The sequence below is a fragment of the Massilia orientalis genome (assembly GCF_030411975.2).
GTDB lineage: Bacteria > Pseudomonadota > Gammaproteobacteria > Burkholderiales > Burkholderiaceae_D > Telluria > Telluria orientalis.
In genome coordinates, this window is the sequence record NZ_JASNRB020000007.1 from 171,354 (window position 1) to 229,024 (window position 57,671).

Here is a 57,671-nt window from a genome sequence, read left to right on the forward strand (position 1 = left end):
GATGTTTTCGTGCCCGACGGGGGAGATTCTTAGCTATGCGTATTTTCGTGTCAATCTAATTTGCATAAAGTGTGTAGTTTTAATACTTTCGACTTGCGCTTTCGCAAATGAAATCCTCAAGCGACGTCGCACCGCGGACGGGGTCGTCCGGCCAGCGGTCCTGCTCGTCCAGCACGGTTCCCGTCATGCACGTATAGCTGCGCGCCGCTTCCGCCGAAAAGCCGAGCTGGCGGAACGTCTGCTCCCAGGCATGGCGCGGGACGACCTCGACGTCGACGGGGCGGCCGAGTGCCCGCGCGAACGCGTCGGCGACGTCGCGCGGCGTGTAGCGGCGCGGGCCTTCGATGTAGAGGGTCTCCGTCCGGTCCGCGGGCTCCATCAGCCGCTGCGCGGCGGCTTCGCCCAGGTCGCAGGGCGCGACCATCGGGATGGCGGCATCTTCCGGAAAGAAGCTGGGCAGCTTGCCGCGGTGGCGCACCGTGTCGAGCATCTCGGTCCAGTTGCTCATGTAGTAGGCGCCGCGATTGACGGCGACAGGCACGGCCTGCGCCCGCAGCTTTTCCTCGAATTCGAACAGCACGGTCAGGTCGCCGCATGGCTCGCCGGCGCGCGCGCCGAACGTCGAGACGGCGACGGTCTTGCGCAGGCCGGATCCCGTTACCGCGTCGACGATGGCGGCGGCATTCGCGCGCTCGACGGCGTCCGTGTCGGTGAACGGCGCGGCCGGCGGATTCAGCAGCAGCGCGGTAGTGCCCGTACGCAGGATGGCGCGCAGCGCGGGCACGTCGCGCACGTCCGCGACGGCGACTTTCGCGCCGGCATCCCGCAGCCCGGCCGCATGGCCGGCATTGCGCGTGACGACCGTGACGGGTTCGCCCCGGCGCAGCAGCGCGCGGGCCGTGGCCGAGCCGACGTGGCCGGTGCCTCCGATGATGATATGCATGAGCTTCTCCTTTCGTAGCCGACGAAAGGGAGAATTTTAAGAGGCGGCCCTGACAGTTTTTGTCAGGAGCGACGCGACGGGATCAGTCGAATCCGCGCACTGGCAAACGCGCATCCCGCTGGATCCAGTTGCGCGGCGAATACTCGGTCCGCGCATCCGTCACGTGCAAGGTGAACGCGTGCCGCGAGACAGGCGACCGGTTCGGCGCGCTGTAGTGCGGCAGCAGCCCATGGAAGCAGACGAGGTCCCCGGCCTTCGCCTCCAGCGGCACGGCCGTGCTGTCGTCCGGCCACGGCGTGCTGTCCAGTTTTTCCATCGTGACGGCATCGCCGTCGCGGAGAAAACGCTCGCGCAGCGGGCCGCGGTGGCCGCCCGGTTCGACCCACAGGCAGCCGTTCTCGATGGTCGCGTCTTCCAGCGCGAACCAGAACGTCGTCACGCTGATCGGCGTGGAGTCGAAGAACGTCGCGTCCTGGTGCCAGCGCACTTCGCCGCCGATGCCCGGCTGCTTGAAGATGTACATCGACTGCCAGATCTGCGGCTGTTCCAGGCCCAGGTCGCGCGCGGCGGCGGCCAGCTTCGCATCGTGCGTGAACGCTTTGAACACGGGGTCGAGGTCGTGCATGGCGTGGCCGATCTTGTTGATCGACAGGGCCTTGGCCTGCTTCAGCTGGCCGTCCGGGCCGAAGGCTTCCTCTTCGAAGAAGCAGCGGATCGTGTTGTCCGAGCCGAGGAACCAGGCGTCGCTGGCTCTCGCCTGGTCGCGCGTCGTGAAGATGGCGCGCGATTCGGCAGGGTCGAACGCGTCGACGATCTCGCCGGCGCGTGCACGCAGGCGCGCGATCTCGTCGGCTGATTTGAAATTCGGGATGACGATGTAGCCGTCGCGCTGGAATCGGTCGCGTTGTTCGGGAGTGAGCATGGCATGGTCCATCAACAAAACCATGCCATTGTAGATCAGGCGGCCACCGTCCACGCACCGTCCGCATACACGCGTTCGTCGTCCAGGTACACCGCATCCGTCACGACGAACACGTCGATGTGGTAACGCGCATCCTTGCGCTTGAACCCCGGTTTCGCGTACACACCGTGCTTGGCGCCCAGCGACAGATGGATGCCGCACATGCGCTCGTACGTGCCGATGTCGTCCACGCGGCGCTCGCGCGTGAAGGCGCGATTCATGCCGAAGCCGAGTTCGCGCACCCAGACTTCGCCCTCGTCGCGGCGGATGATGTCGAGGACTTCCCGGAACGCCGGCGTGACGTTCTCCGTGCCGACCACGCGGCCCTTCTCGATGACGAGCGTGATCGGTGACTCGGGCCGGTTAACGAGGTAAGACGTGTCGCCGAACACGTGGACTTGCGCGCGCCCGCTGACGGCTTCCAGGTCGCGCGCTTCCGTGAACACTTCGCCGATCGGGAACTGGCCGCCCACATTGCTCATCGCGCCGTAGTCGCCCACGTTCAGCTTCGCGCTTTCCAGCGGCGAGTCGAACGTGAGGACCTCGCCGCCGCCATGCACCTCGGCGCGGCGGGCGCGGTCGATGCGCGTCTTCAGCGCATGGCCCACGCCGCGGAAGTAGGCGGGATCGTAGGCCAGCGCCTCGATGTAGTGCTCGCCCTGCGCGCCCGGCATGCGCGACAGGTGCACGTGCTCGATGACCTTCAGGCCCAGCTTGAACAATTCCACGCGCAGGCGGAAGCCGTCCAGGCGGAAGTTCGTCGACTGCACGAGCACGACGAGATCCTGCGGCGCCAGCGTGCGGAACGTCGCGAGCACCTCGTCGGGGGGCACCGTGTCGAAGTCGATGAACGTGGCCTCCGGCAGGTTCGCGCGGTAGGCGGCGACGAGGCCGCGGGCCAGGGCGGTGCGGGTGTCGAAGACGACCAGCGCGCACCGCTCGGGCGTGTGTTCGAGCGCGATCGCGAGCACGTCGCGCAGGTGCGCGGTGGCGGAGTCGATGGCGGCGGCGGGCAGGGTGTCGGTGGGCGTCATGGCGTGGCTGGAGGGGGAAGACAACCCGGCATTATACGGCCTCCGCACCCTTGCGGCAGGTCACGACCTGCCCAGCTGGATTGTTGCACAGTCTGGCTGTCAGGAGCCCATCATGTTGATTCGTAAAGGAAATTTCCTAAAGCTCATCCTGGTCGGCGTGCTGCTGGTTTGTCTCTCGGCGCGTGCGGCGGCGTTGCGCGCACCGGAGACCGTGGCCGCGGAATTCTATGGCTGGTACCTGCAGACGCTCGACGCCGACCAGGATCCCCTGAGCGACCGCTACGACCGTCTGAATGCCTACGTCGCGAAGCCGCTCGTCGACCAGCTGGTGAAACGCCTGCAGGAGCAAAAGGCGGCAGCGGGCGACTACTTCCTGCAATCGCAGCGCATCCACGGCGCATGGCTGCGGGGGCGCGTGCAGGCCGTCACCCTGCGCCGCCAGGCGCGCAGCGCCGACGTTCTCGTCACCCTCGACGGCGACGGCGACGCGAAACATGAAGTGGTGCTGACGATGGTGCTGGACAACGGCACCTGGAAGATCCGCCACGTGAACCGGGCGGCACTCGATGCTGCCGAAAGTTCCATTTCCCGCGCCGCTATTTGATCCCTGAAGCACAGCCACGCGCTACTCCGTGAACAGGGCGCCGTCGGCTTGATCCCGGCGCTATGATTCCAAAACGATAACGGCCCCGAGTTTGAGCGGGCCGCGATCGATTTTGACGAATCGACGGTGGAGCGCATGGCATACCGATGGGAAACGCCGGCCAGTATCTGGCTGGAGGATGAACGCAGCGGGCAGTTCGAGCTCGTGTCCAGCGACGGGCTGGGCCGGATCGACTGGCAGGCCGCCGCGCGCGGCCGCCTGGCCGATTGCGCGCACCTGCTCGGCGCCTCGCTGCCGCAATCCTGCGACCACGCCGCCATCTATCCCGAGGGGTTCGCGTTCTGTCCCACGTGCGGCCGCCCGCTCGAACGCCTCGGCATCGCGCCCGGGCGCCATCCCGACTGGTGGGGGCCGTATGCAGATGCGCTGCTGCCCCGGCACGTGCCGCATGGCCTGCCCGTGACGTCGCTGGCGCTGGGCGACAGCCTCGAAGAGCGGCCTCCCGCGCCGGAAGTCGGCCGCTTCGACGCCGCCATGCCGCCGCCGCCGAACGCCCATTGCGTGTTCGCAGCCGCCACCTTCGGCTTTCCCGAACAGCGCCTGCTCGCGCTGGCGCCCGGGCGGGGCGTGCTGCAGTACTGGGATCCGCTGGCGGAAGTCTGGCACGTGCTGCTGCCGGAAGAGGGCGCGGCCGATCTCGCGTTTGGCGCATCCGACTACGGCTGGCTGCCCACGTCGCACCTGCAGGTGCCCGCGCGCCGCGGCGACGTGGCGCTCGTGCCCACGGCGCGCGGCCTGTACCGCCTCGCCATCAATCCCGTCAGCGAGACCTGCCGCACGGAGGCCGTGCTGGCCGCGCCGGTCGTCGCGGCGCCCGGCCTGATGCGGCGCCAGCTGGGCGTCCTCGTGCGCAATCCGGGCGGCACGCTGGGCCTGTGCGCGCTCGGCACCGACCTGTCGCCGGGTCCGCAATTCGATTGCGGCGCGCTGCCGCTGTCCGGCTGGACGCGGCCCATCGGCTACGACGGCCAGCTGTTCTGGCTGCACGGCGAGGGCCAGCTCGCGTGGCGTCCCGGCGAGGCGCCGCGCTGGCTCGCGTGGCCGGACACGTGGCTGCCCAGCCTCGACCTCGGCGGCCCCACCCTGAGCCGCGACGGCCGCATGTGGCTGATCGGACATGACGGCCAGTCGTATTCGTTCCTCGAACTGGGGGCAGAACGAGTACAAGCGCGTCCGCAGCGCGAACCGATCGACGGCGCGCGCCTCGGCTTCGCCAATTTGCTGTTCCGGCGCGGCCATCCCGTCGTCGACGAACCGTGGTCCGGCGAGCACGTCGAGGACCAGCACGAGGACGATTCCCTCGTCCTGCCGCTGCTGCGCAGCTTCAACAACAACCGCAGCCAGCCCAGCGGGCTCGTGCTGCGCTTCCACAAATACACCGGCCGCGCCGAAGAAGCGCTGGCCAACCGCGTGATCGCCCGCACCACGGTGGAGTGGATCGGCCGGCGCAACGTGATCCTGGACGAAGTGGCGCGCCTCGCGCGGCCGCTCGAGTGCGTGCCCTTCGTCTACGCCAACCGCCTGTGGCTGCACCACCCAGACTGGAACCGGATCCGCGGCTGGAATCTGGAAGCGCCGACGTGACGGCCGCCCGCCTGTTCGTCCTGCTCCTCGCGTTGTGCGGCATCGCCCCCGCCGGGGCCGTGCCGCAAGTGGCTCAGGTTATTCTGGTGCAGAACTCCGGTTGGATGGAGCCGTTTTATTCGGACCCGACATCGCAATTCAAGCCGCTGGTGGCGGCACTCGCCGGCAATGTCGCGCAGCCGGGGGACGCACTCGTGCTGGCCGCATTCAACCAGTCGCTGCCCGGCGCGCCGTCGCCGCGCGCGCTGCTGTCCGAGCAGGTGACGAAAGACACGCCCGCGCACGTGCAGGCCGCGCTGGCGGGGCTGGAAACCGCCCGCAAACCCGGCGGCACGGCGCTCGCCGACACCGACCTGGGCGAGGCCGTGGAAACGACCATCACCAAAGTCCTGGGCGGGAAGGCGGGCCTCGTCTGGCTCGTGACGAACAACCGCAACAGCCCGAACAACGACCAGGCAACAAGCGAGCGCAACCGCGAATTCTATGCGCTGATCCACAAGGGCGCCGCGATCACGAAGGCGCTCGCGTTCCCGCTGCGGATGCCCGTGCAGGGCCAGCACTACCACGCGAACGGCCTGATGGTGTACGTGTTCGCGGTCGGGCCGGAAGGCGCGCGCGCCCTCGACGCACTGCTGGCGGCGGGCCGCGTCCAGCGCGTGATCACGGAACCGCCCGCGCGCCTGAAACCGCTCGACCGCGATACGGTGCGCCTCGTGCCGCGCAAGGTCGAGGACGCGCCCGGCGTCGAGTTCTCGATGGATGCGGCCGGCCGCCTGCGCGCGGACGTGGCGCCCGACGCGCGCACGCCCAGCGCGACGATCCAGTGGCAGCTGCAGAACACGATGTATCCGTACACGATCGCGGGCGCGACGATCTCCGCGCGCTCGATGCTCGGCGGCGAGAACCGCCCGATCGCGTTGAAGACGAATACCGTCACGCGGCTGGCGCCGGGCCGCGCGGAACCGCTCGCATCGACGGTGCAGCTGCCCGTCGCGCAGCTGCCCGGCAAATGGTCGATGGCGGCCTTGAAATCGGCCGGCTCCGCATACGTGCTGCCGGGCCGCATCGAACTGCATCTGCAGGGCCAGCGGCTGGAACTGTCGCAGGCGTTCCGCGAGCGCATGGCGGCGCTGTTCCCTGGCGACCCGCTGCCGGACATCTTCACGCCGCCGGCCGACATCCAGGCCTCGACGGCCGTGCTGCCCGTCGAGGTGCATGTCCATTACGGCTCGGGGCCGCTCGTCGCCTTGCTGGCCGGCGGCCTCGCGCTGCTGGCGGCCGGCGCGGGCGCCGCGTATGCGTACGGCCGGCCGCGCAAGGTGCAGCTCGTCGTGGAAGACGAACTGCGCACCGTGCACACGCGCGCCGGCGCCACGCAACCGATCTACGACAAGGCGGGCAATGAAGTGGCCCGCCTGAAGACGACCTTGTTCGGCCACCAGTTGCTGGACCTGCGCGAAGGCGCGCAGGTGCGGCTCGGCCGATGAACCCACGGGAACCCACCATGCAGAACGACCAGACCAAGCCCGCCCCCGACACCGCCGGCACCGATCCAGGCTTCAAGCTGCCGGGCCAGACCGCCACCACGCCGCAGGACAGCCTGCCGAAGACGACGCCCGACACGGCCACGCAGCCCGTCGAGATCGCGCCGGGCGGCGCCACCAACACGAGCGCGGCGCCGCTGCGCGACACGGCCGGGCGCGACATGGCGATCGGCGCCGTCGCGTTCGTCGTGCTGCTGGTGATTTACTTCTTCGTGCGCAACGCCTACGTGCACCACCTCGTCGTCAAGCGCGTGGCGCCGTCGTCGGCCGGGAGCGCGGGCTGGCTGCTGTTCGTCGGCATGGGCTTCCTGTCGGCCGCCGTCGTGCTGGCGATCGTCAACGCGAGCAAATACCTGACGCCCGCCATCACCGGACCGCTGGTCGTCGTCGGCGTCGTCACGCTGGTCGCGGCCTTCTTCGTCGGCCGCCGCTGACCTTTCAAAGAGAACACCATGGCAGATTTTCCCGATCCCGCATCGCTCTCCGGCAAAGCCGAGCTCAAAGTCGACCTGCGCCCGACGCTGTTCATCGGCGCCGGCGGCACCGGCATGGAAGTCATGATGCGCATCCGCCGCCGCATCCTCGCGGCCGTGTGGAACCGCCGGCATCCGACCCGCGTCGAATCCATCGCCGACTTTCCCGTCGCGCGCTTCCTCCATTTCGACCTCGATGCGAATGCCGTCATCGACGAGGGCAAGTCGCAGCGCACCGACCCGTGGTTCGAGCTGGTGAAGCTGTCCGACGAGGAACGCCTCGTCGAACCGCTCGACCTGCCGCAGTACCACGAGTCGGACGACAGCCTCGCGCGCTTCCCGCTGATCGAAAACTGGATGCCGCTGCGTCCTAAAAAACTGCGCTCGCTGGGCATCGACCCGTCCAAGGGCGCGGGCCAGATCCGCGCGCTGGCGCGCTTGTACCTGTTCGACAAATATCCGAAGCTGCGCGGCCGCATCAAGGGCGCGCTGAATTTCCTGAGCAGTAACGCGGGCATCGAGCGCAAGGAGAATTACCAGCGTCTCGGCCTGCAGGTCGACACGTCCAAATTCCGCATCGTCGTCATCGCGTCGAACGCGGGCGGCACGGGCGCGGGCAGCGCCATCGACCTTGGCTGGATCGCCAAGGCCGTCGCGCGCCAGGAAGTGTCGGACAGCCAGGTCGACCTCGTGATGTTCCTGCCGTCCGGCTACGCGAAGGCGAACAAGGAGCGCACGGAGGCGAACGCGTACGCCACGCTGATGGAGCTGGAGACGGGCATGCGCGACATGAACGCGCGCGTGCAGTGGATGGAGCCGGACAGCATCGTCGGCCGCGGCACGCCGTTCGACGATGTGTACTTCGTCGACACCGCGAACCTCGCGAACAAGGCGACGCAGGACGTGAAGGACGTGTACCAGATGGTTGCCGACACGCTGTTCGAGGACTTCGCGTCGGCCGATTTCGCCAACCGCAAGCGTTCCGTCGCCGTCAACCAGCAGCAGCACAAGCTCGGGCCGTACAACCCGCGCGTGCCGGAGCAGCGCTTCGGCGACATGCGCCTGTCGTACTCCAAGGTCTATTCCGCGTTCGGCCAGTCCGTGCTGGACACGCAGCAAAGCCTGCGCGAAGACATCCGCGCGTATGAACTGGCGGCGCTGATGGTGAAGGCGTTCTTCGGCCTCGTCGCGGCCGATGGGAGTGTCGCCCGGCGGGCCGCCGACCAGGAACGCGACGCCTTCATGCGCGAGCAGATGGGCATGGCCGAGCACCCGTTCGCGGAATTCCCCGATTTTAAAAAGGGGACCGTCGACGTCACGCCGTTCCCGGAATACGCGCTGACCGACATGCTCCTGCTGGACAAGGACCAGCGCTCGCTGCTGGAGCGCGTCGAGAGCAAGGTGCAGCTGGAGATGGACCGCATCATGGCCTCGTACGACCTCAAGCTGTGGCGGGAAAAGGTCGTCGAGCTGCTGCCGAACCTGGAGCGCGACGCCATCCGCGAGGCCGGCGCCACGGCCGAGACGAGCGAGGACCGCATCAAGCGGCATACGGGCGAGCTGCTCGCGCAACTGCGCCTGAACGTGCGCGGCCGGCTGTACATGCTGCTGGACGACCGCAAGCAGGGCGGCCTCGAATTCGTGCTGTCGCTGCTGGAGCAGGTGAAGGCGCGGCTCGCGCAGCGCGACCTGGCGAACGTGCAGCGCAACGGCAAGCGTTACCGCGACGTGCGCGACGCCCTGCGCACGCGCCAGGTCGAGGAATCGCTGAACCACCTGACGCAGGCCGCGGGCCGGCTGTTCGGCAAGGATGCGCAGGCGAGAGAGATCATGAACCACCTGAAGCGCGACATCGCCGACTACCTGCGCTTCCACCTGCTCGCGGTCGCGGCGGGACAATCCATCGAGGTGATGCAAAGCCTGTCGGCGTGGCTGGGCGAACCGCAGGCGCCGGACGAACACGGCCAGGTGCGCTGGAGCGGCGTCGCCGGCGAATTCCAGGAAGGACGGCGCAACGTGGGCGCGATGCTGGCTGCCGTCGACCAGCGCATCGGCCAGCTCCGTGCCGACGCGCGCCAGGAGCACGCCACGTACATCAAGCTGGCGAGCGACGTGCTGCCGGAACCCGTCCGGCTGACGGGCGACGTGAGCGCGTGGAGCGAAGAGGTGCTGCTGGAATTCGGCGGCTCCGCGCGCCTGTTCCCGCAACTGGGCGACGAGAGACTGCGTTCCGATCTCTTGCTGAAGCTGTTCCGGCGCGCGCAGCTGCAGCTGTCGGGCGAGCAGGCCGTCGCCGAGCTGCCGGACCCGCTCGTGGAACGCCTGGGCGCGATGTCGCCCTCGGCGCGCCATCGCATCTTCTCCGAGTGGATCAAGAGCGCCATGCCGTGGATTAACGCGCGCTTCTCGGCCGAGTTCACGCCCAGCGCCGACCAGTTCAAGTGCTTCATCGGCGTGGGCGACCCGGCCGCGTGGCGCAGGCTGGAAGGGGAAATCCGCGCCGCCGTGCCGACCGGCTTCTTCCACGGCGACCTCGTGTCCGTCGTGAACACGGGCGTGCCGGGGCGGGCCGTGTGCTACATCGAGCTGTCCGGCTACCCGATGACGGTGCTGCGCGGCCTGCCGACGTGGCGCGCCAGCTACCAGATCGAAAACCCGAAGATCCCGACGCACCTGCACTTCGATTCGACGCGTTTCCGCCACCCGATCTCGCCGTCGATGGACGAGCTGAACCGCCTGGCCGACGACTACGAATTCTTCCTGGCCGCCGTCGCGCTGGGCGTCCTGCGCCGCAAGCAGGACGCGGGCGACCGCGAGGCCGCGTTCCAGCCGCGCGGGCAATACCTGTTCGAAGTCGAGCAGGGCTCGGGCGAATGGCTCCAGATCGGCAACGAGTACGCGATCCGCTCCAACGGCCTGCCGCCGTACTACCGCGAACAGGTGATCGCGGCGACGCGCCAGCGCCTGGCCGCGATGGGCCCACACCAACTGGCGCTGCTGGCCGCGCTGATGCGTCATTATCAATTGCGCGTGTACGAACCGAAGCTGGAAGTGGACGAGACGGGCGCGCAGCTGCCGTCGCCGTCGCTGCCGTACATCACGGCGCGGCGCCTGTACGACCAGTGGATGCGGCGCGCCGTCGGCATCGACCCGGCGCTGTCGCCGGCACAGGTGGAAGCGGCGCTCGCGCAGCTCGACACATGGACGGAGACCGTGCCCGATTCGGCGTCCGACGCGTACGCGTGGGAAGTCGAGCGGCCCGTCGACAAACGCGTGATCCGGCCGGAGTTCCTGTCGGCCGACGCGCGCGCCGCGCAGGCGCTGGAACGGCGCGCAGCTGCGCCTGTCATGCCGTCCGCGCAGTACGCGCCGGCCGTGCCGACCGTCGTCGCACCGACGCCGGGCGCGCCCGATGCGGTGCCGGCACCGAGCCTCGGGCCGGCCGCGTACGTCGTGGGTGCGACGCCGATCCCCGCGCGCTACAAGCTGTTCGTCGGCGGCACGCAGCGCGGACCGTTCGCACTGGACGAAGTCGTGCAGCAGCTGACGCGCGGAGAGATCGACACGGGCACGCGCATCTGGAACATGCAGTGGAATCCGCGCGCGGACAAGTGGAAGACCGTGGCCGACATCCCGGAACTGATGGCGGTCGCCGGCGCCGCGATCCCCGATCCGGACGACGACGGCATCCCGGACCCGGAATAAGGACGCACCGTGCAGGACGAAGCCATCTACCGCTGCATCAACACCGCCTGCGCACGCGGCATGCCGCGCCGCGTGCAGTACTGCCCGTATTGCGGGACGGCCCAGCAGGCAGGCGCACCGCCGCCGCCGCAGGACGATGGACATGTACGCCGCGGTGCCGCCGATAACGTTACAACTGCCGCTGCCGCGACAGCCGGGGCGGAGGCCGTCGCCGGATTGTCGGGCTGGTCGGATGCGCCGGATACCGTGCAGGAGGTGCCGCCGCCGAAGCCGAAGCCGACGCCGTCCGCGACGGCCTTCGGCCACGGCGGCCGCCCGGTCGAGGCCAATACCGCGCCGCCGCCGGAGCGGGGCCGCGGCATCCCGTGGTCGCCGCACCCGACGCCGCCGCCTGCGCCGGCACCGGCGGGCCGCCAGCCGATCCGCCTGCGCTGGTGGATCGTCGCGCTGGCCGTGCTGTGGGGCGTGTGGCTGTGGGCGAAGCCGTCGGCGAAGAAGATCGACAAGCGCATCGACGGCGCCATCGCGCTGGCGCAGGCCTGCCAGGGCAAGCAGGCGCAGGCCGAGCTGATCGCGCTGCGCAGCAGCCGCGCCACGCCGCAGCAGCTGGAACGCCTGCAGCGCGAACTGAATGAAGCCTCCAGCGCGTGCACGCGCAAGCGCCAGCGCGCGAGTGCGTGGGCGGAGGCGCGCGGCCCGATCGAATCTTCGCTGGAATCGGGCAGCGTCGAGCGGGCGCGCACGCGCCTGCAGGCGTTCACGAAGCGCTGGGGCGAGGACGACAACACGCGCGCGCTCAAGGCGCGCATCGATGCCGCGCGCGCCGAGCATCCGCTGGCTATTCCGCCAGACGCGCAGTAACGGGAGTCACGCGTTGCGTGTGAATCCGTCCTCGCTCCAGGCTTCGCTGCCCACGCCGTGGCGCACGAAGAACAGGCCGTCCGGATCGTACCTGCGCTTGACCTGCGCGAGCCGCGGATAGTTGGCGCCCCAGAAGGCGTCCTGCCAGCCGGCCTGGAAGTAATCGCTTTCGGAGACGTACGCACCGGCCCGCGGCGCCACCGCGAGCAGCGCGTCCATCGCCCGGCCGATCGCCTGCGCGCGGGCGCGTCCGCGGACCGTATCGACGGCGCCGCCGGGCATGCCGGGGAAGCGCGGCCCGTCGCCGCCCGCGATGATCGCCAGCGCGAACGCGTCCAGCACGGCGGGGTTGGTCGCGGTGGCGCGCGCCGCGTCGATGTCCGCCTGCGGCGCGCCGGCCAGGCCCTTGTTGAAGTGCAGGCCCACGCTCCAGTGCCGGCTCGCCTGGAACAGCGCCTCGGCAAGGCCGGCCTGGCGTGTCGGATCGAGCAGCCCGGCCGGCAGCCACGCCGACTTGTAGCCGTGGATGAACCAGCCCTCCTGGTCCGTGTCGCCTTTCCAGATCACGTGATGCGCGGGCGCGCCCGGACGCGGGTCGGCGACCATGAAGCCGGGCGCGTGTTCGCGGAAGAACGCCGCGTCCCACATATGCCGTGCGGGCAGGGCCAGCACCTGGAACGGCTTCTCGAACGAGTAGCCCGGATGCGCGCGCAGCCAGTCGAGCAGCGGCGCCCACGTGCGTGCGGCGCCGGCTTCGTCGAGATCCTGGAACACCATCGAGACGTCGACGGTGTTGTCGCCGTGGATGCCGATCTGCTCGCCCCAGTGCGGATTGAACAGGTCCCTCGCATAGAACTCCACCAGCTTGCCGACCAGCGCGCGGAACGCGGCATCGTCGGCCGCGCGCACCTTGCAGAAGACGGCGCCGAACGTGGCCGGCAGCTCGCGCGTGCGCAAGGTGAGGCGCGTGACGATGCCCACGCTGCCGCCACCGCCGCCTTTCAATGCCCAGAACAGGTCCGCGTTCGTGCAGGCGTTGGCGATGCGGACCTGGCCGTCGGCCGTCACGACTTCCGCCTCCAGCAGGCCGGCCGCCGCCGTGCCGTAGCGCTTGGAAAAGCTGCCGAAGCCGCCGCTCTGCACGAGCCCCGCCACGCCGACGGTCGTGCAGCCGCCGCCCTGGACATAGCGGCCGGCGCGCGTCGTCACCGCATCGTAGGCGTCGATCCACATCGCGCCCGCGCCCACCGTGACGGCCGGCTGCGGCGCCGTCCCGCAGTTGCGCGCGACGAACGCGGGTTCCAACCGCACGTCGTTCATGTGCCGGGTCCAGACGAGCAGCGAATCGGGCGCGTCGGACGTGCCCTGGTAACTGTGGCCGCCGCCCTTGACGACGAGGCGCAGATCGTGGGTGCGCGCGAAGTTCACGGCCGCGACGACGTCGGCCGGCGTGCGCGCCGCGACGGCATACGCGCTGGGCTGCGAGGACCAGGCGTCCAGCCAGCCGCTCGTGTGCGTGAAGTTCGGCTGGTCGCCCATCTCGAAACCGTTTTTCAGCCGCGCCAGCGCGGCCGCGCAGGAGGGCGCATCCGCACCGGCGGCGCAGCCGGCGAACGGCGCGTCGAGCTTGACGAGCCGGCCGCCCACGCTGCGTTTCAGGTCGTCCCACGCGGCGGCGGATGGCCACAGGGGATCGCCCGGGCGCACGCGCCGGCGCAGCGGTGCGGCGGTCGTGACGCCCGCGAATGCGAACGGCAGCGTCGCCGCGGCCTTGAGAAGGAATCGTCGTTTCACGGTGTCTCCTGACTGGATCGAATGCCGGTCAGGCTACGCCGGCGTGCACGCGCGGGCGAGCGGAATGTGGCGAACCGGGAGACGGCCGGGGTGAACCGGACGTCAGGCCGCCGCCTTCGGCAATCCGAACACGAGGTCGAACGCCCAGTTGAACGCGAAGCTGTAGAGGACGAAGAACACGACGAGGCCGATGTCGAGCAGGAAGGCGTCGACGAGCGACGTGTCCAGCGCCCACGCGAACATCGGGACGATGGCGAGCACGAGACCGCCCTCGAAGCCGATGGCGTGGACGACGCGGCGCAGCAGGCTGCGGCCGCGCTTGGCCTGGCGCGCTTCCCACGCTTCGAACAGCGTGTTGTAGACGAGGTTCCAGGCGACGGCCGTCGCCGACGCGAGGACGGCGGCGATGCCGGCGGCGCCCGCGTCGTGGTCGGCGAGCCCGGCCAGGCCGGCCGTCGTGCTCGCGATGGCGATGGCTTCGTACAGTGTGACGTAGACGATCTTGCGTTTGATGCCTTGCATGGTTTTTGCTCTTTCCAATCTCGATGGCGTAAGGATATGTCGGTCAAGTTGATGTATAAAGTCAGAATCTTTCAACTTTATTGACAGGTCATGGCATTCACCAGCGACAGCGTGCGCATCTTCCTGGCCGTGCTCGACCACGGCTCCTTCTCGGCGGCGGCCCGCGCGCTGGGACGCGTGCCGTCGGCCGTCAGCATGGCCATCGCCCAGCTCGAAGCGGAGCTTGATCTGGTCCTGTTCGACCGGTCGGGACGCGACCCGCGCCCGACGGACGCCGCGCGGGCGCTGGAGCCGCGCGCGCGCCACGTCGCCAGCGAAATGCGGCGGCTGCAGGCGGACGCGCTCGCGCTGCACGGCGGGCTGGAACGGCGGTTGACATTAGCCGTCGTGCCGGAACTGATCGCGGGCCGCTGGAGCGCGCCGCTGGCCGTGCTGGCGCGCGAATTCCCGTCGCTCGAAGTGGAAGTGCTGTCGGCGCCGCAGGCGGACGCGCTGCGCCTGCTGCACGACGGGAGCGTGCAGCTTGCCCTCGTGTTCGAGCGCGAGCGGCTGGACGACCGCGAGGCGTTCCAGGAAGTGGGCAGCGAACTGCTCGTCGCGGTGGTGGCGCCCGGCCATCCGTTGCTGACGGGCGGCGCGCCGCGGCTGGAAGACCTGATCGACCAGCGCCAGGTCGTCGTCGCGGGCCGCGATGGCGCGGGCAGGGATCCGCGCTTCGTGCACGCGCGCGACGTGTGGCGCGTCGACAACTACCTCGCCACCCTGAACCTCGTGCAGGCGGGCCTCGGCTGGGCGTATCTGCCGCGCGCGCTCGCGCAACCGCTGGTGGCGGCCGGGAGCCTCGTGGAGATCGGCTTCGACAACATCAGCAACGCGCTGCGCCTGTGGGTCGACGTCGTGTGGTCGCGCGAGCGACCGCTGGGCCTCGGTGCGCGGCGCTACGTGGACCTGATGCGCGAGGACTGGCGGATGTCATAGCGGGGTCATATTGCGTCCTTATCGTGTTGCGATTTCAATCACGCACGAAGGGACACACAGATGATCGGATCGAACGGCCGGACCCTCGGCGCCGTCGCAGTGGCCAGCCTGCTCGCCGGCTGCAGCGCCACGCATATCGACGAAGCGACGAAGGACGACTACGTGAAATATGCGTGGGTCGTGATGGGCGACGGCGGCAAGCCGGTCGCGCGCGCGGCCACGACGTACGGCACGTGCCCCGTGATCACGGTCGACGGCGGCGACACGCGCATGACCCTGCGCGCCGCCGCCGGCACGCCGGCGCAGCGCACGACCGCCAGCGCCGCCGCCGACTCGAAACCGTCCGCGTTCCCGCTCAACGTGTGCGAAGCGGCCGTGGCGGCGGATGCGAAAGAGGCGCACGTCGGCAGCAGGGCGCTGCCGCTGCCGAAGGCGGCGCCGCAACGCATCGTCATCCTGGCCGACACGGGCTGCCGTTTGAAAAAGGCCGACAACGCCTGGCAGTCGTGCAACGACGCCGACGCATGGCCGCTCGCGCAGATCGCCGCCACGGCCGCGAAGCTGCGGCCGGACCTCGTCATGCACATCGGCGATTACCATTACCGCGAAAACGCCTGCCCGTCCGACATTGCCGGCTGCAAGGACAGCCCGTGGGGCTATGGCTGGGACACGTGGGAAGCGGACCTGTTCAAGCCGGCCGCGCCGCTGCTGGCCGCGGCGCCGTGGATCGTCGTGCGCGGCAACCACGAGGAATGCGCGCGCGCCGGCCAGGGCTGGTTCCGCCTGCTCGACACGCAGGCCTACAGCGCGAAGCGCACCTGCGACGATCCGGCCAACGACGCTGCCGCCAACTACACCGCGCCGTATGCCGTGCCGCTCGGGAGCGACACGCAGGTGATCGTGTTCGATTCCGCCAAGGCCGGCAAGGCGGCGCTCGCGACGAACGATCCGCAATTCCTCACGTACCAGGACGAATTCAGGACGGTCGCCCAGCTGGCCGGCAAGGCGAAGACGACGAGCCTGTTCGTCAACCACCACCCGATCCTCGGCTACGCGCCGATCGCGGGCGGCGCGCCGGCGGGCGGCAATGCGGCGCTGCTGTCGGTGATGCAGCAGCTGAACGCGACCGCGTACTATCCGGCCGGCGTATCGCTCGCAATCCACGGCCACGTGCACGACTTCCAGGCGATCAGCTTCGCATCCAATCATCCTGCCACGTTCGTGAGCGGGAACGGCGGCGACAACCTCGACGTCGCGCTGCCCGACCCATTTCCCGCCAACCTGCCGCCGGCGCCAGGCGTGACGGTCGACCGCATCACGCACGGCAATACGTTCGGCTTCATGCTGATGGAACGCGCGGGCAGCGGCTGGACGTACAAGGCCTACACGAAGACGGGCACCTTGATGGCCACGTGCGCGCTGGCCAACAACCGCCTCAATTGCGACAAGGCGGGCTTCCTTGCTGGGTAAGTCATTCATCGTCGCAAGCGTGCTGGCGGCATCCACCGCATTCGCCGGCACGCCACAACTGCCCGCGATGCCCGGCGTGGCCGGCCCGTTCTCGCCCGCGCCCGCGCGCGTGGCGCTGGGCCAGCAGGTGTTCTTCGACACGCGCCTGTCCGAGCCGGCCGGCACGAGCTGCGCCAGCTGCCACGATCCCGCGCAGGGTTTCGCGGGCAACCACGGCTCGCGCATCGGCGTGGCGCTGGGCAGCAGGCCGGACCTCGTCGGCAGGCGCAACGTGCCGTCGGCGCTGTACGCCGCGTACGTGCCGCCGCTGTTCTTCTACCAGGACGACGACGCACTCGCGCCCACGCCGTTCGGCGGCCTGTTCACGGACGGCCGCGTGGACACCGTCGCGGAACTGGTGCGCCATCCGCTGCTCGATCCGCTCGAGATGCACAACCGGAGCGAGGCCGACATCGCCCGCAAGCTGCGCGCCGCGCCGTACGCGGACGGTTTCAGACAGGCCTTCGGCCCGGCCGTATTCAGGACGACGGCCAGCACCCTGGCGGCCCTGGGCGCCGCGATGGACGCCTTCCTGCAAAGCCGCGACATGTCGCCGTTCTCGTCGCGCTACGACGCCTGGGTGCAGGGAAAGGCGACACTCACGCCGCAGGAACTGCGCGGGCTAAAACTGTTCAAGGACCCGGACCGCGGCAACTGCGCGAGCTGCCACGAGTTCAACGAGACGTCGACCAACCCGGCCCGCTCGCTGTTCACGGACTTCGGCTACGACGCCCTCGCCGTGCCGCGCAACCGGGCCATTCCCGCCAACCGCGACCCGCGCCATTTCGACGAGGGCTTGTGCGCGACGGGGCGTGCAAAAGGCTGGAAAGAGCCCGGGCAGTGGTGCGGCTACTTCCGCACGCCGAGCCTGCGCAACGTGGCCGCGCGCGAGCGCTATATGCACAACGGCGTCTTCTCCGACCTGCGCGACGCCGTCGCGTTCTACGCCACCCGCTCGATCGAGCCTGAACGCTGGTACCGGAACGGCCGTCCGTTCGACGATGTGGCGCCGCGCCACCTCGGCAACGTCAACGTGGCCACCATGCCGTACAACCGCCGCAAGGGGATGAAGCCGGCGCTCGACGATGCGGACATCGACGCCATCGTCGCGTTCCTGCGCACGCTGACGGATGCGCCGTTCGAAGCGTCCGCCGCGGCGCGTGGCGCAGGTGTATATTCGGCAACAAAGGAGGGTGCAAGATGAATCGGATATCCATCATCGGCGCGCTGCTGGCGGGCTGTCTCCTGGCGGCGTGCAACCGTGGCACGGACGGCGTGGGCCCTGCCCAGCAGGCCGGCAAGGCCATCGATGACGCGGGCGCGCGGGCGCAGGCGAAGGTCGACGCGGCCGGCGCGCGCGTGCAGGAGAAGCTCGACCACGTGAACGAGAAGATCGACCGGATCAACGAGAAGGTGGAGGACAAGGTCCAGGCCCAGGTCCAGAAAGCCGACCAGGCCGTGCGCGAGGCGCGCGAGGGCGCGAAGGAAGCGACGGAGCGGGTCGGGCAGAAGGTCGAGGAGGCCGGGGAGAAGATGCAGCAGGCGGCTAAGTGACCTGACCGTCGTTCCCGCGGAAGCGGGAACCCATACCGAGCAACCGGATTCGGTGCGTCGGAAACACCGCGGTATTCTTGACGCCGGGCTTCGGAGACTCGGCATGGGTCCCCGCTTTCGCGAGGACGACGAGGCTCAAGACGCCATTCGTAATTCCGGCACGTGCCCCGTCACGATCGCCAGGTCCACGAGCCCCGCGCGCCACGCCTTTTCGATGTCGTTCTCGACCTCGTCCAGCGCCGCCGGAGCGAGGCCGGACACGCCGCGCACGCCGTACGCGCGGTTGCGGCCGTGGCCCTTGGCCAGGTACAGCGCCATGTCGACGATGTTGATCGCGCGTTCCCACGACAGCGCCATGCCCGGCACGAGCGGGAACGGCGCGAAGCCGATCGATACGTTCACGGAGAGGCGCGTGCCCTGGTAGTCGATCGTGCGTGCCGGGATGCCGGCCAGCAGGCGGCGCGCCACCTCGTCGAGGCTGTCCCTCGGCACGGCCGGCAGGAAGGCGAGGAATTCCTCGCCGCCCCAGCGCACGATCATGTCGGTCTCGCGCAGGATCTCGCGCAGCGCGTCCGCGATCTCGCGCAGCACGGCGTCGCCGGCGCCGTGGCCGTACGTGTCGTTGATGTGCTTGAAGTGGTCGACGTCGAGCAGGAACATCGCGCTGACCATGTCCTCGCCGCTCGTGCCCGCACCCCGACGCTCGATGTCCTGGTACGAGCGCATGAATTCCTGGAAGTGGCGGCGGTTGTACAGCGCCGTCAGCGGGTCGCGCGCGCTCTGCTGCTTGAGTTCATGGTTCTTGACCTCGAGCTGGGCGTTGGCGTGCCGCACCTTGCGGTACAGGATGCCGACAATGACCGACGCGAGCGCGAACACGAGCGCCAGCAGCCACCAGATGCGCTGCTGCAGGCGGCGGTTGTCGATCTCGGTCGACTTGACCTGGTTTTCCTGGCGCAGCATCTCGATCTGGCGCTGGCGCTTGTCGGCCTCGTATTTTTCCTGCAGCTCCATCATCGCCTTCTGGCGGCGCGTCTCGAACAATTCGTTCGACAGCGCGCGCTCGCGGTGATACGCGGCCAGCGCGCCGGGCAGGTCGCCGGCGCGTTCCAGCGCGTCGCCGTATTCGACGAGGACACCCTGCTGGTCGGGCTTGTTGCCGGAGCGCTGGTACCAGTCCATGCCCTGCTCGATGTGCTTCTTGCCCTCGGCCAGGCGGCCCATGCCGAGATAGGCCTGGCCGACGTTGACGCGGGCCGTGGCGGCGAGGGCGTCGTCGTGCAGCTTCTGCGCCTGCTCCAGCGCCTGCTGGGCGTACGCGAGCGCGCGGCGCCAGTCCTGCTGCTTCAGGTACGAGTCGGCCAGGTTGACGAGCGTGTTGGCGATCATCGCGTCGGCGCCGATGCGGCGTTCCAGCGCGAGCGCCGACAGCAGGGCCGTCGTGCCCCGTCCCATGTCGCCGCTGTTGGCGGCAAGGATGTATTCCGTCGTCTTGAAGATCGCCAGGCGGCCCGGCGAATCGATCGCCTCCGCCAGCTGTTCCGCTTCGCCGATCGCCTCGAACCCCTTGTCGAATTCGCGCATCTGGTTGTACAGGTAGGCCAGCGACTTGAGCGCGACGGCGATCTGCAGCTTGTTGCCGCTCTGGCGCGCGAGCGTCACGGCGCCCTGCATCTTGGTCAGCGCGACGGGGAAGTTGCCTTCCTCGGCGAACGATTCGCCCGAGGAGATCTGCACGAGGATGCGCAGGTCGACGTCGGTGCTGGCGGCGGCGAGGCGTTCGGCTTCCCACACCAGCTGGTGCGACTGGCTCATTTCGTTCAGGCCGAACAGGGCATACGCCTTGGAGAGCAGGGCGCGCGCGACGAGGCTGTCGTCGTGCACCTGGCGGCCCAGTTGCAGTGCCTGTTCGCACAGCTGGACGGCTTCCACGTGCTTGCCGAGGCGGTGGCTCAGATCGCAGGACAGCGTGAGCAGGCGGGCGTATTCGGCGGGCGTGCGGCGCGCCTGGGCGTCCAGGCCTGCCAGCAGCGGCACCGCGCGCTGGGGCGTGACGCGGATGATTTCCCCGAGTTCGGCAAAGCGCGCACGCACAGGCTCTTCCGGCACATCGGCGGCCAGCGTGCTTCCGGAAACGACCAATAGCAGAGCCAGCAGCGCACGGCTGCGGCGGTGCTGCGCTGCACGGTATAGACCTGCCAACATGCCTCCCCGAGGAAGTGTAGTCCCTTAATTTAGGACATCTGCGTACGCGATTATAGGCTCTTGCAATTGAGAAAGATCAATTAATGGAACGATTGTGCGTAAAAAATACAGGTTTCGTATCCAAAAAGCCGCGCCGTCACAAAAATAGTGTTTAACTAATAAAGTTTCTACGGCGTCAACGATATCGGGAAAGCAAAGGGCGCGGTCAAACGCTCAGTTGTTGCAGCAAATACAGTCGCTGGTACAGGCCGCCTTCAATGCGCATCAGGTCGTCGTGGCTGCCCGATTCGCTGATACGGCCGTGGTTCAGCACGACGATGCGGTCGGCGTCGCGGATCGTCGACAGCCGGTGCGCGATGGCGATGATCGTGACCTGGCCGCGCAACTCGTCCAGCGCCTGCTGCACGATCTGCTCCGTCTGGCTGTCGATGCGCGACGTGGCCTCGTCCAGCAGCAGGATGCGCGGCCGGCCGGCGAGGGCGCGCGCGATCGCGATCAGCTGCTTCTGGCCGGACGACAGGCGCGAGCCGCCTTCGCCCAGCGACGTGTCGTAGCCCTGTTCCAGCCGCGCGATGAACTCGTGCGCATGCGCGGCGCGCGCGGCCGCCTCGATGGCTGCCTGCGACAGGCCGCGGCCCATGTCGATGTTCTCGCGTGCCGACGCCGCCAGCAGGAACGGATCCTGCGGCACGAGGCCGACCTCCGCGCGGAAGCGCTCGTTGCCGATCGTCGCCAGCGGTTCGCCGAACAGGGTGATGGTGCCTTGCTCGACATTGTAGTAGCGCAGCAGCAGCGACAGCAGCGTCGACTTGCCGCTGCCCGTGTGGCCGACGATGCCGAAGAACGCGCCCTGCGGGATGTCCAGCGACAGGTCGTGCAGCACGGTCTGGCCTGCCGCGTAGCCGAAGGAGAGGTCGCGCACGCGCACGGCGGGGACGTCGGCCGCCACGGGCTTGCGTGCGGAGGTGACGCGGCCGGCCTGGTGCTCCGCGGCGCCCGCTTCGTCGAGCAGCGCGGCCACGCGCGCCGTGGCGACGACGGCCTGCTGCAGGCCCGAGAACTGCATCGTGATCTGGATGAGCGGTTCCACAACGCGCGCGATGTAGCTGATGAACGCGTACAGCACGCCCACTTCGACGGCATTCATGCTGCGCTGGCCGAAGCTGTAGATGACGACGGCCAGCAGGACCACGTTGAGGAAATCGAGCGCGGGCCGCAGCAGGAAGGCGTTGGCGCGCAGCTCGGCCACGCGGGCCGTGTAGTGTTGGTCGTTGGTGTGGGCGAAGCGCTGGCCGAAGCGGTGCTGCGCATTGTTCGCCTGCAGCACGCTCATGCCGCCGATGGATTCCGCCATCTGGCCGTTGATGTCGCTGCGCAGCGCGCGCGCGCGCGTGACCGCCGGCGCGGACAGCCGCTGGTACAGCCACACGATGCCCAGGACGGCCGGCACGAGCGCCAGCACGATCACCATCAGGCGCCAGTCCAGCCACGCCATCGCGATGGACGTGCCGACGAGGACAATGCTGGAATCGAGGATCACGAACAGCACCTGGATGTACAGGGTTTTCACCGCCTCGGTGTCGTTGGTGACGCGGCTCACGAGCTGGCCCGTGATGGCGCGGTCGAAGAACGCCATCGGCAGGCGCAGCACGTGGCCGTAGACCCATTCGCGCAGGCGCTGCACGGCGCGCATCGCCATGCCGGACAGGCGCACGAGCTGCAGGAAGCGCAGCCACGACGCGGCCCATCCCGTGACGACGACGCCGGCCAGCAGCCACCCCATGCGCGTCCAGTCCAGGTGGTGCGGCAGCAGGTGGTCGTCGATCAGCTTCTTGCCCAGCAGGGGACCGACCACTTCCAGGCCGGCCGCGAGGATCAGCCACAGCGTGGCCCAGCCGAGGTGGGCGCGGTCCGGATGGGCGGCGCGGCGCAGCAGGCTCGCCGCCTGGCGCGCCTGCGCCGCAGTCACACTCTTGATCGCGCTCTTTTTGACGTCTTCAGATGGCATCGAGGCTGGCCTCCAGTTGCTGGTAGCGCCACTGGCTGGCGTACCAGCCGTCCAGGGCGAGCAGTTCGTCGTGCGTGCCGCGCTCCACGATACGGCCTTCGCGCAACACGACGATCAGGTCCGCGTTCACGACGGCCGACAGGCGGTGACTCGCGATGATGGCCGACAGTTCCGGGCGTTCGCGCCGCACGTCGTTCAAATGGTCGAGGATGTTCGTTTCCGTGCCCGTGTCGACGGCGGACAGCGCGTCGTCGAGCAGCAGCAGGGCGCTGTCGGCCAGCAGCGCGCGCGCGATCGCCACGCGCTGGCGCTGCCCGCCCGACAGCGTGATGCCCTTTTCGCCGACGGGCGTGTCGTAGCCGTCCGGGAAGCGGAGGATGTCGTCGTGGATCGCGGCCATCTTCGCCGCCTGCTCGATCTCCGCGCGCGCTGCGCCCGGGCGGCCGAGGGCGATGTTTTCCGCGATCGACGCGGAGAACAGGAACGATTCCTGCGGCACCCAGCTGATGTGCGCGCGGAGGGTCGCGAGCGTGTATTCGTCGAGTGCATGGCCGCCCCACGTGACACGGCCGTGCTGCGGCGTGGCCTGGCGCAGCAGCACGCGCAGCAAGGTGGATTTGCCCGCGCCGGTGGCGCCCACGAGGCCCAGCGTCTTGCCAGGTTCCAGGCGCAGCGAGACGTCGTCCAGCGCGGGGCGCGCGTCGTCGCTGTAATGGAAGCGGACGTGGTCCAGCACGAGCGGCCCGCGCGCGAGCGTCTCCAGCGTCCCGCGGTCGTCGACGGTCAGCGGCGCATCGAGCAGCGGCTGCAGGCGCGCGAGGGCGGCGCGTCCGCGTTCGATCAGCGACAGCACCCAGCCCGCGGCGAACATCGGCCAGATCAGCTGGCCGAGGTACATGGTAAAACTGGTGAGACTGCCGATCGTGATCTGGCCCTGCCACACGAGATAGCCGCCGAGGCCCAGCGTGAGGCCGGTGGCGGCGGTGAGCGTGAGGCCGACGGCCGGTTCGTACGCCGCTTCCCATTTTTGCGCCGCGAGGCTCGCGTCGGCGGCGCGCACGGCCAGTTGCGCGAACTGGTCGGCGCTGCGCTGTTCCAGGCCGAGGGCGCGCAGGGTGCGCACGCCGGACAGCGTCTCCTGCACGTGGTCGTTCAGCGCGGAGAAGCGCTTCAGCGAATCCGTGGACGCCGTGTGGATGTGGCTCGAGATGCGCCAGAACGCCAGCGCCATCAACGGGAACGGCAGCAGGGCGATCGTCGTCAGGCGCCAGTCCACGCCGAGGAACATGATGCCCAGCACCATGACGAGCGTGAGCGTGCCGTCGAAGCCGGCCAGCATCGCTTCGCCGGCCGCCTGCTCGATGGCGTCGATGTCGTTGGTGCCGAGCGCCATCAGGTCGCCCGTGCGCTGGCGCTGGAAGAAGGCGGGGCCTTGCGCGGACAGGCGGTCGTACAACTTCGTGCGCAGTTCCACGCCGAGCCGGTACGACGCGGAATACAGGCGCAGGCGCCATGCCACGCGCAGGCCGTAGATCGCGAGGCCGAGGCCGAGCAGTTGCGCGATCTGGATGAGCAGGTCATGGCCGCCGAGGCGGTGCGCGGCGAGGCCGTCGATCATCGCGCCGACCTTGCGCGGCACGAGCACGGTGCACAGCGCCACGCCGAACAGCATCACCGCCGACGATGCGTACGAACGCCAGTGCCGGCGCACGAAGCCGCCGATCAGCTTTGCCAAACCCATTGAAGATCCTGTTCTTGTTGTTGGTGAGTGAAAAAGAAAAAGCGGGCCAAGGCCCGCTAATTTACTAGGTTTGCCACCTGTTTGCAGGCAGCCGTGCGATGGGGTTGGTGGGCACGGCGTGCCCACCGGCTTACCTACTTCTTGCGCTGCGAGCGCGAGGTCTTGCCGCCGTGGGTCACGACGCGCAGCGGCGGCGTGCTCTCGGTCGGGGTGACGATCGGCAGTTCCACGTGCGGACCGGCTTCCAGCGGCACGGTCGATGCGACCGGATGCTCGGCGGCGGCCGGTTTCGGTGCGACCTTGTTCAGCGCTTTCGCGAGCGGCTTGGCCCTGGCGGGCGGCACCTCGTCGGCGATGGCCGTTTCGACCGGATCGGCGGCCGGCGCTTCCGGTTGCGCGGACACCGCCTCGGTCACGGTGGTCGTGAGCGGTTCGGCTGCCTGCGGCTCGGTCTGCGGCTCGGCCTGCGGCGCCGCCGCTTCTTCGGCGCGGCTGATGGCTTGGGCGCCCGCGTCCAGCGCCGCTTCGGCCATGGCGCAGCCGGTATCGACGGCGGCGCTGACGATCTCGCTGTTCACCGTGGCCGCGTCGGCCGTCGCGATGGCTGCCTGTTCCATGAACTGCGACATGGACGTCGGGATATTCGCAGTGGGGGCGGGCACCAGCTGCAGCGGTTGCTGCGTGCTCCAGCCGCGCTCGTGCGTGCCGGCGGCAATGCCCAGCAGCTCGCGGCCGTAGGAAAAGAATTGCTGCCACTGGCCCTGGGCCGTGGTGCCGATGGCCAGGAAATCACGCGGGTTGGTAATTTCGAGCAATTGCTTGAAGGTTCCCGTAGCTTGTTCGACCGACGCGCGGGAGGTCTTCATGTTGAGCGCAATCAGCTGTTCGGCGCTGTCGAGTGCGCGCTGGCTCAATGCCCGGAACACGTCGAGCTGTGCTTCCCATTGGGACTTGCGGACGGCGGACAACTGTTCGGAGAATGAAGTCATCTGGGTTCCTTGTCTTTCAGGTTGTAACCATTCGGTTTATGACGCACTGCAATAAGTCTAGTGTAAAGGGGTTCATGCGGGATGAAAAGGGAATTCTATGTTGTTTTTACAAGGAAATCTTGCGGTGCAGCATTGAGGTTTGATATATATCATTGACAAGATGATCAGCGTGGTAATCTGATGAGGTCCCAACCATCAGGAGCCCCGCGCATGGATCTCGTTCTCCGCAACGCCACCCTGGCCAATGGCCGCACGGTCGACATCGCCATCGCGGGCGGCACCATCGCTGCCGTCGAGCCCGCCTTGCCGCAACGTGGCGCGCGCGAGATCGACGTCGGCGGCGACCTCGTGACGCCGCCGTTTGTCGACGCCCATTTCCACATGGACGCGACGCTCAGCTATGGCCTGCCGCGCGTGAACGAATCGGGCACTTTGCTGGAAGGCATTGCGCTGTGGGGCGAACTGAAGCCGCAACTGGCGCAGGAGGCGCTCGTCGAACGGGCATTGCAGTATTGCGACTGGGCCGTGGCGCGCGGCCTGCTGGCGATCCGCAGCCACGTCGACGTGTGCGACGACCGCCTGCTGGCCGTGGAAGCGCTGCTCGACGTCAAACGCCGCGTGGCACCTTACATCGATTTGCAACTCGTTGCGTTCCCGCAGGACGGCCTGCTGCGCAGCAAGACCGCATTCGACAATCTCAAGCGCGCCATCCGGATGGGCGTGGACGTCGTCGGCGGCATCCCGCATTTCGAACGGACCATGGCCGACGGCGCCGAGTCCGTGCGCCTGCTGTGCGAATTCGCGGCGGAGCAGGGGCTGATGGTCGACATGCATTGTGACGAAAGCGATGATCCCCTGTCGCGCCATATCGAGACCCTTGCCGCAGAGACGCTGCGCCTGGGCTTGCAGGGCAGGGTCGCCGGTTCGCACCTCACGTCGATGCATTCGATGGACAACTATTATGTGAGCAAGCTGCTGCCGCTGATGGCGGAATCCGGCGTCGCCGCCATCGCGAATCCCCTCATCAACATCACCCTGCAGGGCCGCCACGACACATACCCGAAACGGCGGGGCATGACGCGCGTGCCGGAATTGCTGGCGGCCGGCGTGCCGGTGGCGTTCGGCCACGATTGCGTGATGGACCCGTGGTACGGCCTCGGGTCCGGCGACATGCTGGAAGTCGCGCACATGGGGCTGCACGTCGCGCAGATGACGGGCCAGGCCGCGATGCGACTGTGCTTCCAGGCCGTCACGGAGACCCCCGCGCGCATCCTTGGCCTGCAGGGCTATGGCATCGCGCCGGGCTGCCGCGCGGACCTCGTCTGGCTCGATGCGGGCGACCCCGTCGAGGCCATCCGCCTGCGCGCCGCGCGCCGGCTCGTGCTGCGTGCCGGCGAGGTGATCAGCGAGGCGCCGGCGGCGCGCGCGAGCCTGCGCCTGCCGGGCCGTCCGGCGTCGATTGATTTCCGATTGGAACGATTGAGGCGGGCGGGGCAGTAACGGGCGGCACCAATTCTTTCCTACCTTTATTTAGCGGAAATTTTCTACGTCCCCTTACCGGATCGGCATCCGTGCAGCCGAATCCCAAGGTAGAATCTTGCGCTTTCGATACGTCCCAGCAGGTCACGCAGTGAAAGATATCCAGATTCGTCCAGCTACTGAAACTGATTTCAATGCTATGTGGACCATTTTCCAGGCGCACGCGGCCGAGGGCGAAACCTATGCCCAGGACGCGGGCACGAGTCGCGAAGACACCTACGATTACTGGTTCGCACCCGAGGCGTCGACCTATGTCGCGGTGCGCGGCGAGGAGCGGATCCTCGGGATGTACAAGCTGGAGCCGAACCACGTGGGACGCGGGGCGCACGTCGCCAATGCGTCGTACATGGTCAGTCCGAACGCGCAGGGCGTCGGCGTGGGTCATTTGCTCGGCGAGCACAGCATCGGCGAGGCGCGGCGCAAGGGCTACCTGGCGATGCAGTTCAACTTCGTCGTCAGCACGAACAATCCCGCGATCCACTTGTGGAAGCGGCTCGGCTTTTCCATCGTCGGCACCTTGCCGAAAGCGTACCGCCATCGCCGGCTCGGCTATGTCGATGCGTACGTGATGTACAAGCTGCTCGAAGACCCCGCGCGCTGGCCGCTGCCGGAAGAAGACTGATGCCGCTGGATATCCTCGCGACCCCGCGCCTGCGCCTGCGCACCGCCGACCGCGACGACGCCGACTTCTATCTCGCGCTCGTCAACGATCGCGGCTTCCTGGAGCATATCGGCGACCGCGGCATCCGCACGCGCGAGGACGCGGTCCAGGCCCTGCTCGACGGCCCGATCGCGATGCAGGACGTGCGCGGCCATTCGCTGTACGTCGTCGAACTGAAGGACAGCGGCACGCCCATCGGCATGTGCGGCCTGATCAAGCGCGAGACGCTGGACGGCGTCGACATCGGCTATGCCTACCTGGCGCGTTACTGCGGCCGCGGCTATGCGTACGAGGCCGGCATGGCCGTGCTGGCGCTCGCGCCCGCGCTGGGCCTCAAGCGCGTGCTGGCCATCACGTCGCCCAACAACCTCGCGTCCAACGGCCTGCTGCGCAAGATGGGCATGCGGTACGAACGGTTCGTCCACCTCGTGCCGGGCGACGCCGGCAGCAATTTATACAGCATGGAATTCTGACGCCGGTCACTGCCGGGTCGAACCCCACGGGAAGAACCAGGTCAGCGGCTTGTCCACGCGCGCGGCCCACGACGCCTCGTTGTGGCGCCCGCCCTCGGCCTTGTAGAACATCAGGTCGTCCGTTTCGCGATAACCCTTGGCCAGCATGGCGTCGCGCATCTTCGTCGTGTCGTCCAGGCCGTCGTCGCGCGTGCCGGCGTCGAGGTAGAACTTCACGGGCACGCGGTCCGGCACCTTCGCCAGCAGCGCCCCGTTGTTCCACCAGAACGAGCTGGAGACGCCGCCCGCCTTCGAGAAGATGCCCGGATGGCGCTGCGCGATCAGCACCGAGGCGATGCCGCCCAGCGACGAGCCCATGATCGCCGTCGTGTCCTTGCCGGGCAAGGTGCGGTACGTGCGGTCGACGTACGGCTTCACCGTCTCGACGATGAACGCGTCGTAGGCATTCAGCTTGCCCCCGCCGTATTTCGGATCGCAGCAGGGCGTGTATTCGGGGATGCGTTCCGGCGTGTTGTCGATGCCGACGACGATCACCTCGTCCATCACGCCCGTCGCCACGAGACGGTTGATCGTCTCGTCGATGCCCCATTCGACGCCATACGATGCCGTCTTCGCATCGAACAGGTTCTGGCCGTCGTGCATGTACAGCACGGGGTAGCGCTTCGCCGCGTTCTCGCCGTAGCTGGGCGGGAGATAGATGCGCAGCGCGCGCTTGTTGTCCAGTTGCGGCGACGCGAAATCCTTCACGATCGTCACCTTGCCGAACGGCGGACCGAAGAACGGGTAGATGTCGACCGTGCCGCCCGCCGCCAGCTTGTACACGCCGCCGATCGACACCTTGTCCGCGCCCAGCGTGGGCTTCATCTGGATGTCGCCCAGCGCGTCCGGCCACGTGAACGTCCATACGTTCAGCGGGCCGCCTTCCGGCTTCGCGGGCACGCCCTGCGACCAGCCGGCGGCGCCCTTGTCGGCGCGGACCTGGATGGTGTCCTTGCCGGCCGCGTAGTGGATGCGCACGGTGGTGGCGTGGGCCTGCGCCAGCAGCATGGTCGCGGCGGCCGCGATTGCGATTCGTTTCATCATTTCGTTCCGTTGGTGCGCAGCAGCCGCACGCCGTAGACGTCGAAGCGGTTCGACGGGCCGTCGACGCCGCCGGCCGCGCTGAAGCTGCGGTTGCTGTCCAGATAACTCATGTTGTAGAAGTCGCTCATCTCGATCCGGTACGCGACGTTCGCCTTCAGGCGCGCAGCCAGCGGGGTCGAATACACGGTCGGCGTGTTCGCCTTCTCGATGCGCGCGTGCGGCAGTTGCACGACGCCTTGCGCGACGATGCGTCCCGACTCATCCTTGAGCGCCAGCCATTTTACGCCACCGCTGATGCCCAGGTTGATCTGGTTGGCGCCGTTGTGATAGCGGACCTGCACGGCGTAGTCGCCCGCCTGCGGAACGCGCACGGCGCGCACGTCGAGGCGGTCGGCCGGCCGGCCCCAGTTGGCGAGATGCGCTTCGGCGAAGCGCGCATTGCCCGGTGCGATGGCCACGCTGGCATGCACACGCGGGTCGGTGGCGGCGATCGCCACGCTGGGGCCTGCGCAGCGCGGTACGCTGTGGTGGCTGCGGTTGCCGGACGACGTGTATTGCGCTTCGGCGGCGTAGCATGCTGCGGCGCTGTTCTCGCGGTCAGTCCATGTGCCGGCGTTGAGATTCGATGCGACCAGCTTGCCGTCGCGGTAGACGTTGTAGGTGATGCCCGTCTGCCGGTCGGCCGGCACGATCGTCACCGTCGTGGCCGCGCCTGCGCGCGCGACGCCATCGATACGCGGCTCGCGCGGACCGAACACGGTCGGCGTTTCCGCGTACGGATCGGCGCTCACGCGGCGGATGGCCGTGGCGCCGTCGACCAGCTTGCCCAGCTGGACCTCGATGTCGCTGTGTGCATCCAGCGCGCTCCACGGGATGCTGCTGCCGGCCGGTTTGCCGTCGACGAGGATGCGCTCGACGGCGTAATAACCGCTGGTGCCGGGCGCCGGTACGGGCGGCAGCCGCAGCTTGACGTTGACGGCGCGGCCCTGCAAACGCAGGTTGTACAGCGCGATGCTGTCGCCGGCCGCGAACACGCCGCCGCGCAGCTTCGCCGTCACGAACGGCTTCACCTCGATGCCCTCACGTGTCGTGGAGACGCCGAACACGTCGCGGATCACCATGCCGAGATAGGCGCCGACGGACCACAGCTGGCGCTTCGAATTGATGACGGGGCCGATCAGGTTCGGATGCGCCTCGTCCAGCAGCAGCGGCTGGCCGGACAGCCACTCCAGGTTTTCCATGTTCGACATATTGAGTGCCGCACCCCGCATCAGCGTGTCGTATGCGGCATCGGCTACCGCGACGTTGCCGCCCGCGATCGCGGCGCGCAGGCCGTACGCGGTGACGAACGGCCACATCGCGCGGTTGTGGTAGACCGGCAGGTCCTGCTGCTGTGGCCAGATGACGGGCGCGCCCATCGGGCCGTGCGGATAATTGGCCAGGATTTTCCGTGCGCGGGTGCCGTCCGCGATGCCGGTGACGATCGCGAGCGACTGTCCCAGCCAGTCGAACTTGTGCAGCGGCGCGCCGTCGAAGTGCGCGGCCGTGAGGCTGCTGTACATGCCGGCGTCGTCCAGCCACAGGTGCGTGTTGATCGCGCGCTTCAGGTCGCGCGCCCACCCCTCGTAGCGCGAGGCACGCGTTTTATCCCCTTGTTCCCGGGCCAGTTGCGCGGCGAGCGTCAGCGCCTTGTAGTGGCCGACGTTGGTCGACAGCGCTTTGCTGCTGGCCATCGATGCCAGGTCGTCGGTGATCCATGTCGCGTACGTCTGGTCGCGCCAGTCGAGGAACGATTCCTCGCCCGTGTACAGGCCCGTCGTCTTGTCGAACGCGGCGATACGGTCGTTCTCGATCGTGTTCGCCAGCGCCTGCAGCGCTGTCGTCGCGAACGCCGCGCGCTCGCCAGCCGGCAGCGTCTTGAGGACTTCTTCGGCCGCGAAGGCCCACGTGATGCGGTCCGTGCTGACGGGCCAGCTGCCGCCGCTGCCCGTGTCCTGCACGATCTGCAGGCCGTCGGGCGAGCCCGCGACCTGCGGCGCCTTCGTCACACCGGCGCGCCAGCCGGACAGTTTGAATAGAAGCGAATTGCGCACGCGCTGCGGGTCGAGCATGGCGAGACCGAGATCGGCCGCATACGACAGGTCGCGCGTCCACACGTAATGCCACTTTTCGCCCGTCTCGAAGCAGTCGCACGGGATCGCGGCGCCGCCGTTGTAGTTCCCGTCGCGGATCTCCTTCACGGAATCCAGCTTCATCTCGTGGCCGGCCAGCGCGAACAGCGCGTCGAACGCGAGGTTGCCGCTGCGGACGACGGGCAGCGCCGCGTCTTCCTCGTACGTCGTCGCTTGCGGGCCTGGGTCGCGCAACTGCATCGTCGTCGAATGCGCATAGCTGCGCAGCGGCGCCTGCGGATCGCGCACGGAAAAGCGCGCCGATTCTTCCTTGCCGTCCCACGTGGGGAAGGTCAGCGTGGCCGTCGCGCCGGCGCCCACGTGCGGGTCCGTTGCCGCCGCGGGCGCGGGCGTCTCGACCTGCGTCACCGTCAGCACGGGGCGCTTCGGATCCGACACGTCGACGCGGAAGCGGAACGTAGTCGTCTTCTTCGTGAACAGATAGTCTTCCGGGCCCGCTTCGGTCGCGAGCGGATAGGCGTCGCGCAGCTTGATGCCGACGCTGGCGGCCGGATTCGCGACCCATTCCGCGGCCCAGTCCTTGCTGCCGATCTTGAAGGCGTGGTTGCCGGGGCTGACGAGGATGTCGGCCTGATAAATCCCTTTGCCCTGATGGACCAGGACGTTGTCCGTGCCCCAGCCGTTGAAGGCGCCGCGCACGTAGATGTCGTAGCGCAGCGGCGGGGCTTCGGCCGCGATGGCGGCGACGGATTGGGCGAAGAGGGCGGCGGCGAGGAAGGTGGTTTTCATCGTTTGTGAGGATCGCTGAAGCGTTTCTCGTCATTCCCTCGAAGGCGGGAATCCATGCTGACTGACTTCGGACGTTCAGTATGGGTCCCCGCCTCCGCGGGGACGACGGAGCGGTGGTTCAAAGTTCGAGGATGACGACTGACTTCGCCGGCAGCCGGATTTCCTTGTCCAGGTCGAAACGCCTGCCGGTCAGGACGTCGGTCCCGGCCGCGACCCCGGACAGCATCTCATGGAAGCGCCCGGCGGGCAGCACGGCTTCCTTCCCGTTCGCATTGAACGCGACCATGATCTTTTTCTTGTCGCTCAGTTCCCCGTCATAGCGGAAGTAGACCCACGTGTTGTTCTCCGGCCCGTACTGCATCAGCTTCCCGTCGTGCACGACGGCCGCGCCCTTGCGCCAGTTGACGAGCTTCTTCACGAACGCCTGCGCGTCGCGCTGGCGCGGCGTGAGGCCCGCGCCGGTGAAGGCGTCGACCTTGTCGCCGGCCCAGCCGCCGGGAAAGTCGCGGCGGTAGCTGCTGTCGTCGCGGCGGCCGACGGTGCTCGTCATCAGGATCTCGTCGCCCACGTAGAAATGCGGGATGCGCGGCATCGTCATGATGAACGCGAGGTCCATCTTCCAGCGCTCGACGTCTTCGCCGACGACGCTGTACAAACGCGCCATGTCGTGGTTCCCCTCGAACAGCACGAGATTCGATGCGTCCGGATAGAGATAGTCCAGCGACAGCATCTCGTACACGTCGTTGAAGGCGTTCTCGTTGCTCCTGTCCGCGAGGGCCGTGCGCATCGCCTCCGTCAGCGGGAAGTCCATCATGCCGGGCATCGAGGTCGGCGCGCGCTGCCAGTGCGCGACGACGGCCGGCAGCTTGCTCCATTCCTCGCCCACCATGTTCAGGCGCGGATACTCGGCCAGCACGCGCTGCGTGTATTGCGCGAGGAAGGCGCCGTCCGAATAGCCGAACGTGTCGATGCGCAGGCCGGACAGGCCCGCATACTCGATCCACCAGATGCTGTTCTGGATGAGATAGTTGGCGACGAACGGGTTGGTCTGGTTCATGTCGGGCATGCCGGGGCTGAACCAGCCCGTCGTGAAGTTGCTCGCGTCTTCCTTTGCCGCGTACGGATCCTGCACGGCCGTCCGGTGGTGCATCGTCGCGACGAAACGGCCGTCGTTGTGGTTGATCCAGTCCGGCGTCGGCAAGTCCTTCATCCACCAGTGATTCAGGCCGATGTGCGACAGCACGACGTCCTGGATCACGCCGATGCCATGCTTCTTCGCTTCGTTCGACAGGCGCACGTAATCCTCGTTGCTGCCGTAGCGCGGGTCGATCCGGTAGTGGTCCGTGGCCGCGTAGCCGTGGTAGGACGCGGCCGGCATGTCGTTCTCGACGAGGGGCGTGGGCCACAGCTGCGTGAAGCCCATGCCCGCGATGTAGTCGAGGTGGTCGATGATGCCCTGGATGTCGCCGCCGTGGCGGCCGTGGCCGAGCTTGCGGTCGAGTTTATCCGCGAGCGCGGGCACGCTGTCGTTGCGCGTGTCGCCGTTGGCGAAGCGGTCCGGCATCAGCTGGTAGATCGCGTCGCCCTTGCCGAAGCCCTTGCGCCCGGCCGAGCCGGATGCCCGCGCCAGCAGGGGGTAGATGTGGCGCGTCGGATGCGCGCCGCGGAAATCGATGGCGACGTCGCCCGGCTGCGCGTCCGGGGCGATGTCCAGGTCGATGAACAGGTAGTTGCGGTTGGCCACCCGCGTCACGGCCGCGATGCGCACGCCGGAGTAGGCGATGGCCGGTTCCAGGTCCGCGATGGCGGGGCCGTGCACCATCAATTGCAGGCGGCGGTCGTGCATGCCCGTCCACCAGAACGGCGGGTCCATGTGGTCGATGGGGGCCGGCGCGGATGCCGCGTGGACTCCGGCGCTCGTGAGGAAGAGGCTGCCGAGCAGCAGGGCGGCGAGGCGGGGCGAAATGCGCATGGTGGTCTCCGGAGCGTAGTCGAACTACAGCGATTTACCCGGATTGTTGTCTAAGGGTAATGCGCTTATTACATTATTGCTCGGAGAATACTACAGACACTTGAGCGCAGCAACGCAACCTATCCGCCGAATCTCTAGTTTTGCTACACGGTTTTCCGCGCGACGGGCAAGTCTGAACGTGGGCAAATCCCAACATTCCGTAAAACTACTACGCAAGTTTGCGCCAAAATGGTGCAAAACACTCCTAAGTTGGTGTGCGGAAATCGATTTGTAGCGTGACTACAATGTCTGCATGGTAATTTTGTAGCTCGAATACAACGAGAAAAGTCGTTTTTTAGGCAATTTGGCGTAAAACTCCTACATTCCCGTAATCGAAGGCAAGTCACGTTGACAGTGAATCTAGTTTTAATACAGAATCCTTGACAGAACGTACGTACTTATAAACGTTTGCTTTCTGGCTCCCGGAGCGGGCTCAAGCTGCCGTCGTCGGGAAAAACAATGAGATCTGATGATTTGAGGGGACAAATGAAGATTTTTAATGGCAAGCACGCGCGTAACATCAATGGCGCACTTGTGTTCAAGCTGAGCCCGGTTGCCGCCGGTTGCGCCGTGTTCCTGTCGGCGCTCGGCACCAACGTCTACGCCCAGGACGCCGCCGTCTCGCAAGCCGCCCAGGCGACGGACGCCAACGGCAACCCGGTCAGCACGGTGACCGTGACCGGTATCCGGCGCGGCATCGAGGCGGCCATCTCCATCAAGAAGAATTCCAACTCCATCGTCGAAGCGATCTCGGCGGAAGACATCGGCAAGCTGCCGGATGCCACCGTGGCCGAATCGATCTCGCGCCTGCCGGGCGTGACCGCGCAGCGCGACAAGTCGTCGGGCCGTGCTTCCGCGATCTCCGTCCGTGGCCTGTCGCCGGACTTCAACGGCACGCTGCTGAACGGCCGCGAGCAGGCGTCGGCGGGCGACAGCCGCGGCGTCAAGTTCGACCTGTACCCGGCCGAAATGCTGGGCACCATCACGATCTACAAATCGCCGGACGCCAGCCTGATGGGCCAGGGCATCGCCTCGACCATCGACCAGCGCACCGTGATGCCGCTGGACTTCGGCAAGCGCACCGTTGCCGTCGGCTACAAGGCCATGCGCTTCGGTGAGCACAACAACGGCCTGGGCACCGGTACCGGCTACCGCTCCACCCTGACCTACATCGACCAGTTCGCCAACCGCACGATTGGCGTGGCCCTGGGCGCCGTGAAGTTCAACGACACGGGCGCCGAGCAGTTCCAGGCCGACGGCTGGGGCGGCGGCGCGGGTTCGGCCACCTACAACGGCCAGGCCGTCAAGGTCCCGAACGGCTTCAAGACGGACGTCCAGCGCGACCCGCAGACCAACAAGGGCGTGATGGGCATCCTGCAGTTCCGCCCGAACAAGGACTTCGTCACCACCGTCGACCTGTTCCACTCGAAGAACACCGACAACACCAAGAAGACCGGCCTGGAAGGTTCCGTCTGCGGCAGCACCGGTTCGTACGACCCGAACGGCGTGCTGACCAACGCCACCATCGTCGACGGCGTGGCCACCTCGGGCACCTGCACGAACTTCAAGGGCGACGTCCGCAACCACATCGAAGCCGTCACCGACACGCTGAATTCGTGGGGCATCAACAGCCGCCTGCGCCGCGAAGGCTGGACCGTCACCGGCGACATCGCCGGTTCCAAGGTCACGCACGACTCGAACCGTTATGAAACGACGGCCGGCCAGCCGGGCAATGCGACGAACCTGTCCACCATCTCCTGGACCGGCTACAACGGCAAGGACAACCTGGCGCCGACCTACACGACGTCGCTGAACTACGCCGACCGCGGCCAGGTCGTCCTGACCGACCACGCCGGCTGGGGCGGCGGCCTGACCGGCAACCCGCAGGCCGGCTACGTCGCCGTGGGCACGACCACCGACGAGATCAAGTCGTACCGCCTGTCCGCCAAGCATGACATGGAGCTGGGTCCGCTGACGGCCGTCGAATTCGGCGTCAACCGCACCAACCGCAGCAAGGGCCGCGACCAGAACGAAGGCAACCTGGTCGTCGGTACCGGTCCGTACGGCTCGGCACCGGTGCCGGGTACGGACGTCATGGTGACGCCGCAGTCCGGCATCCCGGTCGTCGCGTGGAACCCGCTCGGTTCGCTCGGCACGGTCTACCAGCTGCTGCCGAAGGTCGACCAGCCGATCCAGACGGACAAGAACTGGGACGTGTCGGAGAAGGTCTCGACCGGGTACCTGATGGGTAACCTGGAAGGCGAGCTGTTCGGCCTGTCCTACCGCGGCAACATCGGCGCGCAGTACATCCACACGAACCAGAGCTCGACCGGTACCGTCGTCGACACGAGCAAGTGCGCCGGCGTCGCCGGCCAGGCTTGCCCGGCCTACGTCGTGCGGGGGCACCACTCGTACAACGACTTCCTGCCGAGCATGAACCTGGGCTTCGAGCTGCCGTACGACCAGATGTTACGTGTCGGCCTGGGCAAGACGCTGTCGCGCACCAAGATGAGCGACCTGCGTCCGGGCGGCGGCGTGAGCCTGAACACGTCGTTCCACGACGGCCCGATCCTGTCGGGCAGCGCCGGTAACCCGAACCTGGAACCGTTCCGTGCGAAGGCGCTGGACCTGTCGTGGGAAAAGTACTTCACCGTCAACGGTGCCAAGGGCTATGTCGCCGTCGCCGGCTTCTACAAGAAGCTCGACACCTACGTGCTGACCGTGCCGAAGACCGTCGATTTCGCGACGAGCGGCCTGCTGAGCGCCAAGACCCCGCTGCCGGCGTCGGGTCCGAATGCCGGTTCGACCGTCGGTATCCTGAACACCCCGGTCAATGGCACGGGCGGCAACATCAAGGGTATCGAGCTGACCGCGTCGCTGCCGTTCGCCATGTTGTCGAAGTACCTGAGCGGCTTCGGCGTCGAGGTCAACCACTCGAGCACACTGAGCTCGGTGAACCTGCTGACGACGGGCCTGACCGTGATCGACACCGGCGGCGTCGCGACGATCCCGCTGCCGGGCCTGTCGCGCCAGGTGACCAACCTGCGCCTGTACTACGAAGCGCATGGCTTCCGCGCGTCGATCGCCGCCAAGCACCGCAGCGACTTCCTGGGCGAGATCAGCGACTTCCAGGACAACAACCAGCTGACCTTCATCCGTGGCAACACGACGGTCGACGGCCAGCTGACGTACGAGTTCGGCGACAACACGATGCTGAAAGGCCTGTCGCTGACGGCCGCGGTGAACAACTGGACGAACTCGCCGTTCATCCGTTACGCCGCGAACCCGAGCGAGATCGCCGAGAAGATCACGTTCGGCCGTACGTACAGCCTGGGCGCGAGCTACAAGTTCTAATCCGTTATCCTGTCGACGTCGACAGTTAATTGGAACACCCCTGCCGGCCCTGGTCAGCAGGGGTGTTTTTTCATGATCGCGAGACCGAGCATGCAAGTACCTCATCTGAACACCATCGTCATCGTCGGCGGCGGCACCGCCGGCTGGATGACCGCTACCGCCCTGGCCACCGCGCTGCGCGGCCGCTACCGCATCCGCCTCGTCGAGTCCGACGAGATCGGCATCGTGGGCGTCGGCGAGGCCACCATCCCGATGATCCAGCGTTTCAATACCGTCGCCGGCATCGACGAAGCCGAGTTCCTGAAAGCCACCAACGGCACCTTCAAGCTCGGCGTCGAGTTCGTCAACTGGGGGCGCCTGGGCGACCGCTACACGCACGGCTTCGGGCGCCTGGGCCAGGACCTGTGGATGGTCGGCTTCGAGCAGTACTGGCACAAGATGCGCGCGCTGGGCCAGGCGCGCGACCTGGCCGATTACTCGATCACGCGCGCCGCCGCGCGCGCGAACAAGTTCATGCTGCCGCGCACGGACCTGGGCAATTCGCCGCTGGGCGAGATCACCTACGCCTACCACTTCGACGCCGGCCTGTATGCGCGCCACCTGCGCAAGCTGTCGGAAGCGCGCGGCGTGGAGCGCACCGAGGGAAAAATCGTGCGCGTGACGCAGCGCGAGCACGACGGCCACGTGGACGCCGTCGTGATGGAAAACGGCGAGCGCATCGAGGGCGACCTGTTCATCGACTGCTCGGGCTTCCGCGGCCTCCTGATCGAGCAGACCCTGGAGGCGGGCTACGAGGACTGGAGCCATTGGCTGCCGTGCGACCGCGCCCTGGCCGTGCCGTGCGAATCCGTGCCCGCGCTCACGCCGTACACGCGCGCGACCGCCCACAAGTCGGGCTGGCAGTGGCGCATCCCGCTGCAGAACCGCATCGGCAACGGCCACGTCTACTGCAGCCGCTACATCAGCGACGACGAGGCGGCGCACGTGCTGCTGTCCAACCTGGACGGCAAGCCGCTCGCGGACCCGCGCCCGATCCGCTTCACGACGGGCATGCGCAAGAAGGCGTGGGACAAGAACGTGGTGGCGATCGGCCTGTCGAGCGGTTTCCTGGAGCCGATCGAATCGACGAGCATCCACATGATCCAGGACTCGATCCAGCGCCTGCTGGACTACTTCCCGGACCAGGGCTTCAGCGCGACGGACGTCGAGGCGTTCAACCGCCTGTCGCGCTTCCACTACGAGCGCATCCGCGACTTCATCATCCTGCACTACCACGCGAACCAGCGCGACGACGCCGCGTTCTGGCAGGCGTGCGCGCACATGGAGATTCCAGCCACCCTGCGCGACAAGATCGACCTGTTCCGCACGCACGGCCGCCTGCGCCGCGTCGACAGCGAACTGTTCACGGAAGTCGGCTGGCTGCAGGTGCTCGTCGGGCAGAACATCCATCCGCAAGCGTATCACCCGCTGGTCGACGTGCAGTCGGAAGAGGGCATCCGGGACTACATGGAAGGCGTGGCGGACGTGATCCGGCAATGCGTCGATTTCATGCCCGATCATGCGGCGTTCATCGACGGATATTGCAAGGCACCGAAGATGTAAGCGTTTTCACCTCGAAATTTGTACCCGAACTACATTTATAAGAAGTATGTATTTACTAGGATTGCTTCTAAAATTCCCTTTCTGGGTGCGTTTTGTGGGTGAAAACCACAGTCTCTTCACTTAAATCTATGTCTCGTTGACACGCAATCTAGTTTTAATACAGAATCGGATCCGAACGTTCGAGCCCGTGGCCGGCGCACGCTTCGGCAAAAGGCTGACGTTCCTCTTATAAGCACATTTGATTCTGTCGAGGGGACATATGAAGATTTCGAAGGGCGGTCAGCCCGCATTCCAACTGAGCCCGGTCGCCGTGGGTTGCGCCGTGTTCCTGGCGCTCGCGGGCGCCCAGGCATCCGCGCAGACGCAGGCGGCCGACGGTGTCCAGGCGGCGCCGGTCAGCACCGTCACCGTCACCGGCATCCGCCGCAGTATCGAGGACGCGATCGCCGTCAAGCGCGATGCGACCAGCATCGTCGAGACCATCTCCGCCGAGGACATCGGCAAGCTGCCGGACATCAGCATCGCCGAATCGCTGGCGCGCCTGCCGGGCCTGTCGGCGCAGCGCGTCAACGGCCAGGCGCAGCAGATCAGCATCCGCGGCACGTCGGGCGACCTGTCGACCGCGCTGCTGAACGGCCGCGAGCAGGTCAGCACGAGCGCGAACCGCACGGTCGAGTACGACCAGTATCCGTCCGAGCTGATCAACGCCGTCACCGTGTATAAAACGTCGGACGCAGCGCTCGTCGGCCAAGGCCTGTCCGGTACGGTCAACCTGCAGACGATCAAGCCGCTGTCGCTGCGCGAGCGCGTCGTCACGCTGAACGTGCGCGGCGAGAAGAACAGCCAGGGCAAGCTCAGCACCGGCTCGAAGGACAAGGGCAGCCGCATCAGCGCGTCGTACGTGGACCAGTTCCTGGGCCGCACGCTGGGCGTGGCGGTCGGCTACGCACGCGCCGACAAGCCGAACGAGTCGAAGCAATTCGAGACCTGGGACTGGGTCGACAATACGTCGTCCGTGCCGGGCAAGACCGTCAAGGTTCCGAAAGGCATCAAGTCGCTGGCGCAGACCGGCAACCAGGTGCGCGACGGCCTGATGGGCGTCGTGGAATGGCACCCGATCCGCGAATTCACGTCGACGATCGACGCGTACCACTCGCGCTTCAAGCTCGATGAAGACCGCCGCGGCATGGAAGTGCAGCTGACCGACGACGGCAACGTCTCGTTCACGCCGGGCACCATCAACGGCAACGGCGTGATGACGGCCGGTACCGCCAACAACGTCAACCCGGTGGTGCGCAACAACCACTACCGCCAGAACGACACGCTGACGGCCTACGGCTGGAACAACAAGTACATCGCGGGCGACTGGACCTTCGTCGCGGACCTGAGCCACTCGCAGGCCGACCACAAGGAAGAACTCGACGAGATCAACACCGGCCTCGCGGCGCGCCAGACGATGACGTTCGACTACGCGAACGGCACCATCCCGAACATCGGCCTGACCGGCGTGTACGACAACCCGGCGCTGCTCGCCATCGGCGGCCAGTACGGCGACGGCTACGTCAACGCGCCGCACCTGAAGGACAAGCTGAACTCGTTCCGCCTCAGCGCCGAATACCGCTTCGACAGCAAGCTGTTCAACAGCGTCGAATTCGGCGTCAACGCGTCCAAGCGCGACAAGCAGAAGCAGCACCTCGAGACCGGCTTCACGAAGCTGGGCACGGGCGCCATCGCCGCCGGCGCCGTCAACGGCTCGCAGTCGCTGTACGCGCTGCCCGATACGCTGAGCTGGGATATCCCGGCCGTGCTGGCGCAGAACTTCGGTCCGTACACGCCGGCCGTGCTGGTGCCGTGGGGCGCGACCAAGAACTGGACCATCACCGAGAAGGTCCAGACCGCCTACGCCAAGCTGAACATCGACACCGAACTGATGTCGATGCCGCTGCGCGGCAACGTCGGCATCCAGGCCGTGCACACCGACCAGAGCTCGACCGCCAAGACGCTGCGCGCCTGGCCGTTCGCCGACCTGGTGCCGCTCACCGACGGCAAGAAGTACAACGACTATCTGCCGAGCATCAACCTGATCTGGAGCTTGCCGGAACAGCAGATCATCCGCTTCGGCGCCAACAAGACCCTGGCGCGTCCGCGCCTCGACGAGTTGAACGCATCGCGTGAAGTCGGCCTGACGCACCAGAGCACCGGTACGCCTTACGGCAACGGCGGCAACGCGCAGCTGGATCCGTGGCGTGCGAACGCGGTCGACCTGTCGTGGGAAAAATACTTCGGCAACAAGGGCTATGTGCAGGTGGCCGGCTTCTACAAAGACCTGAAGTCCTACATCTACACCGTCACCGAGCCGCGCGACTTCTCCGAGTACCAGCTGCAGGGCGCGACCAGCAACATCGGCACGATGACCCAGCCGAAGAACGGCAACGGCGGCAAGCTGCAAGGCCTGGAACTGGCCGCGTCGGTGCCGCTGGACATGTTCACCCCTGTGCTGTCGGGCTTCGGCATCACGGCCAACGCGGCGTTCACGACGAGCGAGATCTCGATCAAGAACCAGAGCTTCGGCGATATGAGCATCCCGCTGCCGGGCCTGTCGAAGCGCGTGTTCAACGTGACCGCCTACTATGAGAACGACGGCTTCTCGGCCCGCGTCGCGCAGCGCTACCGCAGCGACTACGTGGCCGAGATCGGCGGCGTCGGTGGCGCGACCGAACTGACGTTCACGAAGCCGGACCGCGTCGTCGACCTGCAGCTCGGCTACGACTTCAAGCAGGTCAAGGGCTTGTCTGTGCTGTTCCAGGTGAACAACCTGACCGACACGGCGTTCCAGACCTACTCGGGTTCGACGGACCGTCCGCGCGGCTACACGAAGTACGGCCGCCAGATGCTGTTCGGCTTTAACTACAAGCTGTAAGCGGCCGGGGCGCCCAGCCGCCGACGCAGTTTCCATGCCCCTAGCCGTTGTTGCGGCAAGGGGCATTTTTATTGTGAGCGGTGTCAAATAATCCTGAAGCCCGGCGTGCAAAGGAGTAAACTGTAGGATTGCCTACGATTTTTGAATATTATTTCCATGCAAGACACACAGCTCCAGACGTTCGCCGATCTCGATATCCCCGCCCCCATCCTCAAGGCATTGAAGGAGGTCGGCTACGAGACGCCGTCGCCGATCCAGGCGGCCACCATTCCGCTGCTGATGGAGGGGCGTGACGTGCTGGGGCAGGCGCAGACGGGCACCGGCAAGACGGCCGCCTTCGCGCTGCCCGTGCTGTCGCGCATCGACGTCAAGAATCCGGCCGTGCAGGCCCTCGTGCTCGCGCCCACGCGCGAACTCGCGATCCAGGTCGCCGAGGCCTTCCAGAGCTATGCCGCGCACCTGAAGAACTTCCATGTGCTGCCGATCTACGGCGGCCAGAGCTACGGCCCGCAGCTGTCGGCGCTGCGCCGCGGCGTGCAGGTCGTCGTCGGCACGCCCGGCCGCGTCATCGACCACCTCGACAAGGGCTCGCTCGACATCTCGCAGCTGAAGACCCTCGTGCTGGACGAGGCCGACGAAATGCTGCGCATGGGCTTCATCGACGACGTCGAACGCATCCTGCAGGAGACGCCGGAAGGGCGCCAGACGGCGCTGTTCTCGGCCACGATGCCGCAGCAGATCAAGCGCATCGCCAAGACCTACCTGAACGAACCGAGCGAGGTGACGGTCGCCGCCAAGACGACGACGGCCACCAACATCACGCAGCGCTACTGGCTCGTCGCGGGCCTGCAGAAGCTGGACGCCCTCACGCGCATCCTCGAAGCGGAGCCGTTCGACGGCATGATCGTCTTCGCGCGCACGAAGCTCGGCACCGAGGAACTGGCGAGCAAGCTGCAGGCGCGCGGGTTCGCGGCGGCCGCCATCAACGGCGACATGGCCCAGCAACAGCGCGAGCGCACGATCGAGCAGCTCAAGAACGGCAAGATCGACATCCTCGTCGCCACCGACGTTGCCGCGCGCGGCCTGGACGTGGAGCGCATCAGCCACGTGATCAACTACGACGTGCCGTCCGACCCGGAAAGCTACACGCACCGCATCGGCCGCACGGGCCGCGCCGGCCGTAGCGGCGACGCGATCCTGTTCATCACGCCGCGCGAGCGTGGCCTGCTGAAGGCGATCGAACGCGCCACGCGCCAGCCGGTGGCGCCGCTTACGCTGCCCACCATCAAGGCCGTCAACGAAGTGCGCATCACGAGGTTCAAGGAGCAGATCGGCGAGACGCTGGCCGCGGGCGGCCTGGATGTGTTCCGTTCCCTGATCGAGGACTTCGAACGCGAGCAGAACGTGCCCGCGATCGACATCGCGGCCGCGCTGGCCAAGCTGTATCGCGGCGACGAGCCGCTGCTGCTGGAAAAGCCGGACCGCGAGCCCAAGCCGGAATTCCGCGAGCGCGAGGAACGCCCGGCGCGCGCGGGCCGTGAAAGCTTCGGCGACGAGCGCCCGGCCCGTGCCGGCCGGGAAGGTGAAGGCCGACAAGGCTTCAAGAAGGAGCGCGTGATGCGCGCGCCGGAAGAGGGCATGGCCACGTACCGCATCGAAGTGGGCCACTTCCACGGCGTCAAGCCGGGCAACATCGTGGGCGCCATCGCCAACGAAGGCGGCGTGCCGTCGAAGGAAATCGGCCGTATCGAGATCTACGACGACTTCAGCACGCTCGACATGCCGGCCGGCCTGCCGCAGGACCTGCTCGACCACCTGAAAAAGGTGTGGGTGGCGGGCCAGCAGCTGGGCATTACGCGCGACGGCGAAGAACCGCCGGAGAAAAAGCCGGCGAAGCGCAAGTTCCGCAAGTAAGCACCGGGGTCAGAGCCCGATTTTTGGCAATTGCCCAAAAACGGGCTCTGACCCCGAAGTGTCGATCTGTTGTTTGACTACATTTTCTGTGGCTTCCCTTTAGATTCAGGGCTGTTATCGCATTGACACCCAGAAAACCCCATGTTACTTTGCTACATGTGGCAGCCTGGCGGGAGTCCAGGCGCGTTAGGGGACACAGATGGAAATGCAAACACATGCGCTCAAGCCGCGGCTGACGTTCTGGCAGCTGTGGAACATGAGCTTCGGCTTCTTCGGCATCCAGTTCGGCTTGGCGTTGCAGAACGTGAACACGAGCCGGATCTTCGCCACGCTCGGCACGTCGATGGACGACCTGGCCCTCGTCTGGCTCGCGGCGCCCGTCACGGGCCTGCTCGTGCAGCCGGTGATCGGTTACCTCAGCGATAACACGTGGCACCCGCGTTGGGGCCGCCGCCGTCCGTTCTTCTTCCTCGGCGCCGTGCTGGCCGCAACGGCCCTGTTCCTGATGCCGAATTCCGTCGCCGTCTGGATGGCCGTCGCCATGCTGTGGCTGATGGATGCCTCGATCAATATTTCGATGGAGCCGTTCCGCGCCTTCGTCGGCGACAAGCTCGACACGTCGCAGCAGACGGCCGGCTTCGCGATGCAGACCTTCCTCATCGGCTGCGGCGCCGTGATCGCGTCGCTGCTGCCGATCCTGTTCGCCGACGTCCTCGGCGTCTCCAACGTGCCCGTGAACGGCGCCGTGCCGGATTCGGTACGCTACTCGTTCTACGTCGGCGGCGCCGCGTTCCTGCTGGCCGTGACGTGGACCGTGTTCACGTCGACCGAACTGCCGCCGCCGGACCTCGACCGTTTCGAAGCCCAGCGCAAGCATTCGCGCAACTTCGGTGTCGCGCTGCGCGAGATCATGAGCGGCTTCGCGCACATGCCGAAGACGATGGTGCAGCTGGCGTTCGTCCAGTTCTTCTCGTGGATCGCGCTGTTCGCGCTGTGGATCTACACCGGTCCCGGGATCGCCGACAACGTCTACAACACGACGGATCCGCTGTCGCCGGGCTACCAGAACGCGGGCAACTGGGTCGGCGTGATGTTCGCCGTCTACAACGGCATGTCCGCCCTGGCTGCGTTCGTGCTGCCCGTGCTGGCGCGCCGCACGAGCCGCAAGGCGTGCCACGCCGTCTGCCTCGCGATCGGCGGCCTGTCGCTGGCCAGCGTGTTCTTCATCCACGACAAGCATCTGCTGCTGATCCCGATGCTGGGCGTGGGCGTGGCGTGGGCGAGCATCCTCACGATGCCGTATGCGATCCTGGTCGCCGCGCTGCCGCCGAACCGCATGGGCTATTACATGGGCCTGTTCAACTTCTTCATCGTGATTCCGCAGATCGTCAGCGGTCTCGTGCTCGGCTGGTTCACGAAGCATATGTTCGGCAACCACGCGGTACTTACGCTGGTGCTGGGCGGCGTGTCGATGGTCATCGCGGCCGTGCTGGCGCTGTTCGTCACCGACCGGGCGGAACGCGCCGCCCACTGATAGCGGCGCCATTGTCGGGACGAGTGTCGTATCCTTACGGGTTTGACAACAAACCCCCGACAGGAGCACAACATGACAATTCAGACGATTGCGACGACCCCGTTCGCCGGGCAACGCCCCGGCACGTCCGGGCTGCGCAAGAAGGTGACGGAGTTCCAGCAGCCCGGCTACCTGGAAAACTTCGTCGAGGCCATCTTCCTGACGCTGGGCGCGCTGGGTAATGTGCAGGGCCGCACCCTGGTGCTCGGCGGCGACGGCCGCTATTTCAACCGCGACGCCATCCAGACCATCCTGCGCATGGCCGCCGCCCACGGCGTGGGCCGCGTGCTCGTGGGCCGCGGCGGCATCCTGTCCACGCCGGCCGTCAGCTGCGTGATCCGCAAGCGCACCGCGCTGGGCGGCATCGTCCTCTCGGCCAGCCACAATCCCGGCGGCCCCGACGGCGACTTCGGCATCAAGTACAACATCGACAACGGCGGCCCGGCGCCCGAAAAGATCACCGACGCGATCTACGAACACACGAAGACGCTGGCGTCCTACCGCATCAGCGACGCCGGCCCGGTCGACCTCGACAGGATCGGCAGCATCCGCATCGAAGACATGGAAGTGGAGGTGATCGATGCCGTGTCCGACTACGCCGAGCTGATGGCCGGCCTGTTCGACTTCGACGCCATCCGCGCCCTGTTCCAGCGCGGCTTCACGATGCGCTTCGACGGCATGCACGCCGTCTCCGGCCCGTACGCGAAGGCCATCATCGAAGGCATGCTGGGCGCGCCCGCCGGCACCGTCGTCAACGCCGAGCCGCTGGAAGATTTCGGCGGCCACCACCCGGACCCGAACCCCGTCAACGCGGCCGAGCTGATCGCGCTGATGGACGGTCCGGACGCGCCGGACTTCGGCGCCGCATCGGACGGCGACGGCGACCGTAACATGATCGTCGGCCGCAAGCTCGCGGTGTCGCCGTCGGACAGCCTCGCCATCATCGCCGCCAACGCGACCGCCGCGCCGGGCTACCGCGACGGCATCAAGGGCATCGCGCGCTCCATGCCGACGTCGCAGGCCGCGGACCGCGTGGCCGCCGCGCTGGGCGTCTCCTGCTTCGAGACCCCGACCGGCTGGAAGTACTTCGGCAACCTGCTCGACGCGGGCCTCGCCACCTTGTGCGGCGAAGAGAGCTACGGCACGGGCTCGATGCACATCCGCGAAAAGGACGGCGTGTGGGCCGTGCTGTTCTGGCTGAACCTCATCGCCGCGACGGGCAAGTCCGTCAACGAGATCGTGCAGGAACACTGGGCCCGCTTCGGCCGCAACTATTATTCGCGCCACGACTACGAGGCCGTGGACGCCGCCGCCGCCAACGCGATGATGGACGACTTGCGCGGCAAGCTTCCTTCGCTCGCAGGCCAGACACTGGGCGAAGGTGAGAATAACTACCGCGTCCAGCTGGCCGACGATTTCACCTACACCGACCCGGTCGACAACTCCGTGTCCACGCGCCAGGGCGTACGCATCGTCATGACGGACGGCTCGCGCATCGTGCTGCGCCTGTCCGGCACCGGCACGGAAGGCGCCACCGTGCGCCTGTACCTGGAACGCTACGAGGCCGACCCGGCCCGCCACGACCTCGACACCCAGCAGGCGCTGGCGCCGCTCATCGCCATCGCGGAGCAGGTGTCGGGACTGAAGGTGCGCACGGGCCGCGAGCAGCCGAGCGTGATTACGTGACCCCGAACCCCGTCGTTCCCGCGCAGGCGGGAACCCAAGTTTGCGCGCATCTCGACGATGCATGCGAAATTGGATCCCCGCCTCCGCGGGGACGACGTTTATAACCACTAACAGGACACCCGCATGAAACTACCAGTTCTCGCCGCCTCCCTGATGCTCGCCTTCGGTGCCGCCTCGGCCGCGCCCGACCTGTCGCCGGTCAAGGGCAAGCCGTTCACCTGGGATAACGCGACCGTCTACTTCATCGTGATCGACCGCTTCAACAACGTCGATCCGTCGAACGACCACGCCTACGGCCGCAAGAGCGACGCGGCCGTGGCGCGCGGCTTCATGGGCGGCGACCTGGCCGGCATCACGGCGAAGATCAAGGAAGGGTATTTCACGGACCTGGGCGTGGACGCGCTCTGGATCTCGCCGCCGGTCGAGCAGATCCACGCGTCCACCGACGAAGGCACGGGCGTCAGCTACGGCTTCCACGGCTACTGGGCGCGCGACTTCACGGCCGTCGACGCCAACGCCGGCACCGGGAAGGACGTGCGCGACCTCGTCGAGGCGGCGCATGCGCGCGGCATCCGCGTGCTGCTCGACGTCGTGATGAACCATACCGGTCCGGTCACGCCTGAAGACACCGTGTGGCCGGCGGACTGGGTGCGCACGTCGCCGACCTGTACCTTCAAGGACGTCAAGGGCACGGTCGATTGCACGCTCGTGAAGAACCTGCCGGACATCCGTACCGACAGCAATGCGAACGTCGACCTGCCGCCGTTCCTCGTCGCGAAGTGGAAGAAGGAAGGGCGTTACGAGCGCGAAACGAAGGAGCTGGACGACTTCTTCAAGCGCACGGGCTACCCGCGCGCGCCGCGCTACTACCTGATGAAATGGCACGCCGACTGGGTGCGCAAGTACGGCTTCGACGGCTTCCGCGGCGACACCGTCAAGCACACGGAACCCGGCGTGTGGAAAGACCTCAAGAAGGTCGCGAGCCAGGCCTACGAGGACTGGAAGCGGACACCGGCCGGCAAGGAGGGCATCGAGAAGATCGGCAACCAGCCGTTCTTCATGGTGGCCGAAGCGTACGGCCACCCGATCGCGGACGGCCGCCCGTTCGCCTACGACGACGGCACGAAGGTCGACTATTACGACAACGGCTTCGACAGCATGATCAACTTCGCGCTGCCGGGTGACGCAACCCAGAGCTACGAGACGCTGTTCTCCAGGTATTCGGGCCTGCTGAACGGTCCGTTGAAAGGCGTGACGGTCCTGAACTACCTCGACTCGCACGACGACGGCCACCCGTTCGACGCCATGCGCGCGCACCCGTTCGAGGAAGCGAACAAGCTGCTGCTGGCACCGGGCCAGGCCCAGGTCTATTACGGCGACGAGACGGCGCGCGTGCTGAAGATCGAGGGCGCAACCGGCGATGCGAACCTGCGCTCGTTCATGAACTGGGACCAGTTGAAGAACAACGCCCAGGTCGGCCTGCACGGCGTGGCCGAGGTGCGCGACTACTGGGCGCGCCTGGGCCGCTTCCGTCACGCGCATCCGGCCGTGGGCGCGGGCGTGCACCAGATGATCGCTTCCAGCCCGTACACGTTCAAGCGCACGTACGAGAAGAACGGCGTCTCCGACCGCGTCGTCGTCGCCCTCGACCTGCCGCAGGACCGCACGGTGGCCATCCCCGTGGCCGGCGTGTTCGGCGACGGCCAGACGGTGCGCGACGCTTACACGGGCAAGACGGCTGTCGTCATGGGCGGCAAGGTGCAGTTCGATATGCGCGCACCGGTGGCGCTGATTTCGCAGGATTAAACCAGCGTCGACACGGTAGGGTGGACATTTGAGGCCGGGGGCCTCGAATGAGGCGTGCCCACGCGTGACGCGTGCGTGTCGCCGGCGCCACGCGCGGGCGGAGGGCCACCCACCCTACGAGTCATCCCAGCCACGGATGGGCGGCCAGCCACCGCCCGAGTTCATTATCGTTCGCGCACTGCAGCTTGCTGAAGATGTTCGCCCGGTGCGTCTCCACCGACCGCGGCCCGCACGGCGGCACGAGCAGCCGCGCGATCTCCTTGTTCGGCTGGCCGAGCCCCACGAGCCGCGCGACTTCCCGTTCGCGCGGCGTCAGCTCGGCCCAGAGACGCAGCGCGTGCGCCCGTGCGCGCGCCTCGGCGATGGCGGCCGGCAGCTTGTCGAGCAGGTGCTGCGTGTCCGGCTTTTCCACCCAGTCCCACGCGCCCTGGCGCACGGATTCCAGCGCGGTCGGGATGTCGCCGTGGCCGGACAGGAACAGCGTGACGAGCGGGCTGTGCGCCGCGCGCAGGCGGTCGAACACGGCCAGGCCGCTCATGCCGCCCAGGCGCAGGTCGAGGATCAGGCAGCCCGGCTGGCGCATGTCGACGGCGTCCAGGAACGCTTCTCCCGATTCGAACGCCTGCACGGCGAGTCCCTGCGAGAACAGCAGTAACAGCAGGGAGCGGCGCAGGGCTTCGTCGTCGTCGACGACGTAGAGCGTGAGCGGGATGTCTTTCATGGCGCGATCGGAAGCGTGAAGGAAAAGGCGGCCCCGCCGGCGGCCGGGTTCTCGACGGTCATGCAACCGCCGTGGGCCTCGACGATGGTGCGGCAGATGTTCAGGCCCAGGCCCAGGCCGTCGGGGCGGGTGGTGAAGAACGGCGCGAAGATCTGGTCCAGCTGCTCGGGCGGAATGCCGGGGCCTTCGTCGCGGACGGTCACGCACACGCCCTGGTCCACGCGCCGGCTCGCGACGTCGATGCGTCCGCGCGGGCGATCCTGCATGGCGTGCATCGCGTTGTGGATCAGGTTCACGAGCACCTGTTCGAGCAGGACGCGGTCACCGCGCACGAGCGTGTCAGCGGCGTCCAACGACAGTTGCAGCGCGATCCCGGCCTGCTGCAATTCCGGCTTGAGCAACGCTGCCGCGTGCGCGATGACGCCATCGACCGCAAGGTTTTCGTAATGCCCCCGCTTGGGATTGATGAACGCGCGCACCCGCTTGACGATCTCGCTGGCGCGCTTGCTCTGTTCGACGATCTCGTCGAGCGCGCCGGCCAGCATGTCGGGCGGCGCGGACTGCGCGGCGAGGGCGCGCGCCGCGACGGCGAAGTTCGACAGCGCCATCAGCGGCTGATTCAATTCGTGCGCGAGCGTGGACGCCATCTCGCCCACGCTCGCGAGGCGCGCGCTGCGCTGCAGGCGGACTTCCTGGTCGCGCTGGCGGGCCTCGGCCTGCTTCTGCGCCGTGATGTCGACGACGGAGCTCATCCAGCCGCGGTGCACGCCCTGCGCGTCCACGAGCGGCGCCGTGTAGACCATCGTGATCACGTCGTGGCCGTCCTTGTGGCGGATGCGCGATTCGAAGCCGTGCGGCGCGGCGCGGCCCTGCAACACGTCGGCGCTTTCGCGCTCGTGTTTTTCCTGGTCGTCCGGATGCCAGTAGGGATACGGCGGCCGGCGGCCCAGCAGTTCATCCGCGCTGTAGCCGACCATCGCGCACAGGGCCGGGTTGACGTAGATGATGGTGCCCTCCGGGTCGCGCGCGCGCATGCCCACGAGGAGCGAGTCCTCCATCGCCTTGCGGAACGCGTGCGCTTCTTCCAGGTCGCGGGTGCGCTCCTCGACCCGGCGTTCCAGTTCGATGCGGGCCGAGCGCTGCTCGCGGAAGCGCTTTTCGCGCAGGCGCCAGTACAGCACGCCGAGCAGCAGCAGCGCGACGGCCAGCGCGGCCAGCATCAGCGCCAGCTGGCGCGCCTGCACGACTTCCTTCATGTCCGTCGTGACGGTCAGCGTCCAGCCCAGTTCCGGCAGCGGCGTGTCCAGCGCAAGCAGGTCGTGGCGGCGCCCGCCCACGCTCGTGTGCAGGACGAAGCCGGGAGACGTCCCGCGCGACTCCGTCTGCCACGGCAGCACGTAGAAGCGTTCGCGGTTGCCGTACTGGCGGTGCTCGGCGATCCAGTGCAGGTCGGCCGCGGATACGGGCCGGATCGCGTGGAACAGCCAGTCCGGCACGGCGGAGAGAAAGACGATGCCGCGGCTGTCGCGCAGCACGACCGGATCGGCGCCGCGCATCCACGCGGCCTGCAATGGCTCCAGGCTGATCTTCACGACGACGACGCCGAGGATGGTGCCGCCCGCACGCACGGGCTCCGCGATGAACAGCCCGGACTGGCCCGTCGTGAGGCCGAGGCCATAGAAGATGCCGCGCCGGCCCTGCACGGCATCCTCGAAGTAAGGACGCTGGCGGTAGGACTGGCCGACGAAGCTGGACGGCAGGTTCCAGTTGCTGGCGGCGAGCGTGAGGCCGGCGCGGTCGACGAGGAACAGCGCGGCGGCGCCCGTCGTCGCCTGCAGGTCGGCGAAATAATCGTTGACGCGCGCCTGCAGCGCCCCGTCGCGCGGGGTGCGCAGCAGGTCTTGCACGTCCGGGTGGCGGGCTGCCGCGTGCGGCAGGAAGTCGTGTTTCTCGACGAGGCCGCGCAGCCCCAGCACGTGCGCGGCCGCGGCCTGGCGCAGGCCTTCCGTCTTGGTCTGCAGCTCGTGGCGCTCGGCCCAGTTCCCCGACGCCGCGATGACGGCGAGCGCACCGGCGCCGATGAGGAGATTGAGCAGTTTGGGCATGACGCCAACGATAGCAGTTGCGCGGCCCGAAGAAAACCGCCTCCGTAGTTTTACGGAGAAGGGCGCGCCGGAAGTTGCGGATGTGCGCGCGGCCCGCGGCTGGGATAGTGGGCATACCAAAAGAGGAGACATCCATGAACACCATCACATCCAAGGCCGGCGCCCAGGCAGCCGCCGGCGCCGGCGAACGCATTTCCGGCGCGCGCCTGAAGGCCATCTTCATCGGCTCGGCCGGCAACCTCGTCGAGTGGTTCGATTTCTACTGCTACTCGGCCTTCGCGCTGTACTTCGCGAGTTCGTTCTTCCCCAAGCAGGACCCGACGGCGCAGATGATGTCCACGGCGGGCATCTTCGCGCTCGGCTTCTTCGTGCGCCCGATCGGCGGCATCCTGTTCGGCCACATCGGCGACCGCCTGGGCCGCAAGACGGCGCTGATGACGTCCGTGCTGCTGATGTGCTTCGGCTCCCTCCTGATCGCCTGCGCGCCGACGTATGCCGCGGCCGGCATCCTGTCGCCGTGCATCCTGCTGCTGGCGCGCCTGCTGCAGGGCCTGAGCCTCGGCGGCGAGTACGGCGCCAGCGCGACGTACCTGTCGGAGATGGCGGACTCGAAGCACCGCGGCTTCTACAGCAGCTTCCAGTACGTGACGCTGATCGGCGGCCAGCTGCTGGCGCTGATCCTGCTGCTCGTGCTGCAGAACTTCCTGCTCGACGCCGAGCAGCTGCGGGCCTGGGGCTGGCGCATCCCGTTCTTCACCGGGGCCTGCCTCGCGCTGCTGGCGCTGCGCATGCGCCACAACCTGCCGGAGACGGCGTCGTTCGAAGCCGCGCGTAAAAAGGCCAAGCCGATGGGCGGCATGAAGCAGCTGGCCCAGCACCCGCGCGAAGTGCTGCTGGTGGTCGGGCTGACGATGGGCGGCACGCTCGCGTTCTACGTCTACACGACCTATATGCAGAAATTCCTGCGCCTGTCCGTCGGCCTGACCGACTCGCAGACGACCGCCGTCTCGGCCGCGTCGCTGCTGTTCGCGATGTGCCTGCAGCCCCTGTACGGCGCGCTGTCGGACCGCATCGGCCGCAAGCCGCTGCTCATCGGCTTCGCGCTGCTCGGCACCCTGTTCACCGTGCCGCTGTTGACCGGCATCCGCCACGCCAGCGGTCCGTGGCAGGCGTTCGGCCTGATCGCCTGCGCCTGGATGATCGTGTCCGGCTACACGTCGATCAACGCGCTGGTAAAAGCCGAGCTGTTCCCGGCCTCGATCCGCGCTACCGGCGTCGGCGTGCCGTATGCGTTCGCCGTCTCCGTGTTCGGCGGCACGGCCGAGTACCTGGCGCTGTGGTTCAAATCCATCAGCCTGGAAAGCGGCTTTTACTGGTACACGACGGCCGTCATCGCCTGCACCCTGGTCGTCTGCTGGTTCATGCGCGATACCGGCGCGCTGTCGAAGATCGACGCGGAAGCGCGCGGCCAATAAGCGCCGGCGTTGTCGATGTGGAAAGAGCGGTCCTGCGGGGCCGCTTATTTCGTTGTAACCATCCGAATCGGGTCATAATCGCTTTTTGGTGCATTTCAATCAATGGTATCCTACGCGCAATAGAGGAGACCTTCGCGAGAAGAGCAACACCATGACGCTTGAGCCCGACACCGAACAGAAGCACACCCGCGCCGCGTATTCCGACGGTCCGCGCCTGTTGGCCGACATCGGCGCGACCCATGGGCGCTTTGCCCTGGAGATCGCGCCGGGCGTGCTGCGCAACGTGGCCGTGCTGCTGTGCGACGACTATCCGGGCATCGTCCCGCTGCTGAACGCCTACCTGGCCCAGACCCAGGCCCAGAGCGGCCATATCCGCATCACCCACGCGGCGTTCGCGCTCGCGAACCCGATCAGCGGCGACTTCATCCGCATGACCAACCGCGACTGGCAGTTCTCGACGGAAGAGGTGCGCCGCACGCTCGGCCTGACGACGCTGCTGATCGTGAACGACTTCACGGCGCTGGCGATGGCGCTGCCGGGCTTCAAGCCGGAAGACCTGCTGCAGATCGGCGGCGGCAAGCCGATCGCGAATGCGGTGGCCGGCGTGCTCGGCCCGGGCACCGGCCTGGGCGTGTCGGGCGTGATCCCGACCGTGGACGGCTTCGTCACCCTCGGCAGCGAGGGCGGCCACGTCAACTTCGCCCCGGCCGACGAGCGCGAATTCGCAATCCTGCAATACGCCTGGCGCGAATGGCAGCACGTGTCGAACGAGCGCCTGATCTCCGGCCCCGGCATGGAAATCATTTATCGCGCGCTCGCGCTGCGCAACGGCGTGGAAGCGCCACAACGTGATGCGGCCGCGATCATGGCCGCGGCGCTGGACCAGCGGGATCCGCTGTGCCTGGAAGTGCTGGAATGCTTCGCCGGCATGCTGGGCGGCGCGGCCGCGAACCTGGCCGTCACGCTCGGCGCGTTCGGCGGCATCTTCATCGGCGGCGGCATCGTGCCGCGCATGGCCGAGTGGTTCAAGACGTCGCCGTTCCGCACGCGCTTCGAAGCGAAGGGGCGCTTCTCCAGCTACCTCGCGCAGATCCCGACGTACGTGATCATGATGCCGACGCCCGCGCTGTACGGCGTGTCGAGCATCCTGTCGGAGCACCTGCGCAACCGCAGCGGCGCGAACACGCTGATGGAACGCGTGCAGCACCTGCAGGCGGAATTGTCGCCGGCCGAGCAGCGCGTGGCGCAGCTCGTGATCGAGCATCCGCGCAAGGTCCTGTCCGAGCCGATCGCCGAGATCGCGAAGCTGGCCGACGTCAGCCAGCCGACCGTGATCCGCTTCTGCCGTTCGCTGGGCTTCGCGGGCCTCGCCGACTTCAAGCTGAAGTTTGCGGGCAGCCTGACGGGCACGATCCCCGTGCGCCACAGCCAGGTGCGCATGACCGACAGCACGCACGACCTGTCGGCGAAAGTCATCGACAACACCGTGTCCGCGATCCTGAAATTCCGCGACCAGCTGGACGTGAACTCGATCGACCGCGCCATCGACATTTTGCGCCGCGCCAAGCGCGTGGAGTTCTACGCGATGGGCAATTCGCGCGTGGTGGCGCTGGACGGCCAGCACAAATTCTTCCGCTTCCGCATCCCGACGTCGTCGTACGGCGATTCGCATTTGTTCGCGCTGGCGGCCGAGCTGCTGGGACCGGGCGACGTGGTCGTCGCGATCTCGACGACGGGCCAGCTGCCGGAACTGCTGGACGCCGTCGACGTCGCGCGTGCCGCCGGTGCCGACGTCATCGCCATCACGAGCAGCAAGTCCCAGCTGGCGCGCAAGGCGAGCGTGTGCCTCGCCGTCGACCACAGCGAGGACAGCACGACGTTCCTGTCGATGATCTCGCGCATCCTGCAACTGCTCCTCATCGACATCATGGCCGTCGGCATCTCGCTCGGCCCGGCCGGTGAGGCGGCGGAGGGCGACAGCGAACGCCGCCGCCTGCTCATTTCCCACCTCGACATCTGACTTGGACCGTCCTGGCGCGCGCAGACCGAAGGAACCGGCGGCCACGATCGCCCTGACGGCGCTGGCCATGGCCGCGTTCGCGGCGAATTCGCTGCTGTGCCGCGTCGCCCTGCGCGACACGCACATCGATCCCGCGACCTTCGGCGCGATCCGCGTGACGTCCGGCGCGCTCGTGCTGGCGCTCGCGATGCGCGTGCGTGCGCGTGCCGCTGCGAAGCCGGACTGGCGCGCCGCCGCCATGCTGTTCGCCTACGTGGCCGCGTTCTCGTTCGCCTATCTCACCTTGCCGGCGGGGACCGGCGCGCTGATCCTGTTCGGCGCCGTCCAGCTGACCATGTTCGCCGTGGGCCTCGCGGGCGGCGAACGGTTCGCGCCGCGCGGCTGGGCGGGCCTCGCGCTCGCGCTGGCCGGCTTCATCGTGCTCGTGCTGCCCGGCGTGGCCGCGCCGCCGCTGATGGGCGCCGCGCTGATGGCCGTCGCGGGCATCGCGTGGGGCGCGTATTCGCTGCGCGGGCGCGGCGTGCCCGACCCGCTCGCGGCCACGGCATCGAACTTCCTGCGCGCCACGCCGCTGGCGTTGGCGCTTGGTGTGATGTGCGCGGCCCGCGCGCATGCGGATGCGGCCGGGGTGCTGCTTGCCATCGCGTCCGGTGCGCTCACGTCGGGGCTCGGCTACGTGATCTGGTATGCGGCGCTGCGCGGGCTGTCGGCGCTGCAGGCCGCGAGCGTGCAACTGTCCGTGCCCGTGATCGCGGCCGTCGGCGGCACGTTGTGGCTCGATGAAGCGTTCACGACGCGGCTGCTGGTGGCCGTCGTTGCGATCCTGGGCGGGATCGCGCTCGTGCTGACGGATCGGGCGCGCAAGCGGGGGCAAGGCGAACAGCGATGACTATGTCGTCGGGAACGCATACGCGCGTTTTCGATCGCACTGTTGCCGATGTTTTTGCCTGGCCGCAGAATGGCCATGTCTTGACGGCGGTGCAAACACAGGAGGAATCATGCCAAGATTCGTAACGATCGGTTATGGCGACCGTGCCGGCTACGACCGGACCAGTCCCGACATACGCAACGCGGCCCACGCCCATGACGCGGAGCTGAAGCGCCGCGGCGCCTTGATCGGCATCGCGGGCGCTCCCGTCCAGGTCCGCAATCCGGATGCCCGTGGCATCGAAACCGAGCACGCGCCTTTCATGTCGGCACCGTTGCCGATCGCCGGATTCGCGATCATCGAAGCGGCGGACATGGCGGAGGCAATCCAGCTGATATCGACATCTCCTTGTGCGGTGGCGCATGGGACGGTGGAAGTCTGGCCATTGGAAGAGTGACGATGACCCGCGCGGATTGCCTGGCGCCGGCGGAGGCGCCTCCACTCCGGTACGCGTAACAGTCAAGCCGGTGTCATGCGCCGGAACAGCAGGCTCGCATTGACGCCGCCAAATCCGAACCCGTTCGAGATCGCATACTCCGTCGCGATCGGGCGCGCCGCGCCGGCGACGATGTCGACGCCTTCCGTCGCCGCATCCGGCTGCACGACGTTGCGGGTCGGCGGCGCCACCTGGTCGCGCAGCGCGAGCACGGTGAAGATGGCTTCCACGCCGCCGGCCGCGCCGAGCAAATGGCCCGTCGCGGACTTGGTGGCCGAGACGGCGGGGCCCTGGCCCGCGCCGAAGATGGCCTTGATGGCGGCGAGTTCGCTGGCGTCGCCCACCGGCGTGGACGTCGCATGGGCGTTCAGGTGCCCGATCCGTTCCGGCGCCACGCCCGCCTGCCGGATCGCGAGCGCCATCGCGCGCCGTCCGCCGTCGCCGTCTTCGGGCGGCGACGTCATGTGGTAAGCATCCGCGCTCGTGCCGTAGCCGACCAGTTCCGCGATCGGCACGGCGCCGCGGCGCAGCGCATGCTCCAGGTCTTCGATGACGAGGATGCCGGCGCCTTCGCCCATCACGAAGCCATCGCGTGCCGCGTCGAACGGACGGGATGCCTGCGCGGGGTCGTCGTTGAAGCTCGTGGACATCGTCCGCGCGGCGGCGAAGGCGCCGAAGCTGACCCGGTCGATGCACGCCTCGGCGCCGCCGCACACGGCGACGTCGGCCTCGCCGGCGCGGATCATGCGCGCGGCATCGCCGATGGCCTGGGCGCTCGCGGCGCATGCCGTCACGGGCGCGCCCAGCGGGCCGCGCAAGCCGTGGCGGATGGAGATGTGCCCGGCCGCCATATTGGCCAGGAAGCTCGGCACGGTGAATGGCGACAGCCGCCGCGGCCCGCGGCCATCCGTCGTACGGACGGCTTCCACGACGGCGCCGAAGCCGCCGATGCCGGACGCCACGATGGTGGCCGTCCGTTCGCGTTCGTCGTCGGTCTGCGGCTGCCAGCCGGCCTGCTGCAAGGCTTCCTGCGCGGCGGCGAGGGCGAACATGCTGAAGCGGTCCATCTTTTTCTGGTCCTTCGGTTCCACGACGCGGTCGGGATCGAAACCCCACGGGCGGTCTTCCGCCAACGCGGGCACGACGCCTGCAATCTTCGCCGCGATCCCTTCCGTGATCTCCTCGGACAGGCCGACCAGGCCGGACTCGCCGCTCAACAGGCGCGCCCACGCGGCCTCGACCCCACAGCCCAACGGCGACACCAGGCCCATGCCGGTCACGACGATACGTTTCGCAGTCATTCCATGCTCCCCAACGGTTTGCAAAATGCGCCATGCGGCGCAGGATTCAAGTGCCAGTATAGGGAGGTCGCGC

Annotated in this window: 39 protein-coding genes; 24 read left to right on the forward strand and 15 right to left on the reverse strand. The window is 67.5% G+C overall.

Features of this window, described 5'->3' with window-relative positions; all coding sequences use genetic code 11:
- Nucleotides 1-79: 79 nt before the first annotated feature.
- The 3 genes from QPK29_RS13030 to QPK29_RS13040 all read right to left on the reverse strand — a co-directional run bounded on the left by QPK29_RS13030 (nt 80) and on the right by QPK29_RS13040 (nt 2,938).
- A complete protein-coding gene (locus QPK29_RS13030) occupies nt 80-943 on the reverse strand; it encodes an NmrA family NAD(P)-binding protein (protein WP_371769065.1) in 864 nt (287 codons plus the stop codon).
- Nucleotides 944-1,025: 82 nt separating this feature from the next.
- Nucleotides 1,026-1,865: a phytanoyl-CoA dioxygenase family protein gene (locus tag QPK29_RS13035; protein WP_371769066.1), complete on the reverse strand. Its 840-nt coding sequence runs from the start codon at nt 1,863-1,865 to the stop codon at nt 1,026-1,028.
- A gap of 35 nt (nt 1,866-1,900) precedes the next feature.
- Nucleotides 1,901-2,938, reverse strand: a complete 1,038-nt coding sequence (locus QPK29_RS13040; protein WP_371769067.1) for a M29 family metallopeptidase — start codon at nt 2,936-2,938, stop codon at nt 1,901-1,903.
- 112 nt (nt 2,939-3,050) lie between these two features.
- Between QPK29_RS13040 and QPK29_RS13045 the strand changes: the two genes are divergently transcribed.
- The 6 genes from QPK29_RS13045 to QPK29_RS13070 all read left to right on the forward strand — a co-directional run bounded on the left by QPK29_RS13045 (nt 3,051) and on the right by QPK29_RS13070 (nt 11,769).
- Nucleotides 3,051-3,542, forward strand: a complete 492-nt coding sequence (locus QPK29_RS13045) for a DUF3828 domain-containing protein (RefSeq protein WP_371769068.1) — start codon at nt 3,051-3,053, stop codon at nt 3,540-3,542.
- Nucleotides 3,543-3,677: 135 nt separating this feature from the next.
- Nucleotides 3,678-5,186, forward strand: a complete 1,509-nt coding sequence (locus QPK29_RS13050) for a hypothetical protein (protein ID WP_371769069.1) — start codon at nt 3,678-3,680, stop codon at nt 5,184-5,186.
- Nucleotides 5,183-6,673, forward strand: a complete 1,491-nt coding sequence (locus QPK29_RS13055; protein ID WP_371769070.1) for a hypothetical protein — start codon at nt 5,183-5,185, stop codon at nt 6,671-6,673. The genes QPK29_RS13050 and QPK29_RS13055 overlap by 4 nt, the downstream gene beginning before the upstream one ends.
- A 17-nt stretch (nt 6,674-6,690) precedes the next feature.
- On the forward strand, nt 6,691-7,164 hold the full coding sequence (locus tag QPK29_RS13060) for a hypothetical protein (RefSeq protein ID WP_056130470.1): 474 nt from the start codon (nt 6,691-6,693) through the stop codon (nt 7,162-7,164).
- 18 nt (nt 7,165-7,182) lie between these two features.
- Nucleotides 7,183-10,908, forward strand: a complete 3,726-nt coding sequence (locus tag QPK29_RS13065; protein WP_371769071.1) for a tubulin-like doman-containing protein — start codon at nt 7,183-7,185, stop codon at nt 10,906-10,908.
- 9 nt (nt 10,909-10,917) lie between these two features.
- The gene (locus QPK29_RS13070) at nt 10,918-11,769 is read left to right on the forward strand and encodes a hypothetical protein (RefSeq protein WP_371769072.1); all 852 of its coding nucleotides are present in this window, start codon (nt 10,918-10,920) and stop codon (nt 11,767-11,769) included.
- 6 nt (nt 11,770-11,775) lie between these two features.
- Here QPK29_RS13070 and QPK29_RS13075 read toward each other — a convergent pair whose 3' ends face one another.
- On the reverse strand, nt 11,776-13,563 hold the full coding sequence (locus QPK29_RS13075; protein WP_371769073.1) for an FAD-binding protein: 1,788 nt from the start codon (nt 13,561-13,563) through the stop codon (nt 11,776-11,778).
- Nucleotides 13,564-13,665: 102 nt separating this feature from the next.
- The gene (locus QPK29_RS13080) at nt 13,666-14,085 is read right to left on the reverse strand and encodes a PACE efflux transporter (RefSeq protein WP_056130482.1); all 420 of its coding nucleotides are present in this window, start codon (nt 14,083-14,085) and stop codon (nt 13,666-13,668) included.
- Between the two features lie 90 nt (nt 14,086-14,175).
- On the opposite strand from QPK29_RS13080, the gene QPK29_RS13085 reads away from it, so the two are divergent.
- Genes QPK29_RS13085 through QPK29_RS13100 form a run of 4 tightly spaced genes read left to right on the forward strand, consistent with a single transcriptional unit; the run spans nt 14,176 to nt 18,126 of the window.
- Nucleotides 14,176-15,063: a LysR family transcriptional regulator gene (locus QPK29_RS13085; protein WP_371769074.1), complete on the forward strand. Its 888-nt coding sequence runs from the start codon at nt 14,176-14,178 to the stop codon at nt 15,061-15,063.
- Nucleotides 15,064-15,123: 60 nt separating this feature from the next.
- Complete coding sequence (locus QPK29_RS13090) at nt 15,124-16,533, forward strand: metallophosphoesterase family protein (protein WP_056130488.1); 1,410 nt, start codon at nt 15,124-15,126, stop codon at nt 16,531-16,533.
- A complete protein-coding gene (locus QPK29_RS13095; protein WP_371769075.1) occupies nt 16,523-17,776 on the forward strand; it encodes a cytochrome-c peroxidase in 1,254 nt (417 codons plus the stop codon). The genes QPK29_RS13090 and QPK29_RS13095 overlap by 11 nt, the downstream gene beginning before the upstream one ends.
- The gene (locus tag QPK29_RS13100) at nt 17,773-18,126 is read left to right on the forward strand and encodes a hypothetical protein (RefSeq protein WP_371769076.1); all 354 of its coding nucleotides are present in this window, start codon (nt 17,773-17,775) and stop codon (nt 18,124-18,126) included. The genes QPK29_RS13095 and QPK29_RS13100 overlap by 4 nt, the downstream gene beginning before the upstream one ends.
- A 135-nt stretch (nt 18,127-18,261) precedes the next feature.
- Here the strand turns inward: QPK29_RS13100 and QPK29_RS13105 are convergent, their stop codons facing one another.
- The 4 genes from QPK29_RS13105 to QPK29_RS13120 form a co-directional block, all read right to left on the reverse strand.
- Nucleotides 18,262-20,331, reverse strand: a complete 2,070-nt coding sequence (locus QPK29_RS13105; RefSeq protein ID WP_371769077.1) for a tetratricopeptide repeat-containing diguanylate cyclase — start codon at nt 20,329-20,331, stop codon at nt 18,262-18,264.
- Nucleotides 20,332-20,536: 205 nt separating this feature from the next.
- Nucleotides 20,537-22,339, reverse strand: a complete 1,803-nt coding sequence (locus QPK29_RS13110; protein ID WP_371769078.1) for an ABC transporter ATP-binding protein — start codon at nt 22,337-22,339, stop codon at nt 20,537-20,539.
- A complete protein-coding gene (locus QPK29_RS13115) occupies nt 22,329-24,080 on the reverse strand; it encodes an ABC transporter ATP-binding protein (protein WP_371769079.1) in 1,752 nt (583 codons plus the stop codon). Before QPK29_RS13115 ends, QPK29_RS13110 begins: the two co-directional genes overlap by 11 nt.
- Before the next feature lie 134 nt (nt 24,081-24,214).
- On the reverse strand, nt 24,215-25,069 hold the full coding sequence (locus QPK29_RS13120) for a phasin family protein (protein WP_371769080.1): 855 nt from the start codon (nt 25,067-25,069) through the stop codon (nt 24,215-24,217).
- A 210-nt stretch (nt 25,070-25,279) separates the two neighbouring features.
- On the opposite strand from QPK29_RS13120, the gene QPK29_RS13125 reads away from it, so the two are divergent.
- The 3 genes from QPK29_RS13125 (at nt 25,280) to QPK29_RS13135 (ending at nt 27,742) form a co-directional block, all read left to right on the forward strand.
- On the forward strand, nt 25,280-26,569 hold the full coding sequence (locus QPK29_RS13125) for an amidohydrolase family protein (RefSeq protein ID WP_371769081.1): 1,290 nt from the start codon (nt 25,280-25,282) through the stop codon (nt 26,567-26,569).
- Between the two features lie 178 nt (nt 26,570-26,747).
- Entirely contained in the window at nt 26,748-27,230 is a 483-nt protein-coding gene (locus tag QPK29_RS13130) for a GNAT family N-acetyltransferase (RefSeq protein WP_371769082.1), read from the forward strand.
- A complete protein-coding gene (locus QPK29_RS13135) occupies nt 27,230-27,742 on the forward strand; it encodes a GNAT family N-acetyltransferase (RefSeq protein WP_056130513.1) in 513 nt (170 codons plus the stop codon). The genes QPK29_RS13130 and QPK29_RS13135 overlap by 1 nt, the downstream gene beginning before the upstream one ends.
- 6 nt (nt 27,743-27,748) lie before the next feature.
- On the opposite strand, the gene QPK29_RS13140 is transcribed toward QPK29_RS13135, so the two are convergent.
- From QPK29_RS13140 to QPK29_RS13150, 3 genes are all read right to left on the reverse strand, one after another.
- On the reverse strand, nt 27,749-28,822 hold the full coding sequence (locus QPK29_RS13140) for an alpha/beta hydrolase (RefSeq protein ID WP_371769083.1): 1,074 nt from the start codon (nt 28,820-28,822) through the stop codon (nt 27,749-27,751).
- On the reverse strand, nt 28,822-31,746 hold the full coding sequence (locus tag QPK29_RS13145; protein WP_371769084.1) for an MGH1-like glycoside hydrolase domain-containing protein: 2,925 nt from the start codon (nt 31,744-31,746) through the stop codon (nt 28,822-28,824). The genes QPK29_RS13140 and QPK29_RS13145 overlap by 1 nt, the downstream gene beginning before the upstream one ends.
- Nucleotides 31,747-31,864: 118 nt before the next feature.
- On the reverse strand, nt 31,865-33,718 hold the full coding sequence (locus QPK29_RS13150; protein WP_371769085.1) for a glycoside hydrolase family 13 protein: 1,854 nt from the start codon (nt 33,716-33,718) through the stop codon (nt 31,865-31,867).
- A 525-nt stretch (nt 33,719-34,243) separates the two neighbouring features.
- Here QPK29_RS13150 and QPK29_RS13155 point away from each other — a divergent pair.
- The 7 genes from QPK29_RS13155 to QPK29_RS13185 all read left to right on the forward strand — a co-directional run bounded on the left by QPK29_RS13155 (nt 34,244) and on the right by QPK29_RS13185 (nt 48,612).
- Nucleotides 34,244-37,111 (forward strand): TonB-dependent receptor, encoded by a 2,868-nt coding sequence (locus tag QPK29_RS13155; protein ID WP_056130526.1) that lies wholly within the window; start codon nt 34,244-34,246, stop codon nt 37,109-37,111.
- Between the two features lie 90 nt (nt 37,112-37,201).
- The gene (locus QPK29_RS13160) at nt 37,202-38,713 is read left to right on the forward strand and encodes a tryptophan halogenase family protein (RefSeq protein ID WP_371769086.1); all 1,512 of its coding nucleotides are present in this window, start codon (nt 37,202-37,204) and stop codon (nt 38,711-38,713) included.
- Nucleotides 38,714-38,972: 259 nt separating this feature from the next.
- The gene (locus QPK29_RS13165) at nt 38,973-41,633 is read left to right on the forward strand and encodes a TonB-dependent receptor (RefSeq protein ID WP_371769087.1); all 2,661 of its coding nucleotides are present in this window, start codon (nt 38,973-38,975) and stop codon (nt 41,631-41,633) included.
- 156 nt (nt 41,634-41,789) lie between these two features.
- The gene (locus QPK29_RS13170) at nt 41,790-43,547 is read left to right on the forward strand and encodes a DEAD/DEAH box helicase (RefSeq protein ID WP_160409217.1); all 1,758 of its coding nucleotides are present in this window, start codon (nt 41,790-41,792) and stop codon (nt 43,545-43,547) included.
- Nucleotides 43,548-43,746: 199 nt separating this feature from the next.
- The gene (locus QPK29_RS13175) at nt 43,747-45,081 is read left to right on the forward strand and encodes an MFS transporter (protein WP_056130541.1); all 1,335 of its coding nucleotides are present in this window, start codon (nt 43,747-43,749) and stop codon (nt 45,079-45,081) included.
- Between the two features lie 72 nt (nt 45,082-45,153).
- Entirely contained in the window at nt 45,154-46,806 is a 1,653-nt protein-coding gene (locus QPK29_RS13180; protein WP_371769088.1) for an alpha-D-glucose phosphate-specific phosphoglucomutase, read from the forward strand.
- Nucleotides 46,807-46,929: 123 nt separating this feature from the next.
- Complete coding sequence (locus QPK29_RS13185; protein WP_371769089.1) at nt 46,930-48,612, forward strand: alpha-amylase family glycosyl hydrolase; 1,683 nt, start codon at nt 46,930-46,932, stop codon at nt 48,610-48,612.
- Between the two features lie 121 nt (nt 48,613-48,733).
- On the opposite strand, the gene QPK29_RS13190 is transcribed toward QPK29_RS13185, so the two are convergent.
- The gene (locus QPK29_RS13190) at nt 48,734-49,333 is read right to left on the reverse strand and encodes a response regulator transcription factor (RefSeq protein WP_160409213.1); all 600 of its coding nucleotides are present in this window, start codon (nt 49,331-49,333) and stop codon (nt 48,734-48,736) included.
- Entirely contained in the window at nt 49,330-51,438 is a 2,109-nt protein-coding gene (locus QPK29_RS13195) for a sensor histidine kinase (protein ID WP_371769090.1), read from the reverse strand. The genes QPK29_RS13190 and QPK29_RS13195 overlap by 4 nt, the downstream gene beginning before the upstream one ends.
- A 134-nt stretch (nt 51,439-51,572) precedes the next feature.
- On the opposite strand from QPK29_RS13195, the gene QPK29_RS13200 reads away from it, so the two are divergent.
- From QPK29_RS13200 to QPK29_RS13215, 4 genes are all read left to right on the forward strand, one after another.
- Nucleotides 51,573-52,913 carry an MFS transporter gene (locus QPK29_RS13200; RefSeq protein WP_371769091.1) on the forward strand — a complete coding sequence of 447 codons (1,341 nt, stop codon included), beginning with the start codon at nt 51,573-51,575 and terminating at the stop codon, nt 52,911-52,913.
- A 151-nt stretch (nt 52,914-53,064) separates the two neighbouring features.
- Nucleotides 53,065-54,933, forward strand: coding sequence for a glucokinase (locus QPK29_RS13205; RefSeq protein WP_056130562.1), 1,869 nt, complete (start codon nt 53,065-53,067; stop codon nt 54,931-54,933).
- Between the two features lie 67 nt (nt 54,934-55,000).
- Nucleotides 55,001-55,822: a DMT family transporter gene (locus QPK29_RS13210; protein WP_371769175.1), complete on the forward strand. Its 822-nt coding sequence runs from the start codon at nt 55,001-55,003 to the stop codon at nt 55,820-55,822.
- Between the two features lie 109 nt (nt 55,823-55,931).
- Entirely contained in the window at nt 55,932-56,258 is a 327-nt protein-coding gene (locus QPK29_RS13215; RefSeq protein WP_056130569.1) for a YciI family protein, read from the forward strand.
- Nucleotides 56,259-56,320: 62 nt separating this feature from the next.
- On the opposite strand, the gene fabF is transcribed toward QPK29_RS13215, so the two are convergent.
- Nucleotides 56,321-57,598 (reverse strand): beta-ketoacyl-ACP synthase II, encoded by a 1,278-nt coding sequence (gene fabF / locus QPK29_RS13220; RefSeq protein WP_371769092.1) that lies wholly within the window; start codon nt 57,596-57,598, stop codon nt 56,321-56,323.
- Between the last annotated feature and the right edge of the window lie 73 nt (nt 57,599-57,671).

Excerpts from the sequence above, each read along its gene's own strand:
- QPK29_RS13030 (WP_371769065.1), bottom strand. The coding sequence starts at position 943 with ATGCATATCATCATCGGAGGCACCGGCCACGTCGGCTCGGCCACGGCC.
- QPK29_RS13035 (WP_371769066.1), bottom strand. The coding sequence starts at position 1,865 with ATGCTCACTCCCGAACAACGCGACCGATTCCAGCGCGACGGCTACATC.
- QPK29_RS13040 (WP_371769067.1), bottom strand. The coding sequence starts at position 2,938 with ATGACGCCCACCGACACCCTGCCCGCCGCCGCCATCGACTCCGCCACC.
- QPK29_RS13045 (WP_371769068.1), top strand. The coding sequence starts at position 3,051 with ATGTTGATTCGTAAAGGAAATTTCCTAAAGCTCATCCTGGTCGGCGTG.
- QPK29_RS13050 (WP_371769069.1), top strand. The coding sequence starts at position 3,678 with ATGGCATACCGATGGGAAACGCCGGCCAGTATCTGGCTGGAGGATGAA.
- QPK29_RS13060 (WP_056130470.1), top strand. The coding sequence starts at position 6,691 with ATGCAGAACGACCAGACCAAGCCCGCCCCCGACACCGCCGGCACCGAT.
- QPK29_RS13065 (WP_371769071.1), top strand. The coding sequence starts at position 7,183 with ATGGCAGATTTTCCCGATCCCGCATCGCTCTCCGGCAAAGCCGAGCTC.
- QPK29_RS13080 (WP_056130482.1), bottom strand. The coding sequence starts at position 14,085 with ATGCAAGGCATCAAACGCAAGATCGTCTACGTCACACTGTACGAAGCC.
- QPK29_RS13085 (WP_371769074.1), top strand. The coding sequence starts at position 14,176 with ATGGCATTCACCAGCGACAGCGTGCGCATCTTCCTGGCCGTGCTCGAC.
- QPK29_RS13090 (WP_056130488.1), top strand. The coding sequence starts at position 15,124 with ATGATCGGATCGAACGGCCGGACCCTCGGCGCCGTCGCAGTGGCCAGC.
- QPK29_RS13100 (WP_371769076.1), top strand. The coding sequence starts at position 17,773 with ATGAATCGGATATCCATCATCGGCGCGCTGCTGGCGGGCTGTCTCCTG.
- QPK29_RS13105 (WP_371769077.1), bottom strand. The coding sequence starts at position 20,331 with ATGTTGGCAGGTCTATACCGTGCAGCGCAGCACCGCCGCAGCCGTGCG.
- QPK29_RS13110 (WP_371769078.1), bottom strand. The coding sequence starts at position 22,339 with ATGCCATCTGAAGACGTCAAAAAGAGCGCGATCAAGAGTGTGACTGCG.
- QPK29_RS13115 (WP_371769079.1), bottom strand. The coding sequence starts at position 24,080 with ATGGGTTTGGCAAAGCTGATCGGCGGCTTCGTGCGCCGGCACTGGCGT.
- QPK29_RS13120 (WP_371769080.1), bottom strand. The coding sequence starts at position 25,069 with ATGACTTCATTCTCCGAACAGTTGTCCGCCGTCCGCAAGTCCCAATGG.
- QPK29_RS13125 (WP_371769081.1), top strand. The coding sequence starts at position 25,280 with ATGGATCTCGTTCTCCGCAACGCCACCCTGGCCAATGGCCGCACGGTC.
- QPK29_RS13130 (WP_371769082.1), top strand. The coding sequence starts at position 26,748 with ATGTGGACCATTTTCCAGGCGCACGCGGCCGAGGGCGAAACCTATGCC.
- QPK29_RS13135 (WP_056130513.1), top strand. The coding sequence starts at position 27,230 with ATGCCGCTGGATATCCTCGCGACCCCGCGCCTGCGCCTGCGCACCGCC.
- QPK29_RS13140 (WP_371769083.1), bottom strand. The coding sequence starts at position 28,822 with ATGAAACGAATCGCAATCGCGGCCGCCGCGACCATGCTGCTGGCGCAG.
- QPK29_RS13145 (WP_371769084.1), bottom strand. The coding sequence starts at position 31,746 with ATGAAAACCACCTTCCTCGCCGCCGCCCTCTTCGCCCAATCCGTCGCC.
- QPK29_RS13150 (WP_371769085.1), bottom strand. The coding sequence starts at position 33,718 with ATGCGCATTTCGCCCCGCCTCGCCGCCCTGCTGCTCGGCAGCCTCTTC.
- QPK29_RS13155 (WP_056130526.1), top strand. The coding sequence starts at position 34,244 with ATGAAGATTTTTAATGGCAAGCACGCGCGTAACATCAATGGCGCACTT.
- QPK29_RS13160 (WP_371769086.1), top strand. The coding sequence starts at position 37,202 with ATGCAAGTACCTCATCTGAACACCATCGTCATCGTCGGCGGCGGCACC.
- QPK29_RS13165 (WP_371769087.1), top strand. The coding sequence starts at position 38,973 with ATGAAGATTTCGAAGGGCGGTCAGCCCGCATTCCAACTGAGCCCGGTC.
- QPK29_RS13170 (WP_160409217.1), top strand. The coding sequence starts at position 41,790 with ATGCAAGACACACAGCTCCAGACGTTCGCCGATCTCGATATCCCCGCC.
- QPK29_RS13175 (WP_056130541.1), top strand. The coding sequence starts at position 43,747 with ATGGAAATGCAAACACATGCGCTCAAGCCGCGGCTGACGTTCTGGCAG.
- QPK29_RS13180 (WP_371769088.1), top strand. The coding sequence starts at position 45,154 with ATGACAATTCAGACGATTGCGACGACCCCGTTCGCCGGGCAACGCCCC.
- QPK29_RS13185 (WP_371769089.1), top strand. The coding sequence starts at position 46,930 with ATGAAACTACCAGTTCTCGCCGCCTCCCTGATGCTCGCCTTCGGTGCC.
- QPK29_RS13190 (WP_160409213.1), bottom strand. The coding sequence starts at position 49,333 with ATGAAAGACATCCCGCTCACGCTCTACGTCGTCGACGACGACGAAGCC.
- QPK29_RS13195 (WP_371769090.1), bottom strand. The coding sequence starts at position 51,438 with ATGCCCAAACTGCTCAATCTCCTCATCGGCGCCGGTGCGCTCGCCGTC.
- QPK29_RS13200 (WP_371769091.1), top strand. The coding sequence starts at position 51,573 with ATGAACACCATCACATCCAAGGCCGGCGCCCAGGCAGCCGCCGGCGCC.
- QPK29_RS13205 (WP_056130562.1), top strand. The coding sequence starts at position 53,065 with ATGACGCTTGAGCCCGACACCGAACAGAAGCACACCCGCGCCGCGTAT.
- QPK29_RS13210 (WP_371769175.1), top strand. The coding sequence starts at position 55,001 with ATGGCCGCGTTCGCGGCGAATTCGCTGCTGTGCCGCGTCGCCCTGCGC.
- QPK29_RS13215 (WP_056130569.1), top strand. The coding sequence starts at position 55,932 with ATGCCAAGATTCGTAACGATCGGTTATGGCGACCGTGCCGGCTACGAC.
- fabF (WP_371769092.1), bottom strand. The coding sequence starts at position 57,598 with ATGACTGCGAAACGTATCGTCGTGACCGGCATGGGCCTGGTGTCGCCG.